54 protein-coding genes (1 of these 54 cut by a window edge) are annotated in these 55,426 nt (G+C 68.2%); 24 read left to right on the forward strand and 30 right to left on the reverse strand.

Annotation, left to right across the window (positions count from 1 at the left end; translation table 11 throughout):
• Positions 1-194 precede the first annotated feature (194 nt).
• A complete protein-coding gene (locus tag C996_RS0100005) occupies positions 195-1,394 on the reverse strand; it encodes an MFS transporter (protein ID WP_018865442.1) in 1,200 nt (399 codons plus the stop codon).
• Positions 1,395-1,448: 54 nt separating this feature from the next.
• Positions 1,449-1,847 (reverse strand): peptide-methionine (R)-S-oxide reductase MsrB, encoded by a 399-nt coding sequence (gene msrB / locus C996_RS0100010; protein ID WP_018865443.1) that lies wholly within the window; start codon positions 1,845-1,847, stop codon positions 1,449-1,451.
• A 116-nt stretch (positions 1,848-1,963) separates the two neighbouring features.
• On the opposite strand from msrB, the gene C996_RS0100015 reads away from it, so the two are divergent.
• The 3 genes from C996_RS0100015 to C996_RS0100025 all read left to right on the forward strand — a co-directional run bounded on the left by C996_RS0100015 (position 1,964) and on the right by C996_RS0100025 (position 6,686).
• Complete coding sequence (locus C996_RS0100015) at positions 1,964-3,046, forward strand: EAL domain-containing protein (protein ID WP_018865444.1); 1,083 nt, start codon at positions 1,964-1,966, stop codon at positions 3,044-3,046.
• Positions 3,047-3,108: 62 nt separating this feature from the next.
• Positions 3,109-4,506: a glycoside hydrolase 100 family protein gene (locus C996_RS0100020; RefSeq protein WP_018865445.1), complete on the forward strand. Its 1,398-nt coding sequence runs from the start codon at positions 3,109-3,111 to the stop codon at positions 4,504-4,506.
• Complete coding sequence (locus C996_RS0100025) at positions 4,503-6,686, forward strand: HAD-IIB family hydrolase (protein WP_018865446.1); 2,184 nt, start codon at positions 4,503-4,505, stop codon at positions 6,684-6,686. Before C996_RS0100020 ends, C996_RS0100025 begins: the two co-directional genes overlap by 4 nt.
• A 243-nt stretch (positions 6,687-6,929) precedes the next feature.
• On the opposite strand, the gene C996_RS0100030 is transcribed toward C996_RS0100025, so the two are convergent.
• On the reverse strand, positions 6,930-7,691 hold the full coding sequence (locus C996_RS0100030; protein WP_018865447.1) for a sulfite exporter TauE/SafE family protein: 762 nt from the start codon (positions 7,689-7,691) through the stop codon (positions 6,930-6,932).
• Between C996_RS0100030 and C996_RS0100035 the strand changes: the two genes are divergently transcribed.
• Entirely contained in the window at positions 7,684-8,346 is a 663-nt protein-coding gene (locus tag C996_RS0100035; RefSeq protein ID WP_196799339.1) for a DUF4124 domain-containing protein, read from the forward strand. The genes C996_RS0100030 and C996_RS0100035 overlap by 8 nt on opposite strands.
• Before the next feature lie 24 nt (positions 8,347-8,370).
• Here the strand turns inward: C996_RS0100035 and argB are convergent, their stop codons facing one another.
• A complete protein-coding gene (gene argB, locus C996_RS0100040; protein WP_018865449.1) occupies positions 8,371-9,249 on the reverse strand; it encodes an acetylglutamate kinase in 879 nt (292 codons plus the stop codon).
• A gap of 160 nt (positions 9,250-9,409) precedes the next feature.
• On the opposite strand from argB, the gene hmpA reads away from it, so the two are divergent.
• Positions 9,410-10,588 carry an NO-inducible flavohemoprotein gene (gene hmpA / locus C996_RS0100045; protein WP_018865450.1) on the forward strand — a complete coding sequence of 393 codons (1,179 nt, stop codon included), beginning with the start codon at positions 9,410-9,412 and terminating at the stop codon, positions 10,586-10,588.
• A gap of 8 nt (positions 10,589-10,596) precedes the next feature.
• On the opposite strand, the gene dut is transcribed toward hmpA, so the two are convergent.
• Genes dut through C996_RS0100060 form a run of 3 tightly spaced genes read right to left on the reverse strand, consistent with a single transcriptional unit; the run spans position 10,597 to position 12,932 of the window.
• Positions 10,597-11,058, reverse strand: coding sequence for a dUTP diphosphatase (dut, locus tag C996_RS0100050; protein WP_018865451.1), 462 nt, complete (start codon positions 11,056-11,058; stop codon positions 10,597-10,599).
• A gap of 29 nt (positions 11,059-11,087) precedes the next feature.
• Complete coding sequence (gene coaBC, locus C996_RS0100055) at positions 11,088-12,296, reverse strand: bifunctional phosphopantothenoylcysteine decarboxylase/phosphopantothenate--cysteine ligase CoaBC (RefSeq protein WP_018865452.1); 1,209 nt, start codon at positions 12,294-12,296, stop codon at positions 11,088-11,090.
• A 39-nt stretch (positions 12,297-12,335) separates the two neighbouring features.
• Positions 12,336-12,932 carry a DUF502 domain-containing protein gene (locus tag C996_RS0100060; RefSeq protein ID WP_018865453.1) on the reverse strand — a complete coding sequence of 199 codons (597 nt, stop codon included), beginning with the start codon at positions 12,930-12,932 and terminating at the stop codon, positions 12,336-12,338.
• 171 nt (positions 12,933-13,103) lie between these two features.
• Here C996_RS0100060 and C996_RS0100065 point away from each other — a divergent pair, with 171 nt between their 5' ends.
• Positions 13,104-14,057 (forward strand): MBL fold metallo-hydrolase, encoded by a 954-nt coding sequence (locus C996_RS0100065; protein WP_018865454.1) that lies wholly within the window; start codon positions 13,104-13,106, stop codon positions 14,055-14,057.
• Positions 14,058-14,075: 18 nt separating this feature from the next.
• Here C996_RS0100065 and C996_RS0100070 read toward each other — a convergent pair whose 3' ends face one another.
• Positions 14,076-15,125 (reverse strand): lipid A deacylase LpxR family protein, encoded by a 1,050-nt coding sequence (locus C996_RS0100070; RefSeq protein ID WP_038035498.1) that lies wholly within the window; start codon positions 15,123-15,125, stop codon positions 14,076-14,078.
• Between C996_RS0100070 and C996_RS0100075 the strand changes: the two genes are divergently transcribed.
• The gene (locus tag C996_RS0100075; protein ID WP_018865456.1) at positions 15,124-16,845 is read left to right on the forward strand and encodes a potassium/proton antiporter; all 1,722 of its coding nucleotides are present in this window, start codon (positions 15,124-15,126) and stop codon (positions 16,843-16,845) included. The two genes, C996_RS0100070 and C996_RS0100075, sit on opposite strands and share 2 nt — an antisense overlap.
• Positions 16,846-16,861: 16 nt before the next feature.
• Here the strand turns inward: C996_RS0100075 and C996_RS0100080 are convergent, their stop codons facing one another.
• Positions 16,862-18,913, reverse strand: a complete 2,052-nt coding sequence (locus C996_RS0100080) for a UvrD-helicase domain-containing protein (protein ID WP_018865457.1) — start codon at positions 18,911-18,913, stop codon at positions 16,862-16,864.
• Positions 18,914-19,056: 143 nt separating this feature from the next.
• On the opposite strand from C996_RS0100080, the gene C996_RS0100085 reads away from it, so the two are divergent.
• The 3 genes from C996_RS0100085 to C996_RS0100095 are packed head-to-tail and all read left to right on the forward strand — an operon-like array spanning position 19,057 to position 20,539.
• Positions 19,057-19,383, forward strand: coding sequence for a thioredoxin family protein (locus tag C996_RS0100085; RefSeq protein ID WP_018865458.1), 327 nt, complete (start codon positions 19,057-19,059; stop codon positions 19,381-19,383).
• The gene (ampD, locus tag C996_RS0100090) at positions 19,380-19,958 is read left to right on the forward strand and encodes a 1,6-anhydro-N-acetylmuramyl-L-alanine amidase AmpD (RefSeq protein ID WP_018865459.1); all 579 of its coding nucleotides are present in this window, start codon (positions 19,380-19,382) and stop codon (positions 19,956-19,958) included. Before C996_RS0100085 ends, ampD begins: the two co-directional genes overlap by 4 nt.
• Positions 19,955-20,539: a histidine phosphatase family protein gene (locus C996_RS0100095; RefSeq protein ID WP_018865460.1), complete on the forward strand. Its 585-nt coding sequence runs from the start codon at positions 19,955-19,957 to the stop codon at positions 20,537-20,539. Before ampD ends, C996_RS0100095 begins: the two co-directional genes overlap by 4 nt.
• 9 nt (positions 20,540-20,548) lie before the next feature.
• Here C996_RS0100095 and C996_RS0100100 read toward each other — a convergent pair whose 3' ends face one another.
• Complete coding sequence (locus C996_RS0100100) at positions 20,549-20,866, reverse strand: DUF2322 family protein (protein WP_017942594.1); 318 nt, start codon at positions 20,864-20,866, stop codon at positions 20,549-20,551.
• Positions 20,867-21,028: 162 nt separating this feature from the next.
• On the opposite strand from C996_RS0100100, the gene C996_RS0100105 reads away from it, so the two are divergent.
• Positions 21,029-21,790 (forward strand): inositol monophosphatase family protein, encoded by a 762-nt coding sequence (locus C996_RS0100105; RefSeq protein WP_017942595.1) that lies wholly within the window; start codon positions 21,029-21,031, stop codon positions 21,788-21,790.
• 253 nt (positions 21,791-22,043) lie between these two features.
• Here the strand turns inward: C996_RS0100105 and C996_RS0100110 are convergent, their stop codons facing one another.
• From C996_RS0100110 to C996_RS0100190, 17 genes are all read right to left on the reverse strand, one after another.
• Complete coding sequence (locus tag C996_RS0100110) at positions 22,044-22,382, reverse strand: helix-turn-helix domain-containing protein (RefSeq protein ID WP_018158446.1); 339 nt, start codon at positions 22,380-22,382, stop codon at positions 22,044-22,046.
• Positions 22,379-23,371 (reverse strand): tRNA dihydrouridine synthase DusB, encoded by a 993-nt coding sequence (gene dusB / locus C996_RS0100115; protein ID WP_018865461.1) that lies wholly within the window; start codon positions 23,369-23,371, stop codon positions 22,379-22,381. The genes C996_RS0100110 and dusB overlap by 4 nt, the downstream gene beginning before the upstream one ends.
• A gap of 153 nt (positions 23,372-23,524) precedes the next feature.
• Complete coding sequence (locus C996_RS0100120) at positions 23,525-24,334, reverse strand: hypothetical protein (protein ID WP_017942598.1); 810 nt, start codon at positions 24,332-24,334, stop codon at positions 23,525-23,527.
• Between the two features lie 3 nt (positions 24,335-24,337).
• Positions 24,338-25,057 carry a DUF3426 domain-containing protein gene (locus tag C996_RS0100125; protein ID WP_018865462.1) on the reverse strand — a complete coding sequence of 240 codons (720 nt, stop codon included), beginning with the start codon at positions 25,055-25,057 and terminating at the stop codon, positions 24,338-24,340.
• Between the two features lie 368 nt (positions 25,058-25,425).
• Positions 25,426-26,307, reverse strand: coding sequence for a 50S ribosomal protein L11 methyltransferase (gene prmA / locus C996_RS0100130; protein WP_018865463.1), 882 nt, complete (start codon positions 26,305-26,307; stop codon positions 25,426-25,428).
• 31 nt (positions 26,308-26,338) lie between these two features.
• On the reverse strand, positions 26,339-27,685 hold the full coding sequence (accC, locus tag C996_RS0100135) for an acetyl-CoA carboxylase biotin carboxylase subunit (protein WP_018865464.1): 1,347 nt from the start codon (positions 27,683-27,685) through the stop codon (positions 26,339-26,341).
• 31 nt (positions 27,686-27,716) lie between these two features.
• Positions 27,717-28,178: an acetyl-CoA carboxylase biotin carboxyl carrier protein gene (accB, locus tag C996_RS0100140; RefSeq protein ID WP_018865465.1), complete on the reverse strand. Its 462-nt coding sequence runs from the start codon at positions 28,176-28,178 to the stop codon at positions 27,717-27,719.
• A gap of 9 nt (positions 28,179-28,187) precedes the next feature.
• Positions 28,188-28,628 (reverse strand): type II 3-dehydroquinate dehydratase, encoded by a 441-nt coding sequence (gene aroQ, locus C996_RS0100145; RefSeq protein WP_018865466.1) that lies wholly within the window; start codon positions 28,626-28,628, stop codon positions 28,188-28,190.
• 172 nt (positions 28,629-28,800) lie between these two features.
• Positions 28,801-29,463 (reverse strand): OmpA family protein, encoded by a 663-nt coding sequence (locus tag C996_RS0100150; protein ID WP_018865467.1) that lies wholly within the window; start codon positions 29,461-29,463, stop codon positions 28,801-28,803.
• A gap of 103 nt (positions 29,464-29,566) precedes the next feature.
• Positions 29,567-30,424 (reverse strand): shikimate dehydrogenase, encoded by an 858-nt coding sequence (gene aroE / locus C996_RS0100155; RefSeq protein ID WP_018865468.1) that lies wholly within the window; start codon positions 30,422-30,424, stop codon positions 29,567-29,569.
• Positions 30,421-31,437, reverse strand: a complete 1,017-nt coding sequence (hemB, locus tag C996_RS0100160) for a porphobilinogen synthase (protein WP_018865469.1) — start codon at positions 31,435-31,437, stop codon at positions 30,421-30,423. The genes aroE and hemB overlap by 4 nt, the downstream gene beginning before the upstream one ends.
• Before the next feature lie 35 nt (positions 31,438-31,472).
• Complete coding sequence (hemF, locus tag C996_RS0100165; RefSeq protein ID WP_018865470.1) at positions 31,473-32,402, reverse strand: oxygen-dependent coproporphyrinogen oxidase; 930 nt, start codon at positions 32,400-32,402, stop codon at positions 31,473-31,475.
• Between the two features lie 16 nt (positions 32,403-32,418).
• Positions 32,419-33,024 carry an L-threonylcarbamoyladenylate synthase gene (locus C996_RS0100170; protein WP_018865471.1) on the reverse strand — a complete coding sequence of 202 codons (606 nt, stop codon included), beginning with the start codon at positions 33,022-33,024 and terminating at the stop codon, positions 32,419-32,421.
• Complete coding sequence (locus C996_RS0100175) at positions 33,011-35,605, reverse strand: DNA topoisomerase I (RefSeq protein WP_018865472.1); 2,595 nt, start codon at positions 35,603-35,605, stop codon at positions 33,011-33,013. Before C996_RS0100175 ends, C996_RS0100170 begins: the two co-directional genes overlap by 14 nt.
• Before the next feature lie 141 nt (positions 35,606-35,746).
• Complete coding sequence (locus tag C996_RS0100180; RefSeq protein WP_018865473.1) at positions 35,747-36,232, reverse strand: DUF494 family protein; 486 nt, start codon at positions 36,230-36,232, stop codon at positions 35,747-35,749.
• Entirely contained in the window at positions 36,229-37,368 is a 1,140-nt protein-coding gene (gene dprA, locus C996_RS0100185; protein ID WP_018865474.1) for a DNA-processing protein DprA, read from the reverse strand. Before dprA ends, C996_RS0100180 begins: the two co-directional genes overlap by 4 nt.
• Positions 37,369-37,389: 21 nt before the next feature.
• Complete coding sequence (locus tag C996_RS0100190; RefSeq protein ID WP_018865475.1) at positions 37,390-38,550, reverse strand: LysM peptidoglycan-binding domain-containing protein; 1,161 nt, start codon at positions 38,548-38,550, stop codon at positions 37,390-37,392.
• A 142-nt stretch (positions 38,551-38,692) separates the two neighbouring features.
• On the opposite strand from C996_RS0100190, the gene def reads away from it, so the two are divergent.
• The 10 genes from def (at position 38,693) to C996_RS0100240 (ending at position 50,140) form a co-directional block, all read left to right on the forward strand.
• Positions 38,693-39,226, forward strand: coding sequence for a peptide deformylase (def, locus tag C996_RS0100195; RefSeq protein ID WP_018865476.1), 534 nt, complete (start codon positions 38,693-38,695; stop codon positions 39,224-39,226).
• Positions 39,226-40,191, forward strand: coding sequence for a methionyl-tRNA formyltransferase (gene fmt / locus C996_RS0100200; RefSeq protein WP_018865477.1), 966 nt, complete (start codon positions 39,226-39,228; stop codon positions 40,189-40,191). The genes def and fmt overlap by 1 nt, the downstream gene beginning before the upstream one ends.
• On the forward strand, positions 40,191-41,549 hold the full coding sequence (gene rsmB, locus C996_RS0100205) for a 16S rRNA (cytosine(967)-C(5))-methyltransferase RsmB (RefSeq protein ID WP_018865478.1): 1,359 nt from the start codon (positions 40,191-40,193) through the stop codon (positions 41,547-41,549). Before fmt ends, rsmB begins: the two co-directional genes overlap by 1 nt.
• The gene (locus C996_RS0100210; protein WP_018865479.1) at positions 41,549-42,127 is read left to right on the forward strand and encodes a DUF4390 domain-containing protein; all 579 of its coding nucleotides are present in this window, start codon (positions 41,549-41,551) and stop codon (positions 42,125-42,127) included. Before rsmB ends, C996_RS0100210 begins: the two co-directional genes overlap by 1 nt.
• A gap of 187 nt (positions 42,128-42,314) precedes the next feature.
• Positions 42,315-44,519 (forward strand): ATP-binding protein, encoded by a 2,205-nt coding sequence (locus C996_RS0100215; protein WP_018865480.1) that lies wholly within the window; start codon positions 42,315-42,317, stop codon positions 44,517-44,519.
• Positions 44,516-45,895 carry a sigma-54 dependent transcriptional regulator gene (locus tag C996_RS0100220; protein WP_018865481.1) on the forward strand — a complete coding sequence of 460 codons (1,380 nt, stop codon included), beginning with the start codon at positions 44,516-44,518 and terminating at the stop codon, positions 45,893-45,895. Before C996_RS0100215 ends, C996_RS0100220 begins: the two co-directional genes overlap by 4 nt.
• Before the next feature lie 23 nt (positions 45,896-45,918).
• The gene (gene trkA, locus C996_RS0100225) at positions 45,919-47,298 is read left to right on the forward strand and encodes a Trk system potassium transporter TrkA (protein ID WP_018865482.1); all 1,380 of its coding nucleotides are present in this window, start codon (positions 45,919-45,921) and stop codon (positions 47,296-47,298) included.
• Between the two features lie 13 nt (positions 47,299-47,311).
• Positions 47,312-48,766 carry a TrkH family potassium uptake protein gene (locus C996_RS0100230; RefSeq protein WP_018865483.1) on the forward strand — a complete coding sequence of 485 codons (1,455 nt, stop codon included), beginning with the start codon at positions 47,312-47,314 and terminating at the stop codon, positions 48,764-48,766.
• A 40-nt stretch (positions 48,767-48,806) separates the two neighbouring features.
• Complete coding sequence (locus C996_RS0100235) at positions 48,807-49,166, forward strand: tetratricopeptide repeat protein (protein WP_018865484.1); 360 nt, start codon at positions 48,807-48,809, stop codon at positions 49,164-49,166.
• Positions 49,163-50,140, forward strand: coding sequence for a lysophospholipid acyltransferase family protein (locus C996_RS0100240; protein WP_018865485.1), 978 nt, complete (start codon positions 49,163-49,165; stop codon positions 50,138-50,140). Before C996_RS0100235 ends, C996_RS0100240 begins: the two co-directional genes overlap by 4 nt.
• A gap of 34 nt (positions 50,141-50,174) precedes the next feature.
• Here the strand turns inward: C996_RS0100240 and C996_RS0100245 are convergent, their stop codons facing one another.
• Entirely contained in the window at positions 50,175-50,942 is a 768-nt protein-coding gene (locus tag C996_RS0100245; RefSeq protein ID WP_018865486.1) for an NYN domain-containing protein, read from the reverse strand.
• Positions 50,943-51,073: 131 nt separating this feature from the next.
• Between C996_RS0100245 and C996_RS0100250 the strand changes: the two genes are divergently transcribed.
• From C996_RS0100250 to msrA, 3 genes are all read left to right on the forward strand, one after another.
• Positions 51,074-51,895 (forward strand): DNA-formamidopyrimidine glycosylase family protein, encoded by an 822-nt coding sequence (locus C996_RS0100250; protein WP_018865487.1) that lies wholly within the window; start codon positions 51,074-51,076, stop codon positions 51,893-51,895.
• Positions 51,896-52,007: 112 nt separating this feature from the next.
• Entirely contained in the window at positions 52,008-53,168 is a 1,161-nt protein-coding gene (locus tag C996_RS0100255) for a PQQ-dependent sugar dehydrogenase (RefSeq protein ID WP_018865488.1), read from the forward strand.
• Positions 53,169-53,179: 11 nt separating this feature from the next.
• Positions 53,180-53,812 (forward strand): peptide-methionine (S)-S-oxide reductase MsrA, encoded by a 633-nt coding sequence (msrA, locus tag C996_RS0100260; protein ID WP_018865489.1) that lies wholly within the window; start codon positions 53,180-53,182, stop codon positions 53,810-53,812.
• Positions 53,813-54,053: 241 nt separating this feature from the next.
• Here msrA and C996_RS0100265 read toward each other — a convergent pair whose 3' ends face one another.
• Together C996_RS0100265 and C996_RS0100270 are read right to left on the reverse strand one after the other, a co-directional pair.
• Positions 54,054-54,884, reverse strand: coding sequence for a gamma-glutamyl-gamma-aminobutyrate hydrolase family protein (locus tag C996_RS0100265; protein WP_018865490.1), 831 nt, complete (start codon positions 54,882-54,884; stop codon positions 54,054-54,056).
• A protein-coding gene (locus C996_RS0100270) for an amidoligase family protein (RefSeq protein WP_018865491.1) crosses the window boundary here: on the reverse strand, positions 54,871-55,426 show its 3' portion. The gene runs 467 nt beyond the window's last position; 556 of the gene's 1,023 nt are visible here — the last part of the coding sequence; the start codon falls outside the window, past its right edge — the gene reads right to left on this strand; the stop codon is at positions 54,871-54,873. Before C996_RS0100270 ends, C996_RS0100265 begins: the two co-directional genes overlap by 14 nt.

The raw sequence follows: 55,426 nt of genomic DNA on the forward strand, positions 1-55,426 counted from the left end.
GGGCCGGGGTCGCGGCAGTCGGGCGTGTTTCTTGGGTACTTCTTTGCACGAGCAAAGAAGTACCTCGCGGCGCGCTGGCGAGTCAGCGCCTGGCAGGCGGCGGACCGGAGCCACCGTAAACACCGGCGACGAACCAGGACCAGCCAACCAGCAAGTGGGAACCCCGTGCGTTTGGGGGTAAACGCTCGGCGCGGTCAGGCGCGCGCCGGGGCGCGGGCGTCATCGCGCCAGAGCCAGAGGATAGCGACGGTCAGTACCGCGATCACCGGCAGCATCGCGAGATTCATCCCGTCCCATCCCAGCGGTCGCAGCAGTGCCCCGGCCAGCAGCGACCCGGCCGTGACCAGCGTGAAGATGGTCAGGTCGTTCACGCCCTGGACCTTGCCCTTCTCGGTGGCCGTATGCGTGGTCGTCAGCAGCGTACTGCCGCCGATAAACAGGAAATTCCAGCCGACCCCCAGCAGGAACAGCGCCAGCCAGAAATGCGCCAGCGTCTCCCCGTGCGCGGCGATCGCCACGCTGAACAGCACCAGCGCATTGCCGAGCGCCAGGATGCGCGTGATCCCGAGGCGGGTGATCAGATGGCCGGTCACGAACGAGGGGGCGAACATCCCCAATACATGCCACTGCATGACCAGGGCGATCTGGCCCATGTCGAAGCCGGCGTGGCGCATGGCCAGCGGCGTCGCCGTCATCAGCAGCACCATGACCGCATAGCCCAGCGCGGCGGCGGTCAGCGCGACGAGGAAGCGCCCTTGCGGCAGGATCTCGCGCATTGGCCGGGCCGGCCCGCGTTCCTCCGGCGGTGGCGCCGGCACGCGCAGCCAGGCCAGCAGCGTCATCGCCAGCAGGGCCAGGGCGCCGAGGACCAGATAGGGGCCGGCCTCCGGCGTGCCCGGCAACAGGGCCTGGGCGTGGTGGGCGTTCCACGGGCCGAGGAAGGCGGCCACGACGCCGCCGGCCATCACCAGCGAGATGGCGCGCGGGCGGAAGGCGGGGCTGGCGACATCGGCGGCGGCAAAGCGGTAGTACATGGCGAAGGCCTGGTAGGCCCCCAGCAGAAGGTTGCCCAGTACGAACAGCCAGAAGCCCTCGGCGAAGACGCCGGCGGCGGCCAGCGCGGCACCGCCGCCCCCGCCCACGCTGGTGCCCAGCAGGAAGCCGGTGCGCCGCCCGAAGCGCTTCATGAACAGCGAGGCCGGCAGGGTGCTGACCAGCGTGCCGACCATCATCGCGGCGACTGGCAGGGTGGCCAGGGCCGGATCGGCCGCCAGGCGTTCCCCGACCACGCCACTCAGGGTCATCACCGTGACCGCGGCGATCAGGAACAGGGCCTGCCCGAGGGCAAGGATCAGGACATTCGCGCGCTCGCGCGGGGTGGTCTGGCCGGGCATAGGAGTCCCTTCAAGGATCGTCCGGGCCGTCATGGCCCGGGGGCGATGCTGGTGTCAGTCGCGTGGATGAAAGTCGAGGACCGCCGAGTTGATGCAGTAGCGCAGCCCGGTCGGCGCCGGGCCGTCGGGAAAGACATGCCCCAGGTGCGAGTCGCAGCGCGCGCAGCGGACCTCGGTGCGTTCCATGCCCAGCGAGCGGTCGCGGTGTTCGTCGACGGCACCTTCGCTCACCGGCGCGGTGTAGCTGGGCCAGCCGGAGCCGGAGTCGAACTTGGCGTGCGAGTCGAACAAGGGAACACCGCAGGCGACGCAGTGGTAGGTGCCGTCGGCCTTGTGGTTGTTGTAGGCGCCGGTGAAGGGGCGCTCGGTACCGCCTTCGCGGGCGATGCGGTATTGTTCCGGCGTGAGGCGTTCGCGCAGTTCGGCGTCCGTCGGACGATCGGATTGACTCATGCAACCTCCGGGTCGATAGGATTGTCTGCCAACAGACGAGGGTCTGTGGTGATGGGACCCCGAGGAACACCCCGGGTTCTCGGCCCGGACCGAAGACAAGACCGCTGGAGGTGGTCGTGGGCTGTCCCGATTGCGAACGTATTGACCTGCTGCCGGCGGCCTCCGGCACCCTCTATCTGGCGCCGGTTCTGGCGCATACTCGCGCGGCCCTGCGTCAGCGCATGGTAGACGAACGGCTGCCCTGTGCCGAGCCGACCTCGGGGATTCTGGCCCTGCCGGTGAAGGGTGCCGGCGGGCTGGGCGAGATGCTGGTGCGCCTGGAGCGGGCCCTGAGCAGCTCGGAGCAGGCCGGTTGTCGCGCGACCTTCGTGCCCGAGGGCGAGGACTTCGGGCTCGGGCATCTGCAGGATACCCACCTGCTGTCCACGCTGATCGCCCGGCACAATGCCCGCGATCTCTCCGCGATCCTGGCCAACGATGCCCTGGACTTCCACTTCCAGCCCATCGTGCACGCGGCCGATCCAGCCGAGGTCTTCGCCTACGAGGCGCTGGTGCGGGCCTCCACGCCGGGTGGCGACCCCATCCCGCCACCGGAGCTGTTCAAGACGGCGCGCAATGCCGAGTTGCTGTTCCATCTGGATCGCTCGGCGCGCATCAATGCGATTCGCCGGGCCAGCGAGCGCGGGATCGGCAGCCGGTTGTTCATCAACTTCAACCCGACCGCGATCTATGACCCGGCCTTTTGCCTGGAGACCACAGTGCGCGAGATCAATTCGCGCCCGGCCGGCCGTGCCGGGCCCAGTGGTTTCGTGTTCGAGGTGATCGAGAGCGATCAGGTCAACGACATCGAACACCTGTCACGGATCGTGGAGCGCTACCGCCGGGCCGGGTTCCAGGTGGCACTGGACGACCTGGGGGCCGGCTACGCCTCGCTGAACATGCTGTCGCAGTTGCGCCCGGATTTCGTGAAGATCGACCGCGAACTGGTCAGCGGTATCGATGGCGACATCTACCAGCAGAAGATCCTCGACAAGATCGTGGAACTGGCCCGCGACCTGGATATTCAGGTGGTGGCCGAGGGGATCGAGACCGCCGACGAATGGCGCTGGCTGAAGGACCGGGTCGACTATTGTCAGGGTTACCTGTTCGCCCGGCCGGCCGCCGAGCCGCCGATGCCGCGCCACCCCGAGTCTGCCTGAGCGCCGCGTGGAGGGGGCCGTGACACGTGCACATCGGGCCCGCTTTCCATAGACTCGGCGTCATGAATCAGCTCCCGCCCGACGCCCGTAACCCGACGCTGGAATCCGCCGTTCAACTGTTGCGTGATGCCGAGGTGCGATATCGCGGTCGCACGGTCGGCACCGTGGCGAGCCTGGACGAGCGGGCCCCGGCGGAGAACTATGCCGACTGCTTTATCCGCGACTTCGTGCCCTCCGGGCTCGTCTACCTGCTGCGGGACGAGCCCGAGGTGGTCCGCGACTTCCTCGCGCTGATCCTGCAGATCCGCGATACCCAGGAGGAGATCGAGGGTCACCGCCGGCTGCCGCGAGTGATGCCGGCGAGCTTCCGGGTGTTCACCGACGAAAATGGCCGCGAGGCCCTGGCTGCGGACTTTGGCGACCGGGCGATCGGACGCGTCGCCCCGGTGGATTCCATGATGTGGTGGGTACTGTTGCTGCGCGCCTACCAGAACCGCACCGGCGACCACGAATTCATCAAGAGCGCGGATGTGCAGCGCGGCATCCGCCTGATCCTCAGCATCTGTCTGCAGGACCGTTTCGAAGTCTTCCCGACTCTGCTGGTGCCGGACGGCAGCTTCATGATCGACCGGCGCATGGGGGTGTTCGGCCACCCGCTGGAGATCCAGGCACTGTTCTACGGGATGCTGAAGGCTTCGCTGGCGATGCTGGAGCCCTGCGACCGGGATTCCGAACTCCTGTGCGAGCAGTCCGCGATCCGTACCCGGCAGCTGTCGGACTACATCCGCCACTACTACTGGCTGGATCTAGAGCGGTTGAACGATATCCACCGCTATCGCACCGAACACTTCGGCCACGAGTCCGAGAACGCGCTGAATATCTACCCCGAGAGCATCCCCGACTGGCTGGTGGACTGGATCCCGTCGGAGAGCGGCTACCTGGTCGGTAACCTCGGGCCGGGAAGGATGGATTTCCGGTTCTTCAGCTTCGGAAACTTGCTGGCGGTGCTGTTCGGGCTGGCCGACGAGCACCAGTCGCGCTCGATTATGCAGACCTTCGAGCAGCGCTTCGAGGACCTGATCGGGACCATGCCGGTGAAGATCTGCTATCCGGCGATGGTTGGCGAGGAATGGCGTCTGCTGACCGGGTCCGACCCCAAGAATACTCCGTGGTCCTACCACAACGGCGGCAACTGGCCGGCGTTGCTGTGGGCGTTCACCGGGGCCGCCATGCGGGTCGGGCGGCCCGACCTGGCGCGCAGTGTGCACGCGGTCGCGGCCGAGCGCCTGCATCGCGACCACTGGCCGGAGTACTACGACGGGCGCCACGGCCGCCTGGTCGGGCGACGCGCCAACTATCGCCAGACCTGGTCGGCCACCGCCGTGCTGGTCTCCCAGGGCCTGATCGACAACCCCGAGACCCTGAGCCTGTTCGACAGCCCGGAACCCGAGGTGCCATGAAAAAGACCCAGAGCAAGTCTCGTGATGGCGAAGGCCTTTACCTCGTCCTGATCAGTGTCCACGGTCTGATCCGCGGGCAGGACCTGGAACTGGGGCGCGATGCCGACACCGGCGGGCAGACGCTCTACGTGGTCGAACTGGCGCGGGCCCTGGCGCGCCACCCGCAGGTGGGCCGGGTGGACCTGCTCACCCGCCGCGTGGTCGACAGCAAGGTAGCCGACGACTACGCCGAGCCCGAGGAGGATCTCGGCGACGGGGCTCGGATCGTGCGGCTGGACTGCGGCCCGCGGCGCTACCTGCGCAAGGAAAAGCTGTGGCCCTACCTCGACTGTTTCGCGGACAACGCCCTGGGGCATATCCGCGGCGTGGGCCTGCGCCCGGACGTGATCCACGGCCACTATGCCGATGCCGGACATGTCGCGGTGCAGCTGTCGAACCTGCTGGGCGCCCCCATGCTCCAGACCGGCCATTCGCTGGGGCGGGTCAAGCGCGAACGCCTGCGCGAGAGCGGGATGTCGGATGCCGACATCGAGGCCCGCTACAACATCTCCACCCGGATCCACGCCGAGGAAGAGGCCCTGGCGCATGCGCATCGGGTGATCGCCAGCACCCGCCAGGAGATCGGCGAACAGTACGCCGCCTACGACAACTACCAGCCGGAACGCATGGAAGTGATCCCGCCGGGTACCGACCTGGCGCGGTTTCATCCGCCGAAGCGCGGGGAGCGCAAGCCGGCTATCTGGCCGGAGATCCGCCGCTTCCTGCGCTACCCCGACCGGCCGCTGATCATGGCGCTGTCGCGCGCCGACGAGCGCAAGAACATCCGCGCCCTGGTCGAGGCATACGCCGGGAATGACTGGCTGCGCGAGAACGCCAACCTGCTGATCGTCGCCGGCAACCGTGACGACATTGCCGACCTGGACAAGGGCGCGCGGGATGTCCTGACCGACCTGCTCCTGCGTATCGACCGCCATGACCTTTACGGCCAGGTGGCGTATCCCAAGCACCATGACTCCGAGGACGTGCCCGACCTTTACCGCCTGGTGGCCTCCAGCAAGGGGGTGTTCGTGAACCCGGCGCTGACTGAGCCCTTCGGCCTGACCCTGATCGAGGCGGCTGCCAGCGGCGCCCCGATCGTGGCCACCAACGACGGCGGGCCGGAGGAGATTATCTCGCGCTGCCACAACGGCCAGCTGATCGACCCGCTGGACCCGGAGGGGATCGCCGACGCCATCCAGGGCATCCTGGCCGACCGGCCACGCTGGCAGCGCTATTCGCGCGCCGGCCTCAAGGGCGTGCGCCAGCACTATTCCTGGGACGGCCACGCCGAGAAATACGTGAAACTGGTGAAGTCGCTGACCCGCGAGGTGCGCCAGGCGCGCCATCACGAGCGCCGGGTCTCCAGTCACCTGGCGCAGATGGATCGCGCCGTGATCACCGATATCGACAACACCCTGCTGGGCGACGACAAGGCCACCCGCGCCTTTGTCGCCTGGCTCAAGCGCAACCGCAAGCGGGTCGCCTTCGGCGTGGCCACCGGGCGGCGCATCGATTCCGCCGCGGCGATCCTCGAGGAGCACGGCGTGCCGACGCCGGATGTCTGGATTACCTCGGTGGGGAGCGAGATCCATTACGGCACCAAGCAGACCGAGGATCGCGGCTGGGCGCGTCACATCAGCCATCGCTGGGAGCCGGACCGGCTGCGCGACTGCCTGCGCCAGGAGAAGAATCTGGTCCTGCAGCCGGATGTGGACCAGCGGGCGTTCAAGGTCAGCTTCTTTGCCGAACCCCCCGGGAGTCTGGACGCGGAGACCGTGGCGACGCGGCTCTACCGCGAGGACCTGCACGCGCGGGTGATCTACTCCCACGACCGGTTCCTCGACCTGCTGCCGGTGCGGGCGTCGAAGGGACTGGCGGTGCGCTACCTGTCCGACAAGTGGGGCATTCCGCTGGAGCACGTGCTGGTCGCCGGCGATTCGGGAAACGACGAGGATATGCTGCGCGGCCGGCTGCTCGGCGTGGTGGTGGGCAATCACCAGCCCGAACTCGAGAGCCTGCGCGGCTTCCAGCGCATCTACTTCGCCGGGGCCACCCACGCCCGCGGCATCCTCGAGGGGATCGAACACTTCGATCTGCTCAACCGCTGCGAAATCCCCACCGCCACCGAGCCCGACGAATAGACCAACTTTTTCACCACGAAGCACACGAAGGCAGGGGCTGCAGGTCAAAGGCCTTTCACAGGAAGACTGGAAGGTTGGAAGATAGAAACTGGTGAAAGCCATTTGGGTCGTCCTGGTGCTGCCCGTGGCCGCGTACTTGTCGTGGCTGTCGATCTGGGATCGAGGCACCCTCCTCAGCGCCCGCTTCCAGTCTTCCCTTCTTCCTGTCGGCTTTTTCTTGCGAGCCTTTGGCGCCGGATCCGGTCAGGGGACGGGGAGGAGCAGGGCGATGCCGGTGAGGACGGTAACGACTTCGAAGGCGCGCTTGACCAGGCGGTTGCCGTAGCGTTGCGCCGCCCAGGCGCCGAGGTAGCCGCCGACGAAGCTCCCCACCAGCAGCGCCGGCAGCCAGTCCCACTGCACGGTGCCCAGCGTCCCGAGCATCAACGCCCCGGCGCCGTTCCAGACGAGGCCCACCAGGACCATGGTGTAGGCCACCGCCTGGGTGTAGCTCATGCCGTACCAGCGCACCAGCCACAGGGTGACCATCAGTCCGGTGCCCGAGGCGAGGGACCCGTTCAGCACGCCGATCAGGAACAGCCCGGCGGCCCCGATCAGGGCGTGGCCCCAGGAAAAGCCGATGGTGCGCACCGTCTGCCCCAGTTGCGGGCGGCGCCAGGAGTACCAGCCGAGGCCGATGGTCAGCAGGCCCAGGGCGATCTCGCCGGCCCTTGGCGGGATGCCGAGCACCAGCCAGGCACCGATTAACACCCCAGGCAGACCGGCCAGCAGGATAATGCCTAGGCGCGCGGGCTCGAATGTGCTTTTCTTGAGGTGGCGCAGGCCGGCGCCGGCGCCCAGCGCCACCGAGGCGATCTTGTGGGTGGCCAGCGCCACGGGGTAGGGAAGCCCCAGAAAAATCAGGGCGGGCAGCTGCAGCAGGCCCGCCCCGCCACCCGCCAGGGCGGAGAAGCCGTTGGCGACGATGGCGATCAATGCGAGTCCGAGGTGTTCGAGAATGGTCATTTGGGGTGCGTGCAACCGGAAGCGGGAAGGCCTGTGGCAATCGTGGGTGGCCGCGGTGCTGCTGCTGGGGCTGGCGGTTCCGGTACAGGCCGACATCTACCGCTGGGTGGATGATGACGGGACCGTACACTACTCCAGCACCCCGCAGCCGGAGACCAGCCAGCGCGAGCGCCGGATTTACGACTCCGAGGGCCGCATGCGCGAGATCCTGCCGGCGCCGATGAGCGCCGAGGAACGGGCGCAGGCCGCCGCCGAGCGCGAACAGGCGGAGCGCGACCTGGAGGCGACCCAGCGCGCGCGCCAGGACCGTGCCGCGCGCGAGCAGCAGCTGCGCCGTGCCTATGCCTCGCTGGACGAGATCGAGGAGCTGCGCGAACGCCGCGAGCGCTCGATTGCCGGGAATATCCAGCGCAGCGAGGCGCAGGAAAAGACGCTGTTGCGCGAACGCGAGCGTATCCGGCGGCAGCTGGACGGCGCGAACGAGGGTTCTCCGCTGGCCGATCGGTACCGCGCGGAACTGGAGGAGCTGGACGCCCGTATCGCCCGGGAGCGCCAGTACCGCCGCGGCCAGCGCGACCGGCTGTCCGCGATCCACGAACGCCTGGACCTGGATCGCCGCGACTTCCAGCAGCTGGTCATGAACGGCCGCGAATAGCGGTCGCGGGCATTAATCGTTCTCCTAGCGGCTGATCAGCGTTCCCACACCCTGGTCGGTCAGCAGCTCCAGCAGGACCGCGTGTTCCACGCGGCCGTCGACGATATGCGTGGCGTTGACCCCGCTGCGCACGGCATCCAGCGCGCAGCGGATCTTCGGGATCATCCCGCCGTGGATGGTCCCGTCGCGGATCATCTCGTCCACCTGCGGGGCCGACAGCTTGGGCAGGAGTTCCCCGTTGCCGTCCAGCACGCCCGGGGTGTTGGTCAGCAGGAAGAGCTTTTCCGCATCCAGCACCACCGCGAGTTTTTCCGCCGCGGTGTCGGCATTGATGTTGTAGGCCTTGCCCTCGCGGTCGAAGCCAATCGGCGCGATGACCGGGATGAAGTCGCTCTCGTCCAGGGTATGCACGATCGCCGGGTCCACGCCTTCGACCTCGCCCACATGGCCAAGGTCCACGGTCGGCTGGCCCTCAGCCGCGCCATAGTCGCGTAGCGGGGTGGCGCGGATCATCTGGCCGTCCTTGCCGGTCAGCCCCACCGCGCGGCCCCCGAAGCGGTTGATCAGCGAGACGATCTCCTGATTCACGATCCCGCCGAGGACCATCTGGACCACGTCCATGGTCTCGCGGTCGGTCACCCGCAGGCCGTTGACGAACTCCGTCTCCTTGCCCAGACGCTTGAGCAGCTCGCCGATCTGCGGGCCCCCGCCGTGGACGACCACCGGGTTCACGCCGACCTGCTTGAGCAGCACGACGTCGCGCGCGAACGAGGCCTTCAGGTGGTCCTCGGTCATGGCGTTGCCGCCGTACTTGATCACGATCGTCTTGCCCGCGAAGCGCTGGATATAGGGCAGCGCCTCGATCAGGACATGGGCTACGGAGTGGGCCGTCTGGGTATCCATGCTGGGTCCGGTTGTCGATCTTTACAGCGCGGCAGTTTAGCACTGTGCCCAAGAACGGCGGAGGGCGCGCCTTTAAAGATTCTTTCTATCAGTATGATTTGACCGGCCGCTAGTGCGAGGGTATAAAGATGCAAATCATATATATCACCTGAGGCGACACATGCTATCCACCGAGCAAAAAGCGATCATTCAGCAGACCGTACCCATTCTGGAGGCCGGAGGTGAGGCTCTGACCGGGCACTTCTACCGGATCATGCTGCGCGACCACCCGGAGGTTCGGCCCTTGTTCAATCAGGCCCATCAGGCCAGTGGCGAACAGTCCCGTGCGCTGGCGAATGCCGTCTTGAACTATGCCCGCCACATCGATCAGCTGGAGTCGCTGGGCCCGCTGGTGGGGCAGATCGTCAACAAGCATGTATCGCTGCAGGTGCAGCCGGAGCACTATCCAATCGTTGGCGGCTGCCTGCTGCAGGCGATGCGCGAGGTGCTGGGCGAAGCGGTGGCGACCGATGCCGTGCTGGACGCCTGGGGGGCGGCGTACCAGCAGCTGGCGGATATCCTGATCGCTGCAGAGGAACAGGCCTACGCCGCGAACGAGCGGCAGCCCGGGGGCTGGCGTGGCGCGCGCCCGTTCCGTGTCCAGCGCAAGGTTCCGGAGAGCGAGGAGATCACCTCGTTCTATCTGCAGCCGGTCGACGGGCAACCGGTTCCGCCGCACCAGCCGGGACAGTATCTCGGCCTGCGTCTGATGATCGAGGGCGAGGAGCTGCGGCGGAACTACTCGCTGTCGGCCGCCGCGAATGGCGAGACCCTGCGCATCAGCGTCAAGCGCGAGCCGGGCGGCGTCGCCTCGACCTTCCTGCATGACCGGGTGGATGCGGGCGACATCCTTGACGTGTTCCCGCCTGCCGGAGACTTCGTGCTGCGGCCCGCGGACCGGCCGGTGGCCTTCGTGACCGCGGGCGTGGGTATCACCCCGGCGGTCGCGATGACCGAGGCGGCGCTGGCACAGGGCCGCGAAGTCCACTTCGTGCACTGCGCGCGCCACGGCGGCGTGCACGCGTTTCGTGACTGGCTGAATGCTCAGGCCGAGCGCACCGCGAAGCTGACGCAGCGCTACTGCTATAGCGAGCCGCGCCCCAGCGATGCACCGCACGCGGAGGGCTTTCTAAGCCGCGAGCAGCTCGCCGAGTGGCTGCCGGACAGCCGCGAGGTAGACGTGTATTTCCTTGGGCCCAGACCCTTCATGCAGCAGGTGCGCGCCCATCTGCGCAGGATGGGTATTCCCGACGCGCAGCTGAACTACGAGTTCTTCGGCCCCGCCTCGGCCCTGGAGTAGCGCCTCCGTCAGCCCCGGCCCGAGGAGCCGAAGCCGCCCGCGCCGCGGGCGGTCGCCTCGAAGTCCTCGACGACGCGGAATTTCGGTTGGGCGACCGGGACGATGACCAGCTGCGCCAGGCGTTCGCCGACCTCCAGGGTGTAGGCGTTCGCGCCCCGGTTCCAGCAGGAGACCATCAGCGGCCCCTGGTAGTCGGCGTCGATCAGGCCGACCAGGTTGCCCAGCACCAGGCCGTGCTTGTGGCCCAGCCCGGAGCGCGGGAGGATCATCCCGGCATAGCCCGGGTCCTCGATATGGATCGCGAGCCCGGTCGGGATCAGTTCGGCGGCGCCCGGCTCCAGCGTCAGCGGGGCCTCGATCATCGCACGCAGGTCGACGCCGGCCGAGCCGTCGGTGGCCGGGGCGGGCAGCGGGAAGTCCGCGCCCATGCGCGGGTCCAGGATCTTCAGGTCAATCTCGGGGACGGGCATGCGGGGTTCCTTGTCCGTTTCGCATTCGATCAGCGTTGTTCCAGGCGCTCGACGATCAGGTCGATCAGCGCCCGGGCCAGCTGGGTCTTCGGCTGGCTGGGGAGCTGGCGCTCGCCGCCCTCCCAGAGACACAGCAATTCGTTGTCGGGGGTGCCGAAGGCGCGGCCCTCGCCGACCCGATTGGCGGCGATCAGGTCGAGTCCCTTGGCGCGGCGCTTGGCCTCGGCATGTTCGCGCAGGTGCTCGGTCTCGGCTGCGAAGCCGACCAGGAACGGGCGCCGGGGGAGGGAGGCCGCCTGTGTTGCCGCCTCGGCCAGGATGTCCCGGGTGCGCTCCAGCGCCAGGTGCATCACCGGGTCGGATTTCTTGATCTTCTGTGCCTGCGGCTCGGCCGGGCGGTAGTCGGCCACGGCCGCGGCCGCGATCAGGATGTCGGCCTCGGGCAGGCGTTCCATCACCACGGCGTGCATGGCGGCGGCCGTCTCCGTGGCGATGCCCGCGACGCCCGTGGGTACGGCCTCGGCTGTCGGGCCATGCACCAGAGTCACGTGTGCGCCCGCGTCGCGCGCCGCCGCGGCCAGGGCAAAGCCCATGCGCCCGGAGCTGCGGTTGCCGATAAAGCGCACGGGATCGATCGGCTCGAAGGTGGGACCGGCGGTGATCAGTACGTGGCGCCCGGCCAGCGGGGCGTGTGCCGGTTGCAGCAGCTCCCGCGCGATCGCGGCGGGCTCGCGCATGCGGCCCTCGCCCTGCTCGCCACAGGCCTGGTCGCCGCTGTCCGGCCCGATCAGGGCCACGCCACGCTCGATCAGGGTCGAGACGTTCGCCTGCGTGGCCGGGTGCGTCCACATGCGATGGTTCATCGCCGGCGCCAGCGCGACCGGCGCGGTGGTGGCCAGTAGCAGCGTACTCAGCAGATCGTCCGCCAGGCCCTGGGCGTAGCGGGCAATCAGGCTGGCGCTGGCCGGGGCGACCACGATGCGGTCGGCCCAGCGCGCCAGGGCGATGTGATCCATGCCGGATTCCGCCTCGGCGTCCAGCAGCTCGGTGCGCACCGGCGCGCCGGACAGGGCCTGGAAGGTCAGCGGGGTCACGAAGGCGCGGGCGCCGGGCGTCATCACCACGCGCACCTCGCAGCCGGCGCGTTTCAGCTCGCGCACCAGCTCGCAGGCCTTGTAGGCGGCGATGCCGCCACTGACACCGACGAGGATCCTTGGCTTGGAATCGTGTTCCGTCATGCGGCGGATTCTACCCCCTAAGGGGACGCTTGCGTCTCTTTAGCTCTTTTCCTGGCGCGCGGAGACGCCGGCGGTCAGGGCATAGCGCATCGCGTCCTCCAGCGACAGCTCCAGCGGTTCGATGCGTTCGCGCGGGAGCATCAGGGTGTACCCCCCGATCTGGTAACTCATGGGCATGTAGACCGCGACTGTGTCGGGCCCGCCGAGACTGTCCGGAAGACCCGCGAAATCCTCGCGGGTGACGAAGCCGACCAGCTTGAAGTCGGTGCCGGGCAGCTGTACCAGCACGGCCTGGCCGAATTGCTCGTGGATGTCGCCGGAGACCAGGCGCGTGACGTCGCGCACGGTCCCGTGGATGGTCTTGACCACCGGGATGCGCTGCATCAGCCCTTCCAGCCAGTCGAACAGCCAGCGGACCACGTAGGCCTGGAGCAGTACCCCGACGCCGAAGAGCAGGCCGATGCCGGCCAGGATCCCCATGCCCGGGAAGTACAGAAGATCGGGCAGGATGGCCTGCAACAGTCCTCCCAGCACCTCCTCGGCGGTGCTCCCCAGCCACCACAGCAAGGCCAGCGTGATGGCGGCCGGGAGGATGGCGGCCAGGCCGGTCAGGAAGGTTCGAGAGATTCGGCGCACAGCGGGCTCCGTGCAGGGGTATGCTCGGATGCTAACGCATTCGTGCTCGTGGCACGTCGACGACGGGAGCGGGGCGGGGGCGGCACTTTGGCACGTCCGCGCAGTCTATCGAGCGAGGCCGCCGGCACGTTGCCGGGTATGGGGAGTGACGAGATGCAGCGATGGAAGGGAATGAGCCTTTGGCCCCTGGTCCTGGCGATGATGGTGATGCCGCAGGTGGGGCTCGCCGGGTCCTCGGGCGCGGCTGCACCCGGGGACTACGCGATGACCCCGGAGGAGGTGGCGCCCGGGGTCTATGCGGTGATGACGCCGGCGCGGGATTTCCCCAGTCGCGAGAACCTGGGCTGGAACGCGAACATGGCGTTCGTGGTGACCGGTGACGGGGTGCTGGTGTTCGACACCGGCTCCTCCGAGACGATGGGCGTGGCCCTGCGCGAAGCGATCGCCGGGGTCACCGACGAGCCGGTGCGCTGGATCGTGAACAGCCACAGCCATGGCGACCACTGGCTGGGCAATGCGGCCTTTGCCGCGGAGGCGGAGATCATGGCCGGCTCGGCGGCGATTGCGCGCATGGAGGCCGAAGGCGAGGGCTGGGTCGAGAACTTCCGCGAGATGACCGAAGGGGCGACCGGTGACTCCGCGCTGCGCCTGCCGGATACGTCCGTGGACGAGCGCGTCACCCGTGACCTGGGCGGGCAGGAGGTCGTGATCATCCCGTCCGGGGGCGCCCATTCGCCGGGTGATCTGAGCGTCTGGCTGCCACGGCAGCGCGTCCTGCTGGCCGGGGACGTGGTCTACAGCGATCGCGCGCCCTCGGTGTGGGATGGCGATGTCGCGCAGTGGATCGATCTTCTGGACGAGCTGATCGCCCTGGAACCCGCCGTGGTCGTGCCCGGACATGGCCGTCTCGAGGATGCCGCGACTCTGGAGCGGCTGCAGCGCTATCTGGTCACGCTGTGGGATGCCATTGAGGAAGGCGTGGAACAGGGACTGGCCGACTTCGAGACCGTGCCCCTGGTGCGCGAGCGGATGGGCGATCTGGTCGAGGCCTATCCGGGGTTCGAGGACAAGATCGACCGTTCGGTGGCGACCACCTACCCGGATGTCGAGGCGGCAGTGTTCTGAAACTGCCCGCGGGCGGCTTCAGAACTGCCAGGTGGCATGCAGCGACCCGAATTCGGCCGCGCCCTTGGCCTGGCCGCTGAATTCGCGCGAACGCCACACGTGGGTGTAGCCGATCCGCACGCCGCCCACATGAAAGACCGCGCCGGCGGTGAGTTCGCCAACCAGCGGGTGCTTGTCCACCGAGGGGCCGTCGCGGAACAGCGGGCCGTCGAGGAACAGGTCGTAGGCCATCAGGCGGGTGTCGACCCCGGCGAAGAAATAGCCGCCAAGCCTGCCGGTCGGTTCGAAGGTATGCGACCCGGACAGGGCGGGGTTGATCCGTGTCGGGCCGTAGTCGCGCGGGAGGTTGCGCCCGGCCCGCATGATCGCCCCGGCGTTGGCGAAGGTGAACGGGCTGCCGACGGTTGCGCCCCAGTGCGGGGTCAGATCCCAGCCCCAGCCGCTCGCGGCATGCCGCGTGTAGCCCCGTAGCTGACGCTCGTAGCCCACCATCAGGGTCGGTTCGTTGCCAATCTGGTCGTCCCAGCCCCGGGGGTGCGGCGCGCTGGACCAGCTGTGGACCTCTTTCTGGGTGCGATCCGCCAGGGAGGCCGGCCCCACGGTGCCGAGGGTGACCTGCAGGCGGTCCAGGCGGTCGCCATGCTCCTCGGCCAGGCTGAAGTTCAGGTACAACCAGCCCGCGTAGGGGCGGTCGTCCGGGTCCGCGGGCGAGCGTTCGATGTCCTCCGGCGTATACATATTCTGAGCCAGATGGATGGCGGATTTCAGCCTTCCACGCTCCTCGCGCTCCACAAAATAGGGCAGGAAGTCGGCCACGCTTCGCAGCCACGAGGGGACCTTTTCCCCGCTGCGGGTCCAGCCGATGCGCACGCCGTTGGTGTAGTAGCGGTCCTCGCCGGCAAACAGGTCGTTCTCGAACTCGAAGTGCAGGGCATCCACGCCGGTTTCCGCGCCGGCGGTCGGGCCTGCGGCCGCCACGCCAAGGGCTGCCGCGGCCAGCAACGCCCGCATCCTGCGGTCGGGTGACCGCCCTCGAGGGGCGGTGGCGTTCCGGTATGATTGGCGCATGGACCTCTCCAACCAGATCATCTTCCTGGCCGCGATCGTGTTGCTGGGGAGCATCCTGTCGAGCGTGATCACCTCGCGGCTGGGGGTGCCCCTGCTGCTGGTGTTCCTCGTGATCGGGATGCTGCTGGGCCCGGAAGGCCCGGGCGGTCTGGTCTTCGAGAATATCACCCTTGCGTATCTGGTCGGCTCGGCCGCCCTGGCGATCATCCTGTTCGACGGCGGGATGCGCACACCGGCCCGCAATTTCCGGATCGGGCTGAAGCCGGCGCTGGGGCTGGCCACCGTCGGAGTGCTTGTGACCTCCGGCCTGACCGGGCTGTTCGCCGTGTGGTGGCTGGGCCTGTCCTGGCTGGAGGGCCTGCTGCTGGGGGCGATCGTGGGCTCCACCGATGCCGCCGCCGTGTTCTCCCTGCTGCGCTCGCGCGGGCTGGAGCTGAAAAGCCGCGTCGGGGCCACGTTGGAGATCGAGTCCGGCTCCAACGATCCGATGGCGATCTTCCTGACCATCGTGCTGATCGAACTGCTGCTGATGCCCGATCAGCAGTTCGGCCTGGTGGTACTGGTCGAGTTCATCCAGCAGATGGGCCTGGGTGCGGTGCTGGGCGTCGGGGGCGGCCTGGCCCTGCTGGCCCTGATCAACCGGGTGCCCATGGCCGCCGGGCTTTATCCGCTGTTCGCGATGGCCGGGGCGCTGGCCATCTTCGGGCTTACCGGCCTGGTCGGCGGCTCCGGGTTCCTCGCGGTGTACCTCGCCGGCCTGCTGCTGGGTAACCGCCCGCTGGAGGCCTCGCAGAACATCAAGCGCTTCCACGACGGCATCGCCTCGCTGGCGCAGATCGGCATGTTCCTGATGCTGGGCATGCTGGTGACCCCCTCGGGCCTGCCGCCGGTGGCGCTGGACGCGGGGCTGGTGGCGGCCGTGCTCATCCTGGTCGCACGCCCGCTGGCGGTCTGGGTCTGCCTGTATCCATTCCACTTTCCCTGGCGCGAGCAGGTCTTCATCGCCTGGGTCGGCCTGCGCGGGGCGGTGCCCATCATCCTCGCCCTGTTCCCGTTGCTGGCCGGGCTGGAACTGGCCGGCCACTTCTTCCATGTCGTCTTCTTCGTGGTGCTGATCTCGCTGCTGGTGCAGGGCTGGACCGTCGCGCCCTCGGCGCGCTGGCTGGGCCTGGAGCTGCCACCCACCACGGCGCGGGTGCAGCGTACCGAGCTGGATATTCCCGGCCAGCAGGAGATGGAACTGGTTGGTTATCGCCTGGCAGAGACCACGCCGGTGGTGCGCGAGGCGTGGTCGAACTTCCGCCTACCGGGCACCGCGCGGGTGGTGGCCCACCTGCGTGACGGCAAGCTGCTGGAGACGCTCGAGTTGCTGGACCTGCACGCCGGTGACCACCTCTACATCATGGTCGCGCCGGCGGACCTGCCGGACCTCGACCGCCTGTTCGTGCCTAAGGACGAGGTGCCGGAGCGTCTCACCGAACGCAGCGTGTTCGGCGAGTTCGCGCTCAATGGCGATGCCCAGCTCGGCGCGGTGGGCATGGCCTACGGCGCCCCGGTGCCGCCCGAGCGCCAGGGCGACACCCTCGAGGCCTATCTGCGCCGTGAACTCCAGGCCGAGCCGGTCGTCGGCGACGCCGTCGATCTCGGCCCGATGCGCCTGGTCATCCGCGAAATGGACGGCCCCCGCATTACCCGCGTTGGCCTGAAACTGCTGAAGTAAGCAGGGCCCGGGTGGGCTACTTCTCCAGCATGGCCTTGAGGCCGGCGAGGTGTGCGCGGGCGGTGAGTTGCTGGGTCTCGGGGTCCGGCGGTTTGGCGTCCGGCCAGTCGAGGTGTTCCTCGGGGAGTTCGTCGAGGAAGCGCGAGGGTTCGCAGTCGATGGTCTCGCCGTAACGGCTGCGTTGCTGGGCGTAGGTGATCAGCAGGGTCTGCTGGGCGCGGGTCAGGCCGACGTAGGCGAGCCGCCGCTCCTCCTCGATGGAGTCGTCCTCGACGCTGACCCGGTGCGGCAGCAGTTCTTCCTCGAAGCCGACCAGACAGACATGCGGAAACTCCAGGCCCTTGGCGGTGTGCAGGGTCAGGAGCTGCACGGATTCGTTACCGTCCTGGGAATCGCGGTTGCGGTCGAGGATGTCCATCAGGCTGATGCGGTTCACGATGTCGGCCAGGTCCATGCCCTGATCATCCTCCACCTCGTCGTCACCGTATTCGGCGCTAGTGTTGCCGCCGCCCATGCGCCCGACCCAGTCGATGAATTCGCGCACGTTGTCCATGCGCCGGGTGGCGGCACGCGGGTTGGGGCTGTTCTCCAGTAGCCAGGACTCGTAGTCGATGTCCTCGACCAGGGCGCGCAGCAGCGCGTCCGGGCCCTCCTCCGCGCCGCGGCGCTGGAAGCCGTCGACCCATTCGGTGAAGCGTTCCAGCCGCGCCTGGGCGCGGGCATCCATGTATTCGGACAGGCCGGCGCCGTGTGCGGCCTGCAGCAGCGAGGCCCCGCGCTGGTTGGCGTAGTGGCCGAGCTTCTCCAGCGTGGCCGGCCCGATCTCGCGGCGCGGCACGTTGACCACGCGCAGGAAGGCGGTGTTGTCGTCCGGGTTGGCGAGCAGGCGCAGGTAGGCGACCAGGTCCTTGATCTCGGCCTTCTCGAAGAACGACTGGCCGCCGCTCAGGCGATAGGGGATGCCCTGCTCGCGCAGGAGCTTCTCGAACAGCCTGGACTGATGGTTGCTGCGGTAGAGGATGGCGAAGTCGCCCCAGGTCGCATTCAGGCGGAAGCGCCGGCGCATCAGTTCGGAGACCACGCGCGCGGCCTCGGTATCGGCGTCGGAGCAGCCGATCACCTCGATCTTCTCGCCCTCGCCGAGCGCACTCCACAGGCGCTTCTCGAACACGTGGGGGTTGTTGCCGATCAAGGCGTTCGCGGTATGCAGGATACGGTTGGTGGAGCGGTAGTTCTGCTCCAGCTTGATCACCTCCAGGCGCGGGAAGTCCTGCTGCAGGCGTGCGAGGTTCTCCGGGCGCGCGCCGCGCCAGGCGTAGATCGACTGGTCGTCGTCGCCGACCACCGTCAGGCCGTCGCTGACGCCGATCAGCAGGCGCACCAGCTGGTACTGCGCGGAGTTGGTGTCCTGGTATTCGTCCACCAGCAGGTGGCGGATGCGGTCCTGCCAGCGGTTGCGCAGCTCTGCGTCCGTGCGCAGGCAGTCCACCGGGCGCTTGATCAGGTCGTCGAAGTCCACCGCGTTGTAGGCGCGCAGGGCGTCCTCGTAGCGCGGGTAGAGGTTGGCCGCGGCGATCGCCTCCGGGGCGTCGTTCCTCTGGCTGGCCTCGTGCAGCGCCTCTTCCGGGGTCATCAGGTCGTTCTTCCAGCGGCTGATGTGGCCAATCAGGGCGTCGACCTCGGAGCCGGTATCGTCGCGGTAGGTGATCTCGCGCAGCAGCTGCCGGCAGTCACCGGGGTCGAGGATGGAGAAGCCGGGGCGCAGCCCCGCCGCCTGCAGCTCGCGACGCAGGAAGTTGAGCCCGAAGGTGTGGAAGGTGGAGACGTTCAGGCCCCGGGCCTGTTCGCGTGACAGTCGCCCCTGGACACGTTCGCGCATCTCGCGCGCGGCCTTGTTGGTAAAGGTAATCGCCACGATCTGGCGTGCGGCGAGGCCGCGCCGCTCGATCAGGTGAGCGATCTTCTCGGTGATCACGCGGGTCTTGCCGGAACCCGCCCCGGCCAGGACCAGCAGGGGGCGGTCCGTGGTGGTCACGGCGGCCTGTTGTTGGGGATTCAGTTCAGACACCGGGGCGGTCGATTCCTTCGCAGCGGGGCGCGTAAACTAACCCACGATCCCCGATTCATAAAGACAGCAGCGGTGAGGGTAATCCATTGACCAACGGACCGCGTGCCGCGGCATCCGCCGCGGGCCGGGAGTCGCTCCCGATATTGACCCAGTTCGACTTTCATCAGCACCTGATGGATGTCCCGGGGCCGGCGGTCATCCTGTTCACGCGCCAGGGCTGCGGGGCCTGCAAGGTCATGGGGCGGGTCCTGGCGGAATGGCAGGCGGCGGGGGATGCGCCGGCGCTGTTCGAGGTGGATGCCGAGACCGATACCGCCCTGGTGCGGGAGTTCGAGGTCTTCCATCTGCCGGCACTGTTCGTGTTTCAGGCGGGGGCCTATCACGGTCGCCTGGAAGCCCCGCCGCGCCTGCCCCGGTTGCGCGAGGGGCTGGCGGCCGTACTGGCCCGACCGCCCGAGGAGGCGCCGTGAAATCCCCGCACGCCGAAACCGTCACGCCGGACCGGGACTGGTACCCGCCAGCGCAGCGCCTCGACAGCCCGAACCAGGATGAGCGTCCGCCCGGTCAGCAACCGGAACTGATCGTGGTGCACGCGATCAGCCTGCCGCCGGGCGAGTTCGGTGGAGGGCACGTCGCCGAGCTGTTCCAGAATCGTCTGGATCCGGATGCCCACCCCTACTTTGCCGAGGTCGGCGGCCTGCGCGTCTCCGCCCATGTGCTGATCGACCGCGAGGGCCAGGCGACCCAGTTCGTGCCGTTCTCCCGACGCGCCTGGCATGCCGGGGTGTCGCGGTGGCAGGGACGCGAGCGCTGCAACGACTTCTCCATCGGGATCGAACTGGAGGGGACCGACGAGGATCCCTTTACCCCGGCGCAGTACGCCGCGCTCGCGCGAATGATTGGCTGGGTCCGCACCCGCTGGCCGGATATCGGGCCGGATGCGCTGGCCGGCCACAGCGATATCGCCCCGGGACGCAAGACGGATCCGGGCCCCCATTTCGACTGGGCGCGCCTGCGGCAGGAACTGCACGAGGTGAGCGCATGATTGTGGACCTGCTGCGTCACGGCGAGCCGGAGGGCGGCCAGCGTTACCGCGGCCATGGCTGCGACGACCCGCTGAGCGCGCGCGGCTGGAGCCAGATGGAGCGGGCGGTCCGGGGCGAGGAGGAGTGGCAGTATGTGGTCAGCTCGCCAATGCAGCGCTGCCGCGCGTTTGCCGAGCACTACGCCTCCACACAGGACCTTCCGTTGATCCTGGAGCCGCACCTGCGCGAGATCGGTTTTGGCGACTGGGAGGGGCGTACGCGGGTCGACCTGCAGCGGGATCGACCGGAGGAATACCGCGCCTTCTATGCCGACCCGGTGCACGCGCGCCCGGCCGGTGCGGAGCCGCTAACGGCCTTTCGCCGCCGGGTCGAGGCCGGTTTCGATGGGGCCTTGCGGCCGCTGCAGTCCGAACGGGTGCTGATGGTGGTGCATGCGGGGGTGATACGCGCGCTGATTGGCTGGGTGCTGGGCGTGCCGGACGACCGCCTGTACCAGCTCGATTGCGAGTACGCCAGCCGCACCCGGCTGCATCGGCATCCGACCCGGGGCTGGCGGCTGCTTTACGCCAACCGGGTCTAAGCCCGGTTGTTAGCCGGCCTGGCTGCCGCGCTTGGGGACGGCCTTCACCGACAGGTAGTAGTCGTTGTTCAGGACGTCGATCAGCCGGTCGATGTTCGGATGCTTGCCCGGGTTGGCGCGGGCGTCGTCGGCGTGGCTGCCGTACAGCAGCAGGCCCGAGTTGGCCGCCTTGGGCCCGATGCCGCCGTAATCCAGCGCCAGCTGGTAGTAGATCTGCAGCGACAGGCTCTGGCCGTCCACGTTCTCGATGGTCGCGGTGGGGTTGTAGTCCTCGCCAAACAACTCCAGGCGTTCGATATTGCTGACGTCGGGCAGCTTCTTGGACATGTTCCGGCTCCTCGAAAGAATCGCGGCATTATCGGGGCATGACCCGGCGGCGACAACCAACCCGCGAAGGCGGCAGGGTCGCCCCGGGTCAGCGAGGAATGTGCCGCATGCTAAGATACGAGCTTTTGCCGAGGGGACACGAACATGTCGCGAAGCGCGTTCATGGAGGCCGCCCAGGCCGCCGCTGATGCCGCCGAGAAGGTGATCCGCCACTACTACGAGGCGGGTGTCGACGTCGAAACCAAACCCGACGACACCCCGGTGACCCGGGCCGACGTGGAGAGCGAACAGGCGATCCGCCAGGTGATCCGCGAGCACTTTCCGGACCACGGCTTCTATGGCGAGGAGACCGGGCAGTCGGACATGGACTCCGACTATGTCTGGCTGATCGACCCGATCGACGGGACCAAGAGCTTCGTGCGGCGCTACCCGTTCTTCTCCACCCAGATCGCGCTGATGTACAAGGGCGAGCTGATCCTGGGGCTGTCCAACGGCATCCAGTTCGGCGAACGGGCTTGGGCGGAGAAGGGCCAGGGCGCCTTCCTGAACGGCAACCCGATTGCGGTCGAGAAGACCGTCGATCTCGGGCGGGCCTCGCTGTCCACCGGCAACCTCAAGTCCCTGGCGCAGAGCCCCGAGGGCTGGACCGCGCTGGGCGGCATCATGGCCGAGGTCAACCGCACCCGCGGCTACGGGGATTTCTACCACTACCACCTGCTGGCACGTGGCAGCATCGACCTGATCATCGAGTCCGACGTCAACATCCTGGACATCGCCGCATTGGCGGTGATCGTGCGCGAGGCGGGCGGCGTGTTCACCAACCTCTCCGGTGGCGAGCTCGACCTGAAGACCGCGAACGTCCTGGCCGCGGCCACTCCGGAATTGCACCGGACGGCCCTGAACCGTCTCGCCTGGAAGGACTAGCGGCGGGCTGATTGAACCACTGAGGACACAGGGGACACCGAGAAGGGCGGTCTACAGGAAGACGGGAAGATTGGAAGGGAAAGCAGCGATTGGCTGCAGGCTGGCTGGTGATGCCGCGCATTTCGGGGCGATCATTGGCCGGGCCCTGCATCAGTAAGCTGTTGGTTTTTCCAGTTGGCCGTAAATGGTGTCCGTATCGGAAACCGAAGTCATTCTTCCGGCCTTCCTGGCTTCCTGTGACCAGAACCGAACGTCAGGTCGCGGCGCCGTTCCCGTTGCCGTTCCCGTTGGCCTCCACCAGCCCGTGGGCGCGCAGCTTCTTGCGCAGGGTGGCGCGGTTGAGCCCGAGCAGGGCGGCGGCGCGGCTCTGGTTGCCCCCGCAGCGCTCCAGCACACTGGCCAGCAGGGGGCGCTCCACCTCGTTCATGACCAGTGCGTAAAGGTCGTGGCTGCTTTGCCCGTCCAGGGTCTCGAAATACTGATCCAGCGCTCGCCGGACCGAGTCCGCCAGCACACAGTCGGACGGGAGTGTGGCCGCAACCGATGCTTCCTGGACGTCCGGGTCCTGTTCGAGTGGCATGTTCACGCTCATGCAGCCTCGCTTGCGATTCCCGTCAGGTGGGCGCGCAGGCGCCGCAGTTGTTCGCTGGCCGTGGGGGCGGCGAGAAGGTCAGCCCGGGCCGCCCGGGTGCGGGCCTCGTCGAGACCCAGACCAAGAAGATACCAGCCCAGGTGCTTGCGCGCGATACGCACACCCTGCGGTTCGCCGTACTGGGTGTGCAGGCCGGTGACGTGTTCCTCGATCAGGGCCAGGCGCGCGGCCAGGGCCGGTGCCGGCGGGATCGCTTCGCCGGCCAGCGCGGCGCGGATCTGACCCGGCAGCCAGGGCCGGCCCTGGGCGGCGCGTCCGATCATCACCCCGGCCGCGCCGGTGGTATCCAGTACCCGCATCGCCGTGTCCGGGTCCGTGATGTCGCCATTGGCGAGCACCGGGATGGAGACCGACCGGACGATGCGCGCGATCGCGGTATGGTCCGCCTGCCCGCGGTAGGCATCGGCCCGGGTGCGTCCGTGCACGGTCAGCATCGCGATGCCGCAGGCCTCGGCAATGGATGCGATCTCTTCGCCGTTCATCCGCTCGCGGTCCAGGCCCAGGCGCATCTTCAGCGTGACCGGCACGGTGACGGCCTCCGTGAGCGCCTGGAGCAGTTCGCGCACCCGCTCCGGCTCGCCCAGCAGGGCCGATCCCGCGGCCTTGCTGCAGACCTTCTTCGCGGGGCAGCCCAGGTTCAGGTCGATCACGTCGGCGCCCCGGCGCACGTTCTCCCGCGCCGCCTCGGCCAGCGGCTCGGGTTCGTTGCCCAGCAGCTGGACGATGCGCGGGCGCGGCTCCTGACGGTGGTCCAGCCGGTGGCGGCTCTTGTCGCTGGCCCACAGCCGGGTGTTGGAGGTGACCATCTCGGATACCGCCGCGCTGGCGCCCAGGCGGCGGGCCAGCAACCGGAACGGGCGATCGCTCACGCCGGCCATGGGGGCCAGGAACACGACGGGGTCCGCGAAGTGATGGATTCCGAGCTGCATCTGGGGCTGACGATTGAATCGGGGAAGCCGGGGAGTCTAGCACCTCGAGGCGCCCGCCGCCGGTGGTCAGCGTGCTCGCATTTCCCGTTCCAGGGAAACACGGATTGATATCCGCACTCCCTGCCTCAAGGCTATTGCGAGCGTGTAGATGGATCAGTGTTTCCTTGGCCCTCGGCGTATGCCCTCTCGGGTCACGCGGGCCATCGCCACGCTGCGTCGGACGTCGCGGCTACGGGCGTTGTCCAGCCACGGCCCCAGCCAGCGGAACGGGGCCAGAAGCCGGGCCACGCCGCGCAGGGCCCGGGTGTGCCGCGGGCTCCAGTGTTCGGCCTGGTACAGGGCCAGCAGGTCGCGCCCCAGAGACTCGGCGGTGTCGTCTCCCGCGGCCCAGGTGGTGGCATCCGCCAGGTGCTGGAACAGGTCGTAGACCTGGGCCAATTCCAGTGACAGGACCCGGTCAAGGTCCTCCTCGAAGTCCACGCGATAGAAGTGCTGGCCGTCGAACAGTACGTTGCGCAACTGGGCGCCGCCGTGCCAGCAGCCGGCGCGATGAAAAGTAGCGAGGTTGCGTGTCACTGCCTCGAGTGTGGCGCGGCGGGCCGCCGGGTCCTGTTCCCGAAGCGTGTGTTCGACATTTTCGCCGCAATGGCTGTACATCACCGCGTCCGGCAATTGCGCGACCACCTGTGGAACCGGTTGCCCCAGCGTCTGGAGTGCCCGAACGCGCTCCATCTCGTACCAGCCATCGCGTGGCGGGGCGTTGCCCGGCGCCGTCAGGAATGGGAAGAAGGTACGGCAAAGTACCCGGATGGCCCATTGCTGGTGACGGCTGCGCGCCTTCTCGCGTACCCGCTTGATGACGTAGCGTGCTCCGCAGAAATCCAGGCTGACAATGCGCCCCGGATCTCGCGCTAGGCGATCCTGCGCCGCTTGAACGAGTTGCGGGTCGGGGGTGTCGGGCATAGGTCAGCGGGGCTGGATCTGGATGCCCGTGATGCGGGCATGGGGGCTGGTGAGGCTCAGGCGCAGGGTGGCGGGTTTGTGGGGGGGCATCGGGGCGTCCGTGTCGGTGTAGTCGTTCGGGGTTAGGCGCAGAGCGCCATGGCGCGTGTCCAGCTGGTCGCTCAGATGGATGTCGAGGACGGGCCAGGCCTGCCGCACCGGGCTTTCCAGCTGGAACTGGACGTGCAATGTGCCATCGATACTGGCGAAGAAGTCCGGTGTCGATACCCGGATGCGCTCGGGCGCGCGCAGCGGGTTCCAGACCGGGCAGGGGAGGGTGGCGCACAGCTGGGCGCGAGTCTGGTCCAGGTAATGGTTATGACCCGGTGCCACGGGCGGGAAGGCCAGCAGTTGTGCGCCCAGCAGAACGCTCAGGCCGGCGGCCACGAACACCCCTGGCCAGACACGGCGTCGGGCGGGGGCGGCCAGGTCCAGAGGGCCCGGGTGGCGTTCGATGTCGATGGCGGTGGCGATGACCGGCGCACTCTCGATCGCGGGGGTGCGAGCGGGCTGCGCGGGAAGGAGCCCCTCCCCCAGGACGCGTTCGCCGGCGCCGCCGATCTCGAGGGCCGGGAACAGATCGAACTCGGCGCCGCAGTGGGTGCAGTGCACCCGCCGCTGGCGGATCTTGGACCCGCGGGCGAGGGCGTGGGTGACGCCGCATTGCGGGCAGCGGGCGAGCATGTCAGCGTCCGGATGGCCGTAGCTGCGTCCGGTCGAGCGAGAAGGACGGTACCGGCGCGACGATGCCCATGGGTTGGCGTGTTCCTAGGGAAACACTGATCAATGTACACATTCGCGCTCGAGTCGCTTTTGCGTGCGAACAAGGCGCGGTGACTGCCGTGCAGTCATTCTGCACAAGGGAGCCGCAACGCTGTGCGCGCGCAAAAGCGGCCGAGCCCCTGCTTTCAATGGCTTGTGGGGTTGGCACCCCAGGTTCCCCGATCCTGCGTTGCGCCGCTTGCGGGTAGAACCACTACCCGCTGCACGACGCGCCTTGTCTCGGAAAACCTGGGGTGCCAACGCGAGTGTGTACATTGATCAGTGTTTCCCTAGCGCCGGCGCCCGCCGAGCAGGGCCCAGCCTTCGCGGCAGTCCTCGACGCCAATGTCAAAGGCATCGGAATAGGCCGCGATGACCTCGTCCGCCTGGCGTTCCAGCAGACCGGCCAGCAGGATACGCGCGCCGGGTTTCGCGGCCCGCGCGAGCTCCGGGGCCAGGTCGATCAGCGGCTTGGCCAGGATGTTGGCCAGCACCAGATCGTATTCCGCCGCGGGGACCGGGTGGTCGGTCAGGCCGGTTTCCAGTCGTTCGGGCGGGATGGCGTTGGCATCGGCATTGCTGCGCGTGGCCTGCACCGCCTGCTCGTCGATGTCGATGCCCAGCGCATGACGGGCGCCCAGCTTCAGGGCCGCGATGGCGAGGATGCCGGAGCCACAGCCGTAGTCCAGCACCTCCTGATCCCGCGGCGGCTGCTGGGCCAGCGCGGCCAGGCACATCGCGGTGGTCGGGTGGTTGCCGGTGCCGAAGGCGAGGCCGGGGTCCAGGCGCACGAAGGTGCCCTCCTCGATGGCCGGCTCGTCCTCCCAGGACGGCACGATCCACAGCGAACTGCCGCAGTGAATGGCGCCGAGGCCGTCGAGGCCGGCGCGCACCCAGTCCTGGTCTTCGATGGGCTGGACCTGGATCGCCTCGGGGGCCTGTGCCTGGCGCTCCAGCGCGGCGGCGGCGAGGTCCGCCTGGGTGGTGTCCGGGAATACCGCCTTCAGGCGCACAGTGGACCACAGTGGGTGGGTGCCCAGTGGGGGTTCGAACAGCGGCTCGTCGGCGGCGTCGAACAGCTCGACGCTGACCGCGCCGAGTTCAAACAGCGTGTCCTCCAGGGGCTCGGCCTGTTCCGGGCTGATCTGGCATTCGAGTTCGGCAAGGCTCATGGCGTCAGGCTCGTGGCGCGAGGGGGAAGGGTCAGGCCTGTGCCTTCAGCTTCTTCTCGAGGTAGTGGATGTCGGTCTCGCCGCGCTGGAAATTGGCGTCGATCATCAGGTCGTGATGCAGGGCGACGTTGGTCTGGATGCCGTCTACCACGATCTCGCCCAGGGCCCCGCGCATGCGGGCCAGCGCGATCTCGCGGCTGTTCCCGTGGGCGATCAGCTTGCCGATCATCGAGTCGTAGTAGGGCGGCACGGCGTACCCGTTGTAGATGTGGGTATCCATGCGGATGCCCGGCCCGCCCGGGGCGTGGTACTGCTGGATAGTCCCGGGGCTGGGCATGAAGGTGCCGGGGTCTTCGGCATTGATGCGGCACTCGATCGCATGGCCGCTGATGTGCACATCGTCCTGGATGTAGCCCAGCGGTTCGCCGGCGGCGATGCGGATCTGCTCGCGCACCAGGTCGATGCCGGTGACCTGCTCGGTGACCGTGTGTTCGACCTGCAGGCGGGTATTCATCTCGATGAAGTAGAACGCCCCGTTCTCGTACAGGAACTCGAAGGTGCCGGCGCCGCGGTAGCCGATGTCCTGGCAGGCGCGGATCAGGCGTTCCGCCATGGTCTGGCGCTGTTCGTCGCTGATCCCGGGGGCCGGGGCCTCCTCGATTACCTTCTGGTGGCGGCGCTGCATGGAGCAGTCGCGCTCGCCCAGGCATACGGCGTTGCCGTGGGTGTCGGCCAGGATCTGGAACTCCACGTGGCGCGGGTGTTCCAGGTATTTCTCCATATACAGGGTGTCGTTGCCGAAGCCCTGCTGGGCCTCGTTGCGGGTCAGCGAGATCGCGTTCAGCAGCGCGCCCTCGGTATGCACCACGCGCATGCCGCGACCGCCGCCACCGGCGGCGGCCTTGATGATGACCGGGTAGCCGATCTCGCGCGCCAGGGCCAGGTTGGTGTCCGGGTCGTCGCCCAGGGCGCCGCCGGAGCCGGGTACGCAGGGCACGTTGGCCTCCAGCATTGCCTGCTTGGCGGAGACCTTGTCGCCCATCAGGCGGATGGTCTCGGCGCGCGGACCGATGAAGGAGAAGCCGGAGGACTCCACCCGCTCGGCGAAGTCCGCGTTCTCCGACAGGAAGCCGTAGCCGGGGTGGATCGCGCCGGCATCGGTGACTTCGGCCGCGGCGATCAACGCGGGGATGTTCAGGTAGCTCTCGCCGGAGGCCGCGGGCCCGATGCAGACGGATTCGTCCGCCAGGCGGACATGCTTCAGGTCGCGATCGGCGCTGGAGTGTGCGGCGACGGTGGCGATACCCATCTCGCGGCAGGCGCGCAGGACCCGCAGGGCGATCTCGCCGCGGTTGGCGATCAGAATCTTTTCAAACATGCTCGGACCTGTTGGCAGGGAATCGGAGGGTTCAGCCGATGATGAACAGCGGCTGGCCGTATTCCACCGGGTTGCCGTTCTCGACCAGGATGTCGCGGACCGTCCCCGCCTGGTCGGCCTCGATCGGGTTGAGCATCTTCATCGCCTCGATGATGCACAGGGTCTCGCCGACCTCCACGGTCTGCCCGACCTCGACGAACGGCTTCGAGCCCGGGCTGGGTGCGCGGTAGAAGGTGCCGACCATGGGGGCGGTGACCCGGTGACCGTCCATCTCCGGGGTCGCGTCCGCCGCGTCGGCCGGGGCGGCTGCGGGCGGTGCGCCGGCTGGTGCCGGTGCCGCGGCGGGCAGAGGGGCCGGAGCCGGTGCGGCGACGGCGGTGCCGCTGGCCGAGCGGGTGATGCGGACCGACTCCTCGCCTTCGTGGATCTCGATCTCGTGGATGCCGCTCTCGTCGAGCAGGTCGATCAGTTTCTTGACCTTGCGAATGTCCATGGAAGCCTCTTATTCCTTGATAGCCGCGAGCGCCGCATCGAGCGCCAGCCGGTAGCCAATGACGCCGAAGCCACTGACCAGACCGGCGGCGACATCGCTCAGACGCGAGGTCTGGCGAAAGGGCTCGCGGGCGTGGATGTTGCTGATATGGATCTCGTAGAACGGGATGGCAACACCCAGCAGGGCATCGCGCAGGCTGACACTGGTGTGGGTCAGGCCACCCGGATTGATCAGGATGCGTTGCACGCCCTCGCCGGGGGCGGCATGGATGCGGTCGATCAGGTCGCCTTCATGGTTGCTCTGGAAGCAGTCGAAGGAGGTGTCGGCCTGTTCCGCCCGAGCCCTCAGGTCGGTCTCGATATCCGCCAGGGTCTGCGCGCCGTAGCGCTCCGGCTCCCGCTGTCCCAGCAGGTTCAGATTGGGGCCGTTGAGCAGCAGTATGGACGCCATGGCAGGGGGAATCGGTAGCGATCCTGTCGAGAATGGACGCGATTGCACCGAAAAATGACGGTGCGGCGAATGTTCGGGATTTTGCCGCAGGAGGGGTGGGGGTGTCCAGCGCGGAGGGTGCCCCGGGCGCGCCGGTACCGCGCCCGGCGCGGTGCCGGCGTGCGGGTTTCGATCAGTCGGCGGTCAGCGGGAACAGGGTTAGTTCCACCCGGCGGTTCTGCTGGCGGCCCGCCTCGGTGTCGTTGGTGGCGACCGGCTGGTGCGGTCCGAAGCCGATGGTGTGCACGCGCACCGGCTGCACACCGCGGCGGATCAGGGCCTGCCCCACGCTCTGGGCGCGGCGCTCGGAGAGGTCCATGTTGTATTCGACGCGACCGGTGCTGTCGGTGTGGCCGGCGACTTCGATGCCGGTCTGGTCGAACTCCTCCAGGACCAGGGCCACCGAGTCCAGTACATCCTGGAATTCCGGCTTGATGTCGCTGCGGTCGAAATCGAAGGTGATGTTGCTCGGCATGTTGAGGATGATGTTGTCGCCGTCGCGGGTCACGCTGACGCCGGTCCCGCGCAGCTGCTCGCGCAGGGCATCTTCCTGGCGGTCCATGTAGTTGCCGATGGCGCCGCCGGCCAGGGCACCGATGCCGGCCCCGATCATCGCGCGCTGGGTGCGGTTGCGGCTGCTGGTGACGCTGCCGAGCACGGCACCGGTGGCCGCGCCGATGCCGGCCCCGATGGTGGCGCGCGAGACGCGTTCTTCCCCGGTGTATGGATCGGTGGTGGTGCAGCCCATCACCAGGACCAGGGCACTGGTGGCGGCCAGGGCGAGGATGCGTTGCATGGCGGTTCTCCCGTGTTCGTGTGATCCGCAAGGCAGCGGACGTGATGAATCCCAGCTTGCGGTCCGCGGGGTGAACCGTCCATGAATCCGGAGAATGGGTGGGCTATTGGCCGTCGATTTCGTGACGCAGTTCGCTCAGCACCGGGGCGGTTTCGGGGTGCACCCCGCGCCAGATCGCGAAGGCCTCGGCCGCCTGTTCCACCAGCATGCCGAGCCCGTCGCTGCCGTTGCTGCAGCCCGCCGCCTCGGCCCAGCCAAGGAAGCGCTGGGCGCCGGCCCCGTAGACCAGGTCATAGGCCAGGCTGTCCGCGTGAACTAGATGGGCGGGGAGGTCCAGCGCGTCCTGGCCGAGGCCGGTAGCCGTGGCGTTGACCACCAGATCGAAGGGGCCCTGCGGCAGCGTGTCCAGGCCGCAGGCAGCCAGCCGGGTGGCCGGGGCGATATCGCGAAAGGCCTCGAGCAGCCCCTCCGCGCGGGCGACGGTGCGGTTGGCGATGACCAGGGCCTCGGGCCCCCCCTCCAGCAGTGGCTGCAACAGGCCGCGGGTGGCGCCCCCGGCACCCAGGATCAGGATGCGGCGGCTGCGCACGTCGAAGTTCAGGCGGTCGAGGTCACGGCAGAAGCCGACGCCGTCCGTGTTGTCGCCATGGATGCGGCGCTCGTCGTCGCGCCACAGGGTGTTCACGGCACCCGCGTGTCGGGCGCGATCCGTGAGGACGCGGGCCAGGGCAAACGCCTCTTCCTTGAACGGGACGGTCACATTCAGGCCCCGGAACCCGGAGGAGAACCACGCCCAGACCTCCTCGGCGAACTGCCCCGGGGTGCCTTGCAGGGCCTCGTAGGTCAGGTGCTGCCCGGTCTGCTCGGCGAACAGGGCATGGATGCGCGGGGACAGCGAGTGGTGGATCGGGTTGCCGACCACGCCATAACGATCGGGGCGATCCGGGCGCGGCTCGCTCATCGGGCCGCGTCCTCCGCCAGCCATTCGGCCACGGTGCGGGCGTAGTAGGTGAGGATGCCGTCGGCCCCGGCGCGCTTCATGCCGGTCAGGGCCTCCAGCACGCAGGCGCGCTCGTCCAGCCAGCCACGTTCGGCGGCGGCCTTGAGCATCGCGTACTCGCCGGAGACGTGATAGACGAAGGTCGGGCGCTGGAACTGGTCGCGGATGCGGCGGACCACATCGAGATACGGCATGCCCGGCTTGACCATCACCATGTCGGCGCCCTCGGCCAGGTCGAGCGCGACCTCGTGCAGGGCCTCGTCGCCGTTGGCCGGGTCCATCTGGTAGGTCTCCTTGCCGCCCTTGCCCAGATTGCCGGCTGAGCCCACCGCATCGCGGAACGGCCCGTAGAAGGCCGAGGCGTACTTGGCGGAGTAGGCGAGGATGCGCGTGTGTACGTGCCCGCCGTCCTCCAGTGCGCTGCGGATCGCGCCGATGCGCCCGTCCATCATGTCGGAGGGGGCGACCACATCGGCGCCGGCCGCGGCATGCGACAGCGCCTGCTTCACCAAGGCCTCGACGGTGATGTCGTTCACAACAAAGCCGTCGTCGTCGATGATGCCGTCCTGGCCGTGGGTGGTGAACGGGTCCAGGGCGACGTCGGTGATCACGCCGAGCTCGGGGTGGGCCTGCTTCAGGGCGCGTACCGCGCGCTGGGCCAGGCCCTCGGGGTTCCAGGCCTCGGCGGCATCCAGACTCTTCTTCTTGCCCGGGACGACCGGGAATAGGGCCAGTGCCGGGATGCCGAGACGCACGGCCGCGGCCGCCTCTTCCAGCAGCAGGTCGATGGAGACGCGCTCCACGCCGGGCATCGACGGCACTGCCTCGCGCACCCCCTCGCCCTCGGTGACGAACACCGGCAGGATCAGATCATCCGCGCGCAGGTGGTGCTCGCGCATCAGGCGGCGGGAGAAGGCGTCGCGGCGCATGCGGCGTGGGCGGCCGGCGGGATAGGGGGCGATCGGTGCGGTCATGCCAGATCCTTGCGTGGGTCTTGTTGCGGGCCTTGTTACTGGTCGGCTTCGGCCAGCCAGTCGCGCGGCTTCAGGTAACGTTCGTACAGTTCGGCCTCGGGCGTTCCGGCCTCCGGCTGGTAGTTGTATTCCCAGCGCACCAGCGGCGGCAGCGACATCAGGATCGACTCGGTGCGCCCGCCCGACTGCAGGCCGAACAGGGTACCGCGGTCGTAGACCAGGTTGAACTCGACATAGCGCCCGCGCCGGTAGAGCTGGAACTGGCGCTCGCGCTCGCCGTATTCGGTCGCGTGGCGACGCTCGACGATCGGGCCGTAGGCATCCAGATAGGCATTGCCGACGCTCTGCATGTAACCGAAGGCGTGCTCGAAGCCGCCCTCGCTGAAGTCGTCGAAGAACAGCCCGCCGACGCCGCGCGGCTCGTCGCGGTGCTTGAGGTGGAAGTACTCGTCGCACCACTTCTTGTGCGCCGGGTAGAGGTGCTCGCCGAACGGGCGACAGGCGGCCTCGGCCGTGCGGTGCCAGTGGATACAGTCCTCGTCGAAACCGTAGTAGGGGGTCAGGTCGAAGCCGCCGCCGAACCACCAGATCGGCGCCTCGCCGGGTTTCTCCGCGATGAAGAAGCGCACGTTCGCGTGCGAGGTCGGCACATACGGGTTGTGCGGGTGGATCACCAGCGACACGCCGGTGGCCTGGAACGAGCGCCCGGCCATCTCCGGGCGGTGCGCGGTGGCCGAGGCCGGGAGGTTGTCGCCCATCACATGGGAGAAGTTGACCCCGGCCTGCTCGAAGACCCGCCCCTCGCGCAGCACGCGGGTGCGGCCGCCGCCGCCGGCCGGGCGTTCCCAGGCGTCCTCCTCGAAGCGGGCCTGGCCGTCCAGGCCCTCGAGGCCCTGGCAGATGCGGTCCTGCAGGCCCTGCAGGTAGTCGATCACGCGGTCGATGGAGACGTTGTCCTGGCTCATGCTGCGTCCCGGTTGATCAGTTGTCGGTATGGGTGTCGGGTTCCGGCGCGCCCCGGAGCCAGGCCCCGGTGCGGGCGTCGCGGATCGCGCTGGGTGCGGTGCGCCCGCCACATTCTGCCTGCAGGATCGCATCGATGCCGGCCCCGAGTTGTGAGGCAACGCAATCCCAGCTGCGGCAGGGCTCCGCGCCCGCACGGTTGGCGCTGGTGGAGACCAGCGCGCTTTCGGCGGCCGCGCACAGCGCGCGCGTCCCCGGATGGGCGGTGACGCGTACCGCGAGGCTGTCGTGTTCACCGCGCAGTAGCGGCGGGCAGGCATCGGTGACGGGCAGCAGCCAGGTGGTCGGCCCCGGCCAGCTGGCGTCGATCTCGGCGTGGTGCTCGGCCGGCAGCGGCGCCAGCCAGGGCGCGAGGCGCTCCAGCCGGTCGGTGACCACGATCAGCCCCTTGGCGGCCGGGCGACCCTTGATCTCGAGGATGCGATCGATCGCCCGGGGGGTATCCGGGCGGCAGCCAAGGCCGAAGACCGCCTCGGTCGGGTAGGCGATGACGCCGCCGTCGCGCACGCACTGCGCGACGGGGTCGATCTCGGTGCTGAGCAGTGGGGCCTTATTCGGATCCACGGTCGCCGGAGGGCTGGGCACTCAGGCGGCTGTCGCCGGTATCGCCGCTGTCGCCCGTTTTCGTGGCACCCGATTTCTTCGCCGGGGATTTCTTCGCGGCGGCCTTTTTTGTGCCCGTCTTGCTGGCGGTCTTCTTGCTTGTGGCCGCCTTTTTCGCCGGGGTCTTCTTCGTGCCGGACGACTTCGCCGTCGACTTGGCTGCGCTCTTGCCCGTGGCCTTTTTGTCAGCGGCCTTGGCGGAGGTCTTGCCCGAGCCCTTCGCGGTCGACTTGGCGGCGCCCTTGCGCCCGCGGCCCTTGCGCTCCGGAGCGGCGGCGATCAGTTCCTGGCACTGCGCAAGCGTCAGGGACTTGGGGTCGGTCTCCTTGGGGATCTTGGCGTTCTTGTTGCCGTCGGTCACGTAGGGGCCGTAGCGGCCGTTGAGGACCTGGATACCCTCTTCGTCGAAGCTCTTGATGAAGCGCTCGGCGTCCTTTTTCTTCTTCTCGGCGACGATCTCCAGCGCGCGCGGCAGCTCGATGGTCCAGACGTCATCGTCCGGGCCCAGGGAGGCGTACTTGGAGCCGTATTTCACGTACGGGCCGAAGCGGCCGATGTTGACCATCACCGGTTCGCCCTCGGGCGTCTCGCCGAGGTCGCGCGGCAGCTTGAACAGCTCCAGGGCCTCGTCGAGGGTGATCTTGTCCATCTTCTGCCCGGGCAGCAGGCCGGCGAAGCGCGGCTTCTCCTCGTCGTCCTTGGTGCCGATCTGCACGATCGGACCGAAACGGCCCAGGCGCACGCTGACCGGGCGTCCGCTCTGGGGGTCCGGGCCCAGTTCGCGCGACTGCACGGCCTCGGCGCGGGTGACGTTCTCTTCCTTTTCCTTTACGCGGTCGCGGAAGTCGCCCCAGAAATCCTCCAGCACCGGGACCCAGTCCTTTTCGCCGCGCGAGATCGCGTCCAGCTCGTCTTCCAGCTTCGCGGTGAAGTCGTAGTCGACATAGCGGTCGAAGTGCTGGGTCAGGAAGCTGTTCACGATCCGGCCGGTATCGGTCGGGATGAAGCGCTTGCCGTCCATCTCCACGTACTCGCGCGACTGCAGGGTGGAGATGATGCTGGCATAGGTCGACGGACGGCCGATGCCGTATTCCTCCAGCGTCTTCACCAGACTGGCCTCGGTGTAGCGCGGCGGTGGCTCGGTGAAGTGCTGGTCGGCGGTGATCTCGGCGAGCTGGACCGTGTCGCCCTCGGCCATCTCCGGCAGGCGCTTGTCCTCGTCGTCATCCTGCGCGTCGTCGCGGCCCTCCTGGTAGACGGCGATGAAGCCGGGGTCGACCAGGGTGGAGCCGGTGGCGCGGAACTGGTGCTGGCTGTCGCCCGGGACCAGGTCGGCGGCGACGGTGTCGAAGGTGGCGTGGATCATCTGGCAGGCGACGGTGCGCTTCCAGATCAGGTCGTACAGGCGGGCCTGGTCGCTGCTCAGGCGCTCGCGCACCTCGTTCGGCAGGCGGCGAACGGAGGTCGGGCGGATGGCCTCGTGGGCCTCCTGCGCGTTCTTGGACTTGGTCTTGTACTGGCGCGGGCTGTCGGGGACGTTGTTCGTCCCGTAGCGCTCCTCGATCAGGCCGCGGATCTCGCCGATCGCCTCGCCGGCCAGGGCCACCGAGTCGGTACGCATGTAGGTGATCAGGCCGATCGCGCCGGAACCGAGGTCGATGCCTTCATAAAGCTGCTGCGCGGTGCGCATGGTGCGCGATGCGGTGAAGCCGAGCTTGCGCGAGGCTTCCTGTTGCAGGGTCGAAGTGGTGAACGGCGCGGCCGGATTGCGGCGGCGCTGCTTCTTCTCGACCTTGGCGACCCGGAGTTCACCGCCGGCGGCGTCGGTCAGGCGCTTCTGGGCGTCGTGCGCGAGTTCGGCGCTGTTCAGGTCGAACTGGTCCAGCTTGTTGCCGTCCAGGTGTGTCAGGCGCGCGGTGAACGGCTGCTGCTGGCGCTCGGCCTTGGCGTCCAGCGTCCAGTATTCGCGCGCGACGAAGGCCTCGATCTCGTTCTCGCGCTCGCAGATCATGCGCAGTGCCGGGCTTTGCACGCGCCCGGCGGACAGGCCGCGCTTGATCTTGCGCCACAGCAGCGGGGACAGGTTGAAGCCGACCAGGTAGTCCAGCGCACGGCGCGCCTGCTGGGCATCGATCAGCGGCTTGGCCAGGTCGCGCGGCTCCTCGATCGCCTGCTGGATCGCCTTCTTGGTGATCTCGTGGAACACGACCCGGTGCACCCCGCGATCGTCCAGCAGGCCGCGGTCACGCAGGACTTCGTAGAGGTGCCAGGAGATGGCCTCGCCTTCACGGTCGGGGTCAGTCGCGAGGATCAGGTCGTCGGATTTCTTCAGCGCCTTGGCGATCGCCTCGATCTGCTTCTCGCTGCGTTCGATCACGTCGTACTTCATGCGGAACCCGTTTTCCGGGTCCACTGCCCCTTCCTTGGGGACCAGGTCGCGAACGTGGCCATAGGAGGCCATGACCTGGTAGTCCGGGCCGAGATACTTCTCGATGGTCTTGCCCTTGGCAGGGGACTCTACAATAACGAGGTGCTTGCTCATGTCGCTCGGGACCGTCTCCGTGGCAGCGGGTTCCGTGTCGGGGCGGTGGCGGTTGCGCGCATGCAACCGGGTTCACGGGCGCTAAAGACTAGAGGAGGAAAATGTCTGTGGCTACCGTGTGTCCACCGGAAGACGGGGCAATCAGTGAAGATAATCCACGGCACTGGGGCCCGAATCGTCGCGCATGACCTCTTCCAGGCGGGAATAGGCGATCGCGTCGTCGGGCTGGTTGAACAGCACCATCAGCACCACCCAGCGCAGCTGGTCGAGGTCGATCTCCTCGGCGTCCAGCTCCATTACGCGGTCCAGCACCAGCTCGCGGGTGCCGGCGGTCAGCAGGCCGTTTTGCTCCAGGTGCAGCAGGAAGCCATGGGCCTCGGTATCCAGGCGTTTTTGCTCTTCCGGGGCATAGATCCGCTGGGCGGCGCCGTCGCCGCCGCGCCCGGCCAGGGGGGCCTCGCTCATCAGGCGGTCCAGCCAGCCCAGAGCGCGGTCGATCTCGCGGCGGGCAAAGCCGGCCTCCACCAGGTGGCGTTCCAGCTCCGAGCGGTCCGGCTCCTCGTCGGATTCCTCGTCGATGGTGTGCTCGAAGAGATACATGAGCACATCCAGCACATTCTCGTTCATGATTCGGGGGATCCTGCGTCGAGGCGCTGGTAACGCCCGTGGTCGAGGGCGGCCACACGGCCATGGAGTTCAAGCAAAACCAGCATGGATGAAAGCTGTTCGATGGTCAATTTGGTGCGTTCGCGCAGGGTTTCCAGCGGGACCGGGTCGAATCCCATCGCGTTCAGTACGCGTTCCTGCTCCGGATCCAGCGGGTCGGAGGCGGGTTCGGCCGCGGCCGGAGGCGCATCGGGCGCGACGCCCAGCCAGTCCGCGAGGTCATCCAGGATCTCCTCGGCCGACTCCACCAGCTGGGCGCCATCGCGGATCAGCCGGTGGCAGCCGCGGCTGGTCGGGCTCAGCACCGAACCGGGGACGGCATAGACCTGGCGCCCCTGTTCGGCAGCCAGCCGTGCGGTGATCAGGGATCCGCTCTTCAGCGCCGCCTCGACGACCAGGGTCGCCAGTGACAGGCCGCTGATCACGCGGTTGCGCTGCGGGAAGTTCCGCGCCAGCGGCCGGGTATCGGTGGGCCACAGCGAGACCACCAGGCCATGGTCCGCGATGCGGTGCGCCAGGCGCCGGTGCTGGGCGGGGTAGATGCGGTCGGGCCCGGTGGCTACGACCGCGATGGTGCGCCCGCCAGGCGCGGCCAGGGCGCCTTCGTGGGCGGCGCCGTCGATGCCCCGGGCCAGGCCGCTGGTGACCGTCAGCCCGGCCCCGGCCAGCTCGCGGGCGAATTCCGTGGCGAGGCGCTCGCCCTGCGGGGTGGCCTCACGGCTGCCGACGATCCCCACCTGCGGGCTGCGCAGCAGCTCGCGCGCGCCGTTCAGGTACAGCACCGGGGGCGGGTCGGGGAGTTCCGCCAGCAGGGGCGGGTAGTCGGGGTCGTCCAGACACAGCAATGTGTGCCGGGGGTCGGCATCCAGCCAGGCCTGGTCGGCCTGCGCCCCGGCCTCGCGGGCTTTATGGGCGGTGGTGTCCAGCTTGAGGTCGACGCCCGCGCGCTGCCATTCGGCCGCGGGGGCGGCCAGGGCGTTGCCCGGGGAGCCGAAGGCCTCGACCAGTTGCAGCAGGCGCCGCGGGCCGAGGCCTGGGGTGTTGATCAGTTGCAGCCAGTCCTCGTGCGGGGCGGCTGTCGCGCCGGCATCACGCATGCAGCCTGGCCGCAGGCCCGGTCAGGGGGTGCGAACCTTGTCGCCCTCGCGCAGGGTGCGCTCGGCCTCGGTCACCAGCACGTAGGACACCTTCTCGAAGGTCTGGAAGACCATGACGGTGCCGACTTCCTCTTCCGGCAGGGTGACCACCTCGTTGGCGCGATCGCTGATCGGGTCGCGGACCTCGCGCCCGGCGGTAAAGGCGGTCAAGACCTGGCCGTTTTCGATGCCGTCGCGTTCACCACGGTTGATGATGGCGGCCTGCAGCTGGCCGATCTGGCTGAGGGCGTCGAACAGCGAGATGATCGTGCCCTCGGTACCAGCCGGCGGGCGCCCGATGTCGAACAGCATGTCCTGCTCTTCGGCGTAGGGGACCAGGCGGTCACCGCGGATGGCCTCGCGCTCGCCCTTGCGGATGTCGGCGCGGGCGACGTTGCCCGGCTCGATGATCTCGGCCTCGCCCACCGGCAGGGTGGCGACGCCCAGGTCCTCTCCGGTGTCCGGATCGGTCAGTGCGCCGTCGTGGCGAACGATGTGATAGAGCTCGTAGCGTTCGGTGTCCTCGGCGTTGCGCACATACACCCGGTCGCCTGGGCCGAAGATCACGCGCTCGTCCTGCGAGGCGAGGATGTAGGGGGCGTTTTCCAGGGTTTCCTCGTCCAGCACCTGTGGACGGAACATGAACGACTGCAGGGTGGAGATCGGGGAGACGTCCTCGTCGCGCTCCACCACCCGTGCTTCCGGTGACAGGCGATGCGTCGGGCGCACCCGCGGCCCGCCGTCGACCGTGATGCGCGGCCGGCCGTCCACGTAGTGGATGCTCAGCACGTCACCCGGATAGATCAGGTGGGGGTTCTCGATCTCGGGGTTGACCAGCCAGATCTCCGGCCAGTACCACGGGTCCTGCAGGAACATCGCGGAGATGTCCCAGAGGGTGTCGCCCTTCTTAACGACGTAGCGTTCGGGCGCGGATTCGCGGATCTCCGGCTCGGCCTCGGGGGTCGAGCGCTCATCCTGGGCTTCGCGCGCCGGGCGGGCTTCGGCCTGCGCCGTGCCGGAATCGGAGGCGGTTGATTCGCCGCCGCCGTTCTCGGGTGTGGCCGCGCAGGCGCCCAGCAACAGCGTTACACTGAACAGAATGCCCGGCAGAACGAAGGTCGTGGTGGCCCTGGTCTTGTACATTTGGTGTCCCCTGTCAGGTCCGCGCGCTCCCCGAGCCTTCCTGTGGCCCGGCCCCCAATCGGATGACGCAATTCCGCGGATATTGCGGTCCAACGTTAGCAGAATTGCGACATCTGTACAGTACAAAGTTTGAGGTTTTTTCATGGCCAAGCGTGAAATCCTGCACTTCCCCGACCCCCGGCTGCGGCTGAAGGCCGAGCCGGTCGCCGAGGTGGACGACGAAATCCGCACCCTGGTGGACGACATGTTCGAGACCATGTACGCCGCGCCCGGCATTGGTCTGGCCGCCACCCAGATCAACGTGCAAAAGCGTGTGCTGGTCGCGGATGTCTCCGAGGACCAGAGCGAGCCGCATGCCCTGATCAACCCGGAGATCCTCGAGACCTCCGGTGAGGAGGAAATGGACGAGGGCTGCCTGTCCGTCCCCGGCTTCTACGAGAAGGTGCAGCGCGCCGACCGGATTCGCGTGCGTGCCCTGGGGCGTGACGGCCAGCCCTTCGAGCTGGACATCGATGGCCTGCTGGCGGTGTGCATCCAGCACGAGATCGACCACCTCGACGGCAAGCTGTTTGTCGATTACCTGTCCAGCCTCAAGCGCAGCCGCATCCGCAAGAAGCTGGAGAAGCAGGGCGGGCGCTCCGGAGCCGGTGACAAGACCGCGGTCCCCGCGGTCTGATGGGAGTGGCGGACACGGACGTCGAGTCCCTGCGCATTGTCTATGCCGGGACGCCGGATTTCGCGGTTCCCGCGCTGCAGTCCCTGATCGACGCCGGGCATGCCCCGGTCGCGGTCTATACCCAGCCGGACCGACCGGCGGGGCGCGGGCGCAAGCTGCGTCCGGGCCCGGTCAAGCAGGTCGCCGAGGCCGCCGGCCTGCCGGTGGTGCAGCCGGAGAGCCTGAAGTCCGCCGAGGCCCAGGCCGAACTTGCCGCCTGGCGCCCGGACATCCTGATCGTGGCGGCCTACGGGCTGATCCTGCCCCGCGCCGTACTCGCGATCCCGCCGCTGGGCGGGCTCAATATCCATGCCTCGCTGCTGCCGCGCTGGCGCGGCGCGGCGCCGATCCATCGCGCGATCCTCGCGGGGGACGAAGAGACCGGGGTCTGCCTGATGCAGATGGCCCCGGGGCTGGATACCGGCCCGGTGCACGCCTGCCGTCGCGTCCCGATCACACCGGAGACCACCACCGGTGAGCTGCACGATGTCCTCGCCCGCGAGGGGGCGGAGCTGCTGGTGGAACAGCTCCCGACGATTGCTGCGGGTGCCTCCGCACCGTGGCCGCAGGATGATGCGCAGGCCAGCTACGCCCGCAAACTGGAGAAACAGGAAGCCTGGATGGACTGGTCGCAGCCGGCCGCGGCCCTGGATCGACAGGTGCGGGCCTTCAACCCCTGGCCGGTGGCGCAGGCCGGCTGGCAGGGGCAGGCGCTGCGGGTCTACGCGGCGACCCCGCTGGAGGTCGCGGCGAATGCGACGCCCGGAACGATCATGGATGCCGGGCCGGAGGGCGTGGATGTGGCCACCGGCGACGGCGTCCTGCGCCTGCGGACCGTGCAGCTGCCCGGCCGCCGCCCGGTCGCGGCGGCGGACTGGGCCCGCAATGCGGACCTGCCCGGCCAAACCCTGACCGGGGCGGTCTGATGGCGGGCAAGTCGAAACGCGTGGTGCCCTCGCGGGTGGATTCGCGCTCGCCGCGCCAGCGCGCGCTGGAGGCGGTGGAGCGCGTGGTGCTGCAGGGCCAGTCGCTGACCCGGGCGGTGGAGCTGGTGACCGAGGGGCTGGCGGCGCGCGATGCCGCCTGGGTGCAGGCGCTCGCCTACACCACCTTGCGCTGGTACCCGCAGCTGGCGGGGCTGGTCGATGGCTTTCTGGATCGGCCGCTGCGCAAGAAGGATGCCGTGATTGGTGTGCTGCTGGCGCAGGGACTGGCCGAGGTGCTGCATTTCGGGACGCGCGATCACGCGGCGGTGCGCGAGACCGCCGAACTGGCGCGCGAGATCCATCGCCCCGGCGCGGTGGGCCTGATCAACGCGGTGCTGCGCCGTGCCCTGCGCGAGCAGGACGAACTGGCGAGCCAGATCGAGGCCGACCCGGTGCTGCGCTATGCGGTCCCGGAATGGCTGCTGGAGGCGATTCGCGATGCCTGGCCGGAGGACTGGGAGACGCTGCTGGAGGCCTCGACCCGCCCCGCGCCGATGACCCTGCGCGTGAACCTGCACCGTGGCAGTCGCGAAGCGGCGCTGGAGGCCCTGTCCGCCGCCGGTATCCCGGGGCGCGCGCACCCGGCGCTGGCCAGCGCGCTGACTCTGGATGCCCCGGTCGATGTGGCCGCCCTGCCGGGGTTCGCTGACGGGGCGCTTTCGGTCCAGGACGCCTCGGCGCAATGGGCCGGGCCGTTGCTGGGGCCGCGGGCCGGCGAACGGGTGCTGGACGCCTGTGCGGCACCCGGCGGCAAGACCGGGCATTTACTGGAACACGCGGGTGGCGATCTGGATCTCACCGCGTTGGACAACGACCCCGAACGCCTGGAACAGGTACGCGAGAACCTCGACCGGCTGGGCTATGACGCCCGCCTGGTCGCGGCGGATCTGGACGCCACCGATGACTGGTGGGACGGCGAGCCCTTCGACGCGATCCTGCTGGATGTTCCCTGTTCCGCCACCGGCGTGATCCGGCGTCATCCGGACATCAAGACCCTGCGCCGGGCCGATGACATCCCGCGCCTGGCGGCGGAGCAGGCCCGCCTGCTGGCCGGCGCCTGGAAGCTGCTCCGCCCGGGCGGCCGGTTGCTGTATGCCACCTGTTCGCTGCTGTCGGCGGAGAACGAGGCGGTGGTCGCCCCGTTCGTCGCGGCGACCGCGGATGCCTGCGCCCGGCCGCTGGAGGGCGAGTACGCCATCCCCGGTAGCAAGCCCCGCGCGGCAGGTGTATCGCTGCCGCTGGGGCTCGAGGACGGGGACGGCTTCTATTACGCGCTGCTGGAGAAGAAGGCCCCCTGATGCCGGGGCGTTCATCGTGGCGGGGCGGGCCCCTGACGGCGCTGTGCGGGCTACTGGCCCTGCTGGCGCTGCCGGTGACGGCGAGCGCGGTGGAGATCCGCGCCGCGAATCACATGTGGCTGGATGATGCCACCGTGCTGGTGCGCCTCGATATCGACATGCGCCTGCCCGCGGTGCTGGAGGACGCCCTGGCCAACGGCGTGACGCTGGAGTTCGAGGCGCAGACGCGGCTGGAACGCGGCCGGCGGGTCGGGCGCGATACCCTTGCCAGCGAGACGCGTCGCGTCCAGCTGCAATACTTCGCCCTGAACCGGCACTATCTGGTAACCGCGGTGACCGACGAGCGCATGGACCTGAAACCGACCCTGGGGGATGCCCTGGACCTGGTCGCCCGGCGGCTGGGGCGGCTGCGTCTGGACGAGGTTCCGGACGCGGTGCGCGAGAATCCCGGCGAGTTCGATCTCGCGGCGCGGCTGACGCTGGTGTATTCCGCGCTGCCGCTGCCCCTGCAGCTGGATGCCGGTTTGCGCGGTGATCTGACGACCCGACAGGAGTGGCGGCGATGGTCGCTGGATTAGGGAAGCGCTGGTCAACGTACACGCTCGCGCTCGAGTCGCTTTTGCGCGCGCGAAAGCGGCCGAGCCCCTTGGGGTTGGTACCCCGGGTTCCCCGATCCGGCGTTGCGGCCCTTGCCGGTAGAATGGCTACCGGCTGCGGACCGCGCCTTGTTTCGGAAAATCTGGGATACCAACGCGAGGGTGTACGTTGACCAGCGTTTCCCTAAGAGGCTTCCCGTGGGGGCTCCTCGGCATCGGGCTCCTGTTCGCGCTGCTGCTGACCTCGCTGGTGGTGATGGGCGATGCGGCCCAGAACCAGGCGCGCTTCGAACAGGTGTTCCTGTGGCTGCTGGTGTTCCATGTGGCCGTGCTGGTGGTGCTGGGCGGGCTGATTATCTATCAGCTGGTGCGCATGGCGATCCAGTATCGCCGCGGGGTGCCCGGCAGCCGCCTGACGCTGCGCCTGGTGGCGGTGTTCATGCTGGTGGCCGTGCTGCCGGTGTCGGTCGTCTACTACTTCTCCTTCAAGTTCCTGAACGAGGGCGTGGATTCCTGGTTCGACGTGCGCGTGGAGTCGGCGCTGGAGGATGCGCTGGAGCTGTCGCGCTCGTCGCTGGATCTGCGGGTGCGCCAGCTGGCGACCGAGACCCAGGAACTGATGAGCGACCTCGAGGGGGTCTCGGAAGGCCTGGTTCCGCTGGCGCTGAACGACTATCGCCGCCAGGTCGGGGCGCAGGAGTTGACGCTGGTCGGTTCGAACAACCGCATCATCGCCTCCAGTACCGACAGCCCGATCCGCCGTCTGCCGACCCCGCCGGGCTCCGACATCCTGATGCGGGTGCGCCCGGAGCAGCCGTATTCGCGCCTGGAGCCGCAGTCCGACGGCTCGCTGATCATCCGCGTGGTGGCCACCACCAGCAGTCGCCGCCCGGGCTCGGAGAATCGCATCCTGCAGGGCATCTACCCGGTGGATCCGCGCATGAGTGCGTTGTCGCTGCGGGTCCAGGACGCCTTCGCCGATTACCGCGAGTTCGCCTACCTGCGCGGGCCGATGATCCAGGGCTTTGTGTTTACCCTGTCACTGGCGCTGGCGATCTCGCTGATGGCCGCGCTGTGGGCCGGGCTGCTGGTGGCGCGGCGCATGGTGCGCCCGATCTCCGATCTGGTGCAGGGCACGCGCATGGTGGCGCAGGGCGACTACAGCACGCGCCTCGCGGTGCAGCGCGCCGACGAGCTGGGCTTCCTGGTGCAATCGTTCAACACCATGACCCGTACCCTGAACGAGGCGCGCGACGAGGCCGAGCGCAATCGCCGCCTGCTGGACGCCGAGCGCGCCTACCTGGAGAGCGTGCTGCAGCATCTGCGCTCCGGCGTGCTGGCGCTGGATGGCAGTCTGCGCCTGCGCACGGCGAACGCCGCGGCCAGCGAGATCCTGGAATGCGACCTGCAGGGCGCGCGCACCCGGGTGATGTCCGAGCTGGGTGACGAGTGCCCGTTGGTCGCACAGTTCTTCGAGGCGATCAGTGACGCCCTGGTGCGCCAGGAGGCCGAATGGTCGCGTCAGGTGGTCGTCTTTACCCGCAGCGGGCGCAAGGTACTGATGACCCGCGCGGTGTGGTTGCCGACCTCGGGCTCCAGCCGCGGCCTGCACGCCATCGTGTTCGACGATATGACCGAGTTCCTGAAGGCCCAGCGCGACGCGGCCTGGGGCGAGGTGGCGCGGCGTCTGGCGCACGAGATCAAGAACCCGCTGACGCCGATCCAGCTCTCCGCCGAGCGCCTCTCGAGGCGCCTGGGCAAGGTGCTGGAGGGGGCCGACCGCGAGGTGCTGGACCGTGCCACCGGCACCATCGTGCAGCAGGTGGAGGCGATGAAGACCCTGGTCAACGCCTTCCGCGACTATGCCCAGGCGCCGCAGCTGGAGCGCGCCTCGGTGGACCTGAACCAGCTGATCCGCGATGTCTGCGAGCTGTACCTCGACCAGGACGGCCGCTCGCGCGTGGATGTCACGCTGGATGCGGAACTGCCGCGGATCCATGGCGACGCCGGGCGCCTGCGCCAGCTGCTGCACAACCTGATCAAGAACGCGCTGGAGGCGGGCAAGGGCCACGAGGACATGGAGGTGCATGTGGCCACCGCTTACCTCGACGACCCGGCGGGTCCGCACATCGAGCTGCGGGTGACCGACACCGGTCCCGGCATCAAGCCGGAGTTCCTCGAACGGATCTTCGAGCCCTACACCACCGACAAACCGCGTGGAACCGGTCTCGGTCTGGCGGTCGCGCAGAAGATCGTGGAGGAGCATGGCGGCATGATTGAGTGCCATAATGCGGAATCCGGGCGGCATGGGGCGGTCTTCCGCATCCGCATTCCGGTGGAGCATGGTCCGGTGGTTCACGAGGAGCCCGAATGAGCGAAGCCTACATACTCGTGGTCGACGACGAGCCGGACATCCGCATGCTGCTGCAGGATGTGCTGGAGGACGAGGGCTACCAGGTAGCCCTTGCCGGCTCCGTGGCCGAGGCCAAGGCCCAGCGCCGCAGCCGCCGTCCCGACCTGATCCTGCTGGATGTCTGGATGCCGGACGGCGACGGCATCTCGCTGCTGAAGGAGTGGAGCGACGACGAGGGCCTGCCCTGCCCGGTGGTGATGATCTCCGGCCATGGCAATGTCGAGACCGCCGTGGATGCCACGCGGCTCGGGGCCTACGACTTCATCGAGAAGCCGCTGTCCATCGACAAGCTGCTGATCACCCTGAACAACGCCCTGGAGGCCGCGCGCCTGCAGCGCGAGAACGTGGGCCTGAAACGCCATGCCGGCACCGTGCACGACCCGGTCGGCAGCAGCGCCACCATGGTGAACCTGCGCGACCAGGTGCAGCGCATGGCGCAGCACGATACCTGGGTGCTGATCACCGGCGAGCCGGGGGTGGGCAAGCAGACCTTCGCGCGCCTGCTGCATGCGCGCAGCGCGCGGCGCGAGAGCCCGTTCATCGTGGTCTCGGTGGGTTCGCTGTCCGGCGAGGAGGCGATCGCCGAGCTGTTCGGCAGCGAGCAGGGCGAGCATGTGCGCTACGGCCTGCTGGAGCAGGCGGCGGGCGGCGTGCTGTTCCTCGACGAGGTCGCGGAGATGGACCTGCAGACCCAGGGGCGGCTGCTGCACGCGCTGGATACCCAGCGCATCACGCGCATCGGCGGCAACCAGCCGATCAGCGTGAATGTGCGCGTGATCGCGGCCAGCCAGTACGACCTGGCCGAGGCGGTGGAGCAGGGCCACTTCCGCGAGGATCTCTACTACCGGCTCAATGTCCTGCCGCTGGCGATCCCGCCGCTGCGCGAGCACCCGGAGGATATCCCGGAACTGCTGGAATGCCACATGCGCCACCTGCACCAGCAGGAGGGCCTGCCGGTGCGCGCCTTCCAGCGCCCGGCACTCGAGCGGCTGCAGCAGTACCACTGGCCCGGCAATGTGCGCGAACTGCGCAATCTGGTGCAGCGGCTGATGATCCTGGGCTCCGGCGACGAGATTACCCGCGACGAGGTGGAACGCACCCTCAGCGGGCAGCCGCAGCGCGCGGAGGAGGCCGGCGAGGGCACGGTGGCCATCCCCGACCTGCCGTTGCGCGAGGCGCGCGAGCAGTTCGAGCGCGAGTATCTGCAGCAGCAGCTGGAGCGTTCCGAGGGCAACATGACGCGCCTGGCGGAACGGGTGGGGCTGGAACGCACCCATCTGTACCGCAAGTTCAAGGCGCTGGGGATCGACCCCAAGCGCGTGAAATCCGATAGCTGAATCCGCTCCGGGACGGGAGGCGCATGAAGCACATCATCATCCTCGGGGCCGGTCAGGTCGGCCAGTCGCTGGCCGAGGCGCTGAGCGCCGACGGGATCGACATCACCGTGGTCGACTATCGCTCCGAGATGCTGGCGGATCTGGAAGACCGCTACGACATAAAAACGGTACACGGCTTCGCTGCGCACCCGTCGGTGCTGGAGGCGGCCGGGGCGCGGGACGCGTCCATGCTGATCGCGGTGACCAATTCCGACGAGACCAACATGGTCGCCTGCCAGGTGGCGTCCACGCTGTTCAATATCGAGACCAAGATCGCCCGGGTACGGGCGCGCGACTACCACGAGACCCCGGCGCTGTTCGCCCAGGACGCGATGCCGGTGGACATGCTGATCTCGCCCGAGGCGATCGTGACCAGCCACATCCAGCGGCTGATCGAGCACCCCGGCTCGCTGCAGGTGCTGGAATTCGCCGAGGGCCGCGTCTCGCTGGTCGGCGTGCGGGCCTACTACGGCGGGCCGCTGGTCGGCCACGAACTGAAGAACCTGCAAAGCGACATGCCCGGAATCCATACCCGGGTGGCGGCGATCTTCCGCAAGGACCGGCCGATTCAGCCGGATGGTTCCACGGTGATCGAGGCGGACGACGAGGTCTTCTTTGTCGCGGCGAAGAAGAACATCCGCGCGGTGACGTCCGAGCTGCGCAAGCTGGAGAAGCCCTACAAGCGCATCCTGATCGCGGGCGGCGGCAACATCGGCGAGCGGCTCGCCGAGACGCTCAGCAAGCGCTACCGGGTCAAGGTGATCGAGCGTGACTCCGAGCGCGCCGACCACCTGGCGCGGACGCTGCCCAGCAATGTGCTGGTGCTGCACGGGGACAGCTCGGATGACCGCTTCCTCGAGTCCATCAACGTCGAGCACAGCGATGTGTTCTGCGCGGTCACCAACGACGACCAGGCGAATATCTTTGCCGGGATGCTGGCCAAGCGCTGGGGCGTGCGCAAGGTGATGTCGCTGATCAATCGCCCCAGCTACGTGGACCTGCTGCAGAGCGGGACCATCGATGTCGCGATCTCGCCGCAGCAGGCGACCATCGGGGCGTTGCTGGCGCGGGTGCGCGAGGGTGGTACTGCCACCGTGCATACCCTGCGGCGCGGGGCGGCGGAGGCGATCGAGACGGTGGTCAACGGCGATGCGCGCACCTCGCAGGTGGTCGGGCGGCGGGTCGACGAGATCGACTTCCCCGAGGGTACGAGCCTGGGCGCGGTGGTCCGCGAGGAGGAGGTCATCATCCCGCACCGGGACACGGTCATCGAGGCCGGCGACCATGTGATCCTGTTCGTGACCGACCGGCGCAAGGTGAAGCAGGTCCAGCGCCTGTTCCAGCCTACGGCACTGTTCTTCTAGGCGGGAGGCGCAGATGCTTCATCTTGCCTCCACCGCCCGGTTGCTGGGTGTTCTGCTGACGCTGTTCAGTCTGGCGATGCTCCCGCCGGCGGCCATCGGCTTCCTGTACGGGGAGGCCACCGCGCTGGTGTTCCTGCAGGCCTTTGCCCTGCTCCTGCTGATTGGCGGGCTGCTGTGGGCCCCGCTGTACCGGATGCGTCGGGAACTGCAGGCGCGCGACGGCTTCATCCTGGTGGTGCTGTTCTGGCTGGGGCTGGGCATCGCCGGGGCGACGCCCCTGTTCCTCGATCCGAGTCTGCAGATCTCCTTTACCGATGCGGCCTTCGAGTCGATGTCCGGGCTGACCACCACCGGGGCCACGGTACTGACCGGGCTGGATGACCTGCCGCGGGCGCTCCTGTGGTATCGCCAGCAACTCCAGTGGATGGGGGGCATGGGCATCATCGTGCTGGCGGTGGCCATCCTGCCGCTGCTGGGCGTCGGCGGCATGCAGCTGTTCAAGGCCGAGACCCCGGGGCCGATCCGCGACAACAAGCTGACCCCGCGCATCGCCGAGACCGCGCGCAACCTCTGGTACATCTACCTGGGCCTGACCGTGGCCTGCGCGCTGGCCTACTGGGCCGCCGGCATGGATGCCTTCGACGCGGTGGCGCATTCGTTTACCACGGTCGCCATTGGCGGATTCTCGACCTATGACGCCAGCATCGGTCATTTCGATTCGGTGGCCATCGAGATCGTCGCCATTGCCTTCATGGTGCTGGCCGGGATGAACTTCGCCCTGCATTTCCTGGTACTGCATCGGGCGACCTGGAAGCCCTACCGGCGCGACGAGGAGCTGCGCGCCTATCTGCTGGTGCTGGGTTCCGCAACGGTGCTGGTGGTTGCCTTCATGCTCTGGAGCGGGTTTACCGATCAGCTCGGGGATGCGCTGCGGCGCGGGATCTTCCATGTCGTGTCCATCGCGACCACCACGGGCTATGCCACGGATGCCTTCTATCTGTGGCCCGGTTTCCTCCCGGTACTGCTGATCTTCCTGTCGTTCATCGGCGGCTGTACCGGCTCCACCGGCGGCGGCATGAAGGTGGTGCGCGTGCTGTTGCTGGCCAAGCAGGGCCTGCGCGAGATCAAGCGGCTGATCCATCCGCATGCGCGGATCACGGTCAAGGTGAACGGCAAGGAGGCACCGGACCGCGTCGTGCAGGCGGTGTGGGGCTTTCTCGCGGCCTACGTGATGGTATTCGTGGTGATGATGCTGGCGCTAATGGCGTCGGGGCTCGATCAGGTCACGTCGTTTTCCGCGGTCGCGGCCACGCTGAACAACCTCGGCCCCGGGCTGGGTGAGGTCGGGCCCAATTTCCAGTCAATCAACGATTTCAGCAAATGGGTTCTCGTGCTCGCCATGCTGATGGGGCGGCTGGAAATCTTTACCGTGCTGGTGCTTCTGTCGCCCGCCTTCTGGCGGCGTTAGCCTGAACGCATCGTTTGACCGGCGGCGCGGGAGGTGCCCCATGAGCGACATGATCGAACGTTTCCAGAACATGCTCGATGGCGGACAGGACTCCGCCATGTTGCGTTTCTCGCTGGGCAACGCCCTGGCGACCGACGGTCAGCTCGAGGCCGCCGTTCCGCACCTCGAGCGCGCATTGGAACTGGACGGCGGGTACTCCGCGGCGTGGAAACTGCTGGCGAAGACGCTGGTCCAGCTCGAGCGCCCCGAGGCGGCGCTGTCCACCTGCGAGCGCGGCATTCGCGTGGCCACGGAGAAGGGCGACCTGCAGGCGGTGAAGGAGATGGAGGTCTTCGCCAAGCGCGCCCGCAAGCAGCAGGCCGCCACGGACGGGCCGGGCGACGGCTCCGGGGGCGCATGAGCGCAGCCGACGACGATCGAAGCCGGAGCGAGGACGCCGGCGCCTACCAGGCCCCGCTGACCGCGGCCCACTTCGCCCCGCGCTACTGGGGCAGCTGGCTGCTGCTGGGCCTGGCGTGGGTGCTGCAGGAATTGCCGCGCCCGGCCGTGCGTGGCCTGGCCCGTGGCCTGGGCCGGCTGATCCGGCGCTTTGCCGGGCGCAGCCGCGCGGTGGCCGAACGCAACCTGGAGCTGTGCTTCCCGCAGCTGAGCCCCGCCGAACGCATGCAACGCCTGGAGGCCTATTACCGCTACCAGGCACAGACCGTGCTGGACTATGGCCTGTTGTGGTTCGGCAAGCCGGGGCAGCATGCCGCGCGTATCCGCATCGAGGGCCTGGAGCACTACGAGCGCCTGCGCTCGGCCGGCACCCCGGTGATCATCCTCGCGCCGCATTCACTGGCGCTGGACTACGGTGGCGTGCGCATGAGCCAGATGTTCGATGGCGTGTCCTTCGCCAAGCCGATGAAGAACCCGGTGCTGGAGTGGATCAACCACCGCAGCCGCACCCGCTACTCCGGCGACATCTTCGCCCGTGACCAGGGCCTGCGCCCGGCGATCCGCCAGCTCAAGCGCGGGCGCTTCTTCTATTACCTGCCGGACGAGGACCTGGGCGCCGAGGGCGCCGTCTTCGTCGACTTCTTCGGTGTGAAGAAGGCCACGCTGACCGCGCTGGCCCGTCTGACGCGCATGTCGAAGGCCGCGGTGCTCCCCAGCTTCGCCTGGTACGACCCCGCGGCGGATCAGTACGTGATGCGCCTGTGGCCGCCGCTGGAGGATTACCCCACGGGTGACGACGATGCGGATGCCCGGCAGATGAACGCAGCCGTGGAACGCGGCATCGAACAGGCCCCGGCGCAGTATCTGTGGTCCATGCGCCTGTTCCGCACCCGCCCCGAAGGCGAGCCGCGCCTGTATCCTGACCGCAAGCGCTGATCAGCCCACCGCCTTCATGCACCGTTGGGTGGTGTCAGGGAGTCGCAGCCGTCGGGCGCGGGCAAACACTTCTCAGACCGTCGATGTGTTCGTGTAGGTCCGGGCGGATGGTTGCCCACATGGGGTCGAGGATGAAATCGATGCCTTCCCGTCGTGCCAGTTTGGCGGCTGGAACGAAATCGGAGTCGCCCGAGACCAGGATGATCTGATTCACCTGTTGCTTGAACGACAGTGCAGCGATATCAATGCCCAACCGCATATCTACGCCCTTTTGGCGCAGGTCGAGGTGGAAATCGGCGTCGGTGATGTCCGTCCAGTCGCGTGCTCCCTGGCAGAGTGCATGCAGCGCTTTCTGCTTCAGGCGCCAGTGGACATGGCTGGTCGGCAGCTCCCCGAGTCGCAAAGCGACCTTTCGCTGGCTGCGAAGTGCGTCATGGAATGCCCGCCGCCATACGGCGACCTCGCTTCTGCCATAGTCGACAGGGCTCTTGCCTAAAGGGGTGTGTCCTTTCCAGCTCGAAGGGTGGGCGTCGTAGACAAATATGCGATAGAGGCGGGAAACCCGCGGCCCATTGCGTGGGGCGTTGAGATGATCAAGGGCGAGACCGTGAAGGGTTCTCGCGGTTTCTTCCGGGCCTTGCTTGCCGAAAATGCGTCGGCTTCGAACCAGAAAGAACCCGGCGTCGACCAGCACTGCAGTCACGGCAGGACTTGCGTGGCGCAGAAACAAAGAGCCCTCGGGGTCGGCCTTCCCTGAATCATTGAGAGAAGGCTTACTGCCGAGGGCGGATCTGTCTTTCATTCTAGGTACCTCCCTGTACCTTGACAAGTTTTCCGAATTTGGCCCAAGAGTGCCAATCATTCAAGGGGGCGGCCTCAGCGTTCCCGATTGCATGCGTTTGATCCGGATGCGGCTCAAGGAGATGGGGTGCCATGCCCGAGGGCGATACGATCCACAAGCTGGCGGCGGCGCTGCGGCCCATGCTCGAGGGGGTGGCGCTTGGCCGGGTCGCCACCCGAGCGCGCCGGGGGGATCCGTTACTGGAACATGGCGTGATGACCGCGGAGGCCGTGCAGGCCCGGGGCAAGCACCTGCTGCTGGACCTGGAGGCGGCGGACGGGCGGCGCTGGCAGTTGCGCAGCCATCTCGGGATGTACGGGACCTGGCACCAGTATGCGCCGGGCGCGGCGTGGCACAAGCCGGCGGCCGGGGCGTGGGCGGTGCTGGGCCTGCCGGATCGCGTGCTGGTCTGTTTCCACCCGCGTGAGCTGCAGTGGCGTCCGCGCGCGGACGGCGCACGGGACGTTCCCCGGCTGGATGCGCGGGTGGGCCCCGACCTGCTGGACCCGGCGATTGACCTGGATGCGGTTGTTGCCCGGGTACGCGATCGTGCCGATTCAGCCCGCCCGATCGTGGATGTGCTGCTGGATCAGTCCCTGGCGGCGGGGATCGGCAACATCTACAAGTCCGAGGTGCTGTTCCTGCAGGGGTGCCATCCACTGCGTCCTCTGGCACAGGTGCCGGAGGCCATGCTGCGCGGGTTGTACCGCGATGCCGAGCGCCTGCTGCGGCGCAATGTGAAGCCGGGGCCGCGGATTACCCGTGAGCGTGCGGAGGCGGGGGCGTTTCTGAACGTCTACGGTCGTCGGGGTGAGCCCTGTCACCAGTGCGGGGCACCGGTCGAATATGCCCGACTGGGCGAGCACCTGCGTGCGACCTACTGGTGTCCGGTCTGCCAGCCGGGGAACCCGTAGGCCCCCGCGGCATCCCAAAAGGATATGAATGATGCACGGCTCCTGGCCGTGCCGCCCAAGTCTCCAGCGGTATCCCGCCCCGCAGGCATCGCATTTTCCAAGGAGGTGAACCATGCAGACGCGCACGATGAAGACGAGCCGCCTCACCCTGGCGCCCGTGTTGGCCGGTCTGGTGATGGCCTGTACCGGATCCTCCGGGGTCTCGGCCGAGGGGCTGGGGGCCGGGGAGCATGGCCTGCAAGCCAGTGTGCTGCACGAGGGACTTAATCACCCCTGGGCCATTGCGTTTTTGCCGGAGGGCGGGGCGCTGATCAGCGAGCGCCCGGGCACCCTGCGCTGGTTCGAGGACGCCGGGTCCTTCGACGGCCGGGGCGAGTTGGTATCCGGTGTTCCGGGCGACCTGCAGGCGCGCAACCAGGGCGGCCTGCTGGACCTCGCGCTGCATCCCGACTTCGCCGAGAACCGCTGGCTGTACTTCACCTATTCCGCAGCCGTGGATGGCGGGCTCACCACACGCCTGGCGCGCGCACGTTTCCAGGGCGGTGAGCTTCAGGATGTGGAGACGCTGTTCACCGCCGAGCCGGGCGTCTCCGGGGGGCGCCACTTCGGCAGCCGCATCGTGTTCGATGACGCGGGCTACGTGTATATCAGCGTGGGGGATCGCGGCCAGCGCGATCATGCCCAGGACACCTCGACCCATATCGGCAGCATCATCCGGCTGCATGACGACGGGCGCGTCCCGGACGACAATCCGCTGGTGGATGATGCCGATGCCCGCCCCGAGATCTGGGCCTGGGGGGTGCGCAACCCGCAGGGCATGGTGATGGACCCCGAGACCGGCACCTTCTGGCAGAACGAGCACGGCCCGCGCGGGGGCGACGAGGTGAACATCATCGAGCCCGGCCTGAACTACGGCTGGCCGGTCATTACCCACGGCCGGGAGTATGCCGGCGGGCAGGTCGGCGAAGGCCTGACCGAGAAGGAGGGGATGGAGTCGCCCCTGCACCACTGGACGCCCTCCATCGCTCCCTCGGGCATGGCCATCCTGCGCGATCCCGCCTTTGCCGACTGGGATGGCGACCTGCTCGTGGGCGGCCTGGCGCATCAGACCCTTCGCCGGCTGACCTTCGAGGGGCGCGAGCTGGTCAACGAGCGCGAGGTGCTGCCAGATCTCGACCGCCGCGTGCGGGACGTGCGCGTCCATGACGGGGCCATTTATATCCTGACCGACCACAATCCGGGGGAGCTGATCCGGCTCGCCCCGGCCGACTGACGGAGCCACCGATGTTCGCCTTTTCCGAGCCGCGCATGCCGACCCCCGAACAGGCCCTGCCCGGGCGCGAAGAGCCGATGCCGGTCCCCGAGCGCCACATGGTCCTGGGGACGCCGCTGGCCCCGCCGTACCCCGAGGGCATGCAGGTGATCCATTTCGGCATGGGCTGTTTCTGGGGTGCCGAGCGGTTGTTCTGGCAGCAGGAGGGCGTGTACTCCACCAGCGTGGGCTACGGCGGGGGCTATACCCCGAACCCGACCTATCGCGAGGTCTGCAGCGGCCAGACCGGGCACACCGAACTGGTGCGGGTGGTGTTCGACCCGCGGAAGGTTTCGCTGGACGCCCTGTTCCGTACCTTCTGGGAGGGGCACGACCCGACCCAGGGTATGCGCCAGGGCAACGATGTCGGCACCCAGTACCGCTCGGCAATCTACACCACCGACCCTGAGCAGACCGCGGCTGCCGAAGCCAGCCGCGAGCGTTTCCACTTCGCGCTGGACGCCGCCGGGCGCGGGGCGATCACCACCGAGATCGCCGAGGGCCCGGCGTACTACTTCGCCGAGGACTACCACCAGCAGTACCTCGCCAAGGTCCCGAACGGCTACTGCGGCCTTGGCGGCCTGGCCGTGCCCTATCCCACCTGAGCCCACTTCGAAGGACGGGTTTCACCACGAAGCGCACGAAGGCACGAAGAAAGGCCAGGTCAAAAGCGATTCACAGGAAGGTTTTAAGACCGGAAGAAGGCTGATGCGACGGCCTCCAGCAGCACGTTGATATGGTGCCTTGAGCGACCGTCACGCACTCGACCCTTCACCTGCAAACCTTCTCTTCTTCCAGACTTCCTGTGAATCGCCTTTCTTCGTGCCTTCGTGGTGAATCAGTCTTTTAGCCGTTTTGGGTGGCGGCTTGGACGAGGGCGCGGAACAGGAGCTGGTGGCGGCGTTTCTGTGGGAGGTATTCGGGGTGCCACTGCACGCCGATGCACCAGTCGTGTTCGGCCTCGATGGCCTGGACCACGCCGGTCGATTCGCGTCCGGCGATCTTGAGGTCCCGCCCCAGGTCATTGACGGCGTGGTTGTGGAGCGCGTTCACGTGGAGCGTCGTGTCGCCCAGGATGTTGGCCAGAAGGCTGCGCGGGTCCAGCTCCACCGGCTTGACCGGCAGCAGGCTGCGGGCCTGCGGGGTTTCCACGTAGAACTCGGCCAGGTCGCGATGCAGGGTGCCGCCACGTACCACGTTGACCAGTTGCATCCCGCGACAGATGCCGAGGATCGGGCGGTGCTCGTCCAGCGCGCGATGGATCAGGGCCTTCTCCAGCCGGTCGCGGTCGGTGTCCAGTACACCGCCGTGGGACTGGAACAACCGGCGCAGCAGCCACAGGGCCGGGTAGAAGAGATAGCCGATCAGGCGCTGCGACAGGCGGCGCTCCGCCTGCCGGATGGCGGCCGCATCCGGTCCCTCGGGGAGAGTCTCGCCGTAGAGCTCCGGATCCACATCCGCCCCGCCGCCCACCACCAGACCATCGAAGCGCCGGTGACCGCGCGGCTTGCCCGGGCGCAGCCGCAGCGGTTGGCCGCCGGCGCGCCACACCGCGAGCGCTGTAAACAGCCAGGCGGGCCCGCCGCCCTGGTCGGGTCCGGTAATGGCGATCACCGGGCGGCGTGGACGCGGCGCCACGGTATCGGTGGTCGTGCGGTCGGGCTCAGAACCAGTCACGGAGGCGCTGGCTCCAGTCGTCGGCCCAGCGGCCGAGGGCCTGGCCTGGGCGTTCCAGATATTCCCGCGACAGGCGTTCCAGGCGTTCCGGATCCGCCGCCAGGCGCTCGACCTCGACCCAGCCGTTGAACGGCCGCGCGAGGCTCCAGTCCGGGTCGTCGATCTCGCAGTTGGGCAGGCGGTAGTGGAAGGCCGGCCGCGGCTTGATCAGCTCGTGTTCCACAGGGGCCGCGTCGATCCTATCGGAGTCCAGATGGGCGAACAGCGGCAACAGATCCAGCGGGCGGTTGCGGGTCGGGTTATGCGCCAGGTAGGCGTCGATCAGGCCGGCCCGGTCGGGACGAAAGTCCGGGTCCAGCACGTAGCGTACAAACGGGCCGGGGAAAGACCGAATGTAGGGCGACAGGCGCCGCGCCAGGTCGATGGCGCCCGCCGCTGTGAGCACTTCCACCATCAGCAGGAAGCTGCGCAGGATTGCCAGCAGCCACTCGGCATCGGTGCGGTGCACCTCGATATTGATCTGCAGACCGAAGGCATAGAGA

The organism is Thioalkalivibrio sp. ALE25, assembly GCF_000377285.1.
Classification (GTDB): domain Bacteria; phylum Pseudomonadota; class Gammaproteobacteria; order Ectothiorhodospirales; family Ectothiorhodospiraceae; genus Thioalkalivibrio.

What these genes read in the sequence shown, in the direction of transcription:
- C996_RS0100005 (WP_018865442.1), bottom strand. Translation starts at nt 1,394, where the DNA reads ATGCCCGGCCAGACCACCCCGCGCGAGCGCGCGAATGTCCTGATCCTT.
- msrB (WP_018865443.1), bottom strand. Translation starts at nt 1,847, where the DNA reads ATGAGTCAATCCGATCGTCCGACGGACGCCGAACTGCGCGAACGCCTC.
- C996_RS0100020 (WP_018865445.1), top strand. Translation starts at nt 3,109, where the DNA reads ATGAATCAGCTCCCGCCCGACGCCCGTAACCCGACGCTGGAATCCGCC.
- C996_RS0100025 (WP_018865446.1), top strand. Translation starts at nt 4,503, where the DNA reads ATGAAAAAGACCCAGAGCAAGTCTCGTGATGGCGAAGGCCTTTACCTC.
- C996_RS0100035 (WP_196799339.1), top strand. Translation starts at nt 7,684, where the DNA reads ATGGTCATTTGGGGTGCGTGCAACCGGAAGCGGGAAGGCCTGTGGCAA.
- C996_RS0100030 (WP_018865447.1), bottom strand. Translation starts at nt 7,691, where the DNA reads ATGACCATTCTCGAACACCTCGGACTCGCATTGATCGCCATCGTCGCC.
- argB (WP_018865449.1), bottom strand. Translation starts at nt 9,249, where the DNA reads ATGGATACCCAGACGGCCCACTCCGTAGCCCATGTCCTGATCGAGGCG.
- hmpA (WP_018865450.1), top strand. Translation starts at nt 9,410, where the DNA reads ATGCTATCCACCGAGCAAAAAGCGATCATTCAGCAGACCGTACCCATT.
- dut (WP_018865451.1), bottom strand. Translation starts at nt 11,058, where the DNA reads ATGCCCGTCCCCGAGATTGACCTGAAGATCCTGGACCCGCGCATGGGC.
- coaBC (WP_018865452.1), bottom strand. Translation starts at nt 12,296, where the DNA reads ATGACGGAACACGATTCCAAGCCAAGGATCCTCGTCGGTGTCAGTGGC.
- C996_RS0100065 (WP_018865454.1), top strand. Translation starts at nt 13,104, where the DNA reads ATGAGCCTTTGGCCCCTGGTCCTGGCGATGATGGTGATGCCGCAGGTG.
- C996_RS0100075 (WP_018865456.1), top strand. Translation starts at nt 15,124, where the DNA reads ATGGACCTCTCCAACCAGATCATCTTCCTGGCCGCGATCGTGTTGCTG.
- C996_RS0100070 (WP_038035498.1), bottom strand. Translation starts at nt 15,125, where the DNA reads ATGCGCCAATCATACCGGAACGCCACCGCCCCTCGAGGGCGGTCACCC.
- C996_RS0100095 (WP_018865460.1), top strand. Translation starts at nt 19,955, where the DNA reads ATGATTGTGGACCTGCTGCGTCACGGCGAGCCGGAGGGCGGCCAGCGT.
- C996_RS0100100 (WP_017942594.1), bottom strand. Translation starts at nt 20,866, where the DNA reads ATGTCCAAGAAGCTGCCCGACGTCAGCAATATCGAACGCCTGGAGTTG.
- C996_RS0100105 (WP_017942595.1), top strand. Translation starts at nt 21,029, where the DNA reads ATGGAGGCCGCCCAGGCCGCCGCTGATGCCGCCGAGAAGGTGATCCGC.
- C996_RS0100110 (WP_018158446.1), bottom strand. Translation starts at nt 22,382, where the DNA reads ATGAGCGTGAACATGCCACTCGAACAGGACCCGGACGTCCAGGAAGCA.
- dusB (WP_018865461.1), bottom strand. Translation starts at nt 23,371, where the DNA reads ATGCAGCTCGGAATCCATCACTTCGCGGACCCCGTCGTGTTCCTGGCC.
- C996_RS0100120 (WP_017942598.1), bottom strand. Translation starts at nt 24,334, where the DNA reads ATGCCCGACACCCCCGACCCGCAACTCGTTCAAGCGGCGCAGGATCGC.
- C996_RS0100125 (WP_018865462.1), bottom strand. Translation starts at nt 25,057, where the DNA reads ATGCTCGCCCGCTGCCCGCAATGCGGCGTCACCCACGCCCTCGCCCGC.
- prmA (WP_018865463.1), bottom strand. Translation starts at nt 26,307, where the DNA reads ATGAGCCTTGCCGAACTCGAATGCCAGATCAGCCCGGAACAGGCCGAG.
- accC (WP_018865464.1), bottom strand. Translation starts at nt 27,685, where the DNA reads ATGTTTGAAAAGATTCTGATCGCCAACCGCGGCGAGATCGCCCTGCGG.
- accB (WP_018865465.1), bottom strand. Translation starts at nt 28,178, where the DNA reads ATGGACATTCGCAAGGTCAAGAAACTGATCGACCTGCTCGACGAGAGC.
- aroQ (WP_018865466.1), bottom strand. Translation starts at nt 28,628, where the DNA reads ATGGCGTCCATACTGCTGCTCAACGGCCCCAATCTGAACCTGCTGGGA.
- C996_RS0100150 (WP_018865467.1), bottom strand. Translation starts at nt 29,463, where the DNA reads ATGCAACGCATCCTCGCCCTGGCCGCCACCAGTGCCCTGGTCCTGGTG.
- aroE (WP_018865468.1), bottom strand. Translation starts at nt 30,424, where the DNA reads ATGAGCGAGCCGCGCCCGGATCGCCCCGATCGTTATGGCGTGGTCGGC.
- hemB (WP_018865469.1), bottom strand. Translation starts at nt 31,437, where the DNA reads ATGACCGCACCGATCGCCCCCTATCCCGCCGGCCGCCCACGCCGCATG.
- hemF (WP_018865470.1), bottom strand. Translation starts at nt 32,402, where the DNA reads ATGAGCCAGGACAACGTCTCCATCGACCGCGTGATCGACTACCTGCAG.
- C996_RS0100175 (WP_018865472.1), bottom strand. Translation starts at nt 35,605, where the DNA reads ATGAGCAAGCACCTCGTTATTGTAGAGTCCCCTGCCAAGGGCAAGACC.
- C996_RS0100180 (WP_018865473.1), bottom strand. Translation starts at nt 36,232, where the DNA reads ATGAACGAGAATGTGCTGGATGTGCTCATGTATCTCTTCGAGCACACC.
- dprA (WP_018865474.1), bottom strand. Translation starts at nt 37,368, where the DNA reads ATGCGTGATGCCGGCGCGACAGCCGCCCCGCACGAGGACTGGCTGCAA.
- C996_RS0100190 (WP_018865475.1), bottom strand. Translation starts at nt 38,550, where the DNA reads ATGTACAAGACCAGGGCCACCACGACCTTCGTTCTGCCGGGCATTCTG.
- def (WP_018865476.1), top strand. Translation starts at nt 38,693, where the DNA reads ATGGCCAAGCGTGAAATCCTGCACTTCCCCGACCCCCGGCTGCGGCTG.
- fmt (WP_018865477.1), top strand. Translation starts at nt 39,226, where the DNA reads ATGGGAGTGGCGGACACGGACGTCGAGTCCCTGCGCATTGTCTATGCC.
- rsmB (WP_018865478.1), top strand. Translation starts at nt 40,191, where the DNA reads ATGGCGGGCAAGTCGAAACGCGTGGTGCCCTCGCGGGTGGATTCGCGC.
- C996_RS0100210 (WP_018865479.1), top strand. Translation starts at nt 41,549, where the DNA reads ATGCCGGGGCGTTCATCGTGGCGGGGCGGGCCCCTGACGGCGCTGTGC.
- C996_RS0100220 (WP_018865481.1), top strand. Translation starts at nt 44,516, where the DNA reads ATGAGCGAAGCCTACATACTCGTGGTCGACGACGAGCCGGACATCCGC.
- trkA (WP_018865482.1), top strand. Translation starts at nt 45,919, where the DNA reads ATGAAGCACATCATCATCCTCGGGGCCGGTCAGGTCGGCCAGTCGCTG.
- C996_RS0100230 (WP_018865483.1), top strand. Translation starts at nt 47,312, where the DNA reads ATGCTTCATCTTGCCTCCACCGCCCGGTTGCTGGGTGTTCTGCTGACG.
- C996_RS0100235 (WP_018865484.1), top strand. Translation starts at nt 48,807, where the DNA reads ATGAGCGACATGATCGAACGTTTCCAGAACATGCTCGATGGCGGACAG.
- C996_RS0100240 (WP_018865485.1), top strand. Translation starts at nt 49,163, where the DNA reads ATGAGCGCAGCCGACGACGATCGAAGCCGGAGCGAGGACGCCGGCGCC.
- C996_RS0100245 (WP_018865486.1), bottom strand. Translation starts at nt 50,942, where the DNA reads ATGAAAGACAGATCCGCCCTCGGCAGTAAGCCTTCTCTCAATGATTCA.
- C996_RS0100250 (WP_018865487.1), top strand. Translation starts at nt 51,074, where the DNA reads ATGCCCGAGGGCGATACGATCCACAAGCTGGCGGCGGCGCTGCGGCCC.
- C996_RS0100255 (WP_018865488.1), top strand. Translation starts at nt 52,008, where the DNA reads ATGCAGACGCGCACGATGAAGACGAGCCGCCTCACCCTGGCGCCCGTG.
- msrA (WP_018865489.1), top strand. Translation starts at nt 53,180, where the DNA reads ATGTTCGCCTTTTCCGAGCCGCGCATGCCGACCCCCGAACAGGCCCTG.